This is a genomic window from Streptomyces sp. NEAU-W12 (assembly GCF_026242095.1).
Classification (GTDB): Bacteria; Actinomycetota; Actinomycetes; order Streptomycetales; family Streptomycetaceae; genus Streptomyces.
Window position 1 is genome coordinate 19,612 of the sequence record NZ_JAPJDM010000029.1, and the last position, 57,671, is coordinate 77,282.

Annotated in this window: 45 protein-coding genes, 1 tRNA gene and 1 pseudogene (1 of these 47 running past the window's edge); 19 read left to right on the forward strand and 28 right to left on the reverse strand. The window is 73.2% G+C overall.

All coding sequences use genetic code 11. The features are described from left to right. Window positions 1-104: 104 nt before the first annotated feature. Both ORI94_RS29605 and ORI94_RS29610 read right to left on the reverse strand, forming a co-directional pair. On the reverse strand, window positions 105-1,373 hold the full coding sequence (locus tag ORI94_RS29605) for an FAD-dependent oxidoreductase (protein ID WP_266081504.1): 1,269 nt from the start codon (window positions 1,371-1,373) through the stop codon (window positions 105-107). Between the two features lie 2 nt (window positions 1,374-1,375). Next, window positions 1,376-2,641, reverse strand: a complete 1,266-nt coding sequence (locus tag ORI94_RS29610) for an ATP-grasp domain-containing protein (protein WP_266081391.1) — start codon at window positions 2,639-2,641, stop codon at window positions 1,376-1,378. A 218-nt stretch (window positions 2,642-2,859) separates the two neighbouring features. Between ORI94_RS29610 and ORI94_RS29615 the strand changes: the two genes are divergently transcribed. Next, window positions 2,860-4,194, forward strand: a complete 1,335-nt coding sequence (locus ORI94_RS29615; RefSeq protein ID WP_266081393.1) for a glycoside hydrolase family 26 protein — start codon at window positions 2,860-2,862, stop codon at window positions 4,192-4,194. A gap of 71 nt (window positions 4,195-4,265) precedes the next feature. Here the strand turns inward: ORI94_RS29615 and ORI94_RS29620 are convergent, their stop codons facing one another. Genes ORI94_RS29620 through ORI94_RS29655 form a run of 8 tightly spaced genes read right to left on the reverse strand, consistent with a single transcriptional unit; the run spans window position 4,266 to window position 13,757 of the window. Further along, complete coding sequence (locus tag ORI94_RS29620) at window positions 4,266-4,922, reverse strand: lipopolysaccharide biosynthesis protein (protein WP_266081395.1); 657 nt, start codon at window positions 4,920-4,922, stop codon at window positions 4,266-4,268. Then, window positions 4,919-6,082 (reverse strand): glycosyltransferase, encoded by a 1,164-nt coding sequence (locus ORI94_RS29625; protein ID WP_266081397.1) that lies wholly within the window; start codon window positions 6,080-6,082, stop codon window positions 4,919-4,921. The genes ORI94_RS29620 and ORI94_RS29625 overlap by 4 nt, the downstream gene beginning before the upstream one ends. A gap of 1 nt (window position 6,083) precedes the next feature. After that, window positions 6,084-6,884, reverse strand: coding sequence for a polysaccharide deacetylase family protein (locus ORI94_RS29630; RefSeq protein WP_416237924.1), 801 nt, complete (start codon window positions 6,882-6,884; stop codon window positions 6,084-6,086). Next, entirely contained in the window at window positions 6,868-8,583 is a 1,716-nt protein-coding gene (gene murJ, locus ORI94_RS29635; protein WP_266081399.1) for a murein biosynthesis integral membrane protein MurJ, read from the reverse strand. Before murJ ends, ORI94_RS29630 begins: the two co-directional genes overlap by 17 nt. After that, complete coding sequence (locus ORI94_RS29640) at window positions 8,580-9,941, reverse strand: O-antigen ligase family protein (RefSeq protein WP_266081401.1); 1,362 nt, start codon at window positions 9,939-9,941, stop codon at window positions 8,580-8,582. Before ORI94_RS29640 ends, murJ begins: the two co-directional genes overlap by 4 nt. Before the next feature lie 5 nt (window positions 9,942-9,946). After that, a complete protein-coding gene (locus ORI94_RS29645) occupies window positions 9,947-11,362 on the reverse strand; it encodes an exopolysaccharide biosynthesis polyprenyl glycosylphosphotransferase (RefSeq protein WP_266081403.1) in 1,416 nt (471 codons plus the stop codon). Further along, the gene (locus ORI94_RS29650; protein ID WP_266081405.1) at window positions 11,359-12,651 is read right to left on the reverse strand and encodes a glycosyltransferase; all 1,293 of its coding nucleotides are present in this window, start codon (window positions 12,649-12,651) and stop codon (window positions 11,359-11,361) included. Before ORI94_RS29650 ends, ORI94_RS29645 begins: the two co-directional genes overlap by 4 nt. After that, on the reverse strand, window positions 12,648-13,757 hold the full coding sequence (locus ORI94_RS29655; RefSeq protein WP_266081407.1) for a DUF3344 domain-containing protein: 1,110 nt from the start codon (window positions 13,755-13,757) through the stop codon (window positions 12,648-12,650). The genes ORI94_RS29650 and ORI94_RS29655 overlap by 4 nt, the downstream gene beginning before the upstream one ends. A gap of 540 nt (window positions 13,758-14,297) precedes the next feature. Between ORI94_RS29655 and ORI94_RS29660 the strand changes: the two genes are divergently transcribed. From ORI94_RS29660 to ORI94_RS29670, 3 genes are all read left to right on the forward strand, one after another. Next, window positions 14,298-14,573, forward strand: a complete 276-nt coding sequence (locus ORI94_RS29660; RefSeq protein WP_266081409.1) for a hypothetical protein — start codon at window positions 14,298-14,300, stop codon at window positions 14,571-14,573. Window positions 14,574-14,710: 137 nt separating this feature from the next. After that, window positions 14,711-15,214 carry a tyrosinase family oxidase copper chaperone gene (locus ORI94_RS29665; protein ID WP_416237925.1) on the forward strand — a complete coding sequence of 168 codons (504 nt, stop codon included), beginning with the start codon at window positions 14,711-14,713 and terminating at the stop codon, window positions 15,212-15,214. Then, window positions 15,198-16,064 carry a tyrosinase family protein gene (locus ORI94_RS29670; RefSeq protein WP_266081411.1) on the forward strand — a complete coding sequence of 289 codons (867 nt, stop codon included), beginning with the start codon at window positions 15,198-15,200 and terminating at the stop codon, window positions 16,062-16,064. Before ORI94_RS29665 ends, ORI94_RS29670 begins: the two co-directional genes overlap by 17 nt. A gap of 73 nt (window positions 16,065-16,137) precedes the next feature. Here ORI94_RS29670 and ORI94_RS29675 read toward each other — a convergent pair whose 3' ends face one another. After that, window positions 16,138-16,383 (reverse strand): chaplin family protein, encoded by a 246-nt coding sequence (locus ORI94_RS29675; protein ID WP_266081510.1) that lies wholly within the window; start codon window positions 16,381-16,383, stop codon window positions 16,138-16,140. 321 nt (window positions 16,384-16,704) lie between these two features. Here ORI94_RS29675 and ORI94_RS29680 point away from each other — a divergent pair, with 321 nt between their 5' ends. From ORI94_RS29680 to ORI94_RS29695, 4 genes are all read left to right on the forward strand, one after another. After that, entirely contained in the window at window positions 16,705-16,974 is a 270-nt protein-coding gene (locus tag ORI94_RS29680) for a hypothetical protein (protein WP_266081413.1), read from the forward strand. Between the two features lie 142 nt (window positions 16,975-17,116). Continuing rightward, a complete protein-coding gene (locus ORI94_RS29685; protein ID WP_266081415.1) occupies window positions 17,117-17,395 on the forward strand; it encodes a hypothetical protein in 279 nt (92 codons plus the stop codon). A 148-nt stretch (window positions 17,396-17,543) separates the two neighbouring features. After that, a complete protein-coding gene (locus ORI94_RS29690) occupies window positions 17,544-17,810 on the forward strand; it encodes a hypothetical protein (RefSeq protein ID WP_266081417.1) in 267 nt (88 codons plus the stop codon). A gap of 143 nt (window positions 17,811-17,953) precedes the next feature. Next, window positions 17,954-18,232, forward strand: coding sequence for a hypothetical protein (locus ORI94_RS29695; protein ID WP_266081419.1), 279 nt, complete (start codon window positions 17,954-17,956; stop codon window positions 18,230-18,232). A gap of 173 nt (window positions 18,233-18,405) precedes the next feature. Here the strand turns inward: ORI94_RS29695 and ORI94_RS29700 are convergent, their stop codons facing one another. The 6 genes and pseudogenes from ORI94_RS29700 to ORI94_RS29725 form a co-directional block, all read right to left on the reverse strand. Continuing rightward, the gene (locus ORI94_RS29700) at window positions 18,406-19,380 is read right to left on the reverse strand and encodes an alpha/beta fold hydrolase (protein ID WP_266081421.1); all 975 of its coding nucleotides are present in this window, start codon (window positions 19,378-19,380) and stop codon (window positions 18,406-18,408) included. A 254-nt stretch (window positions 19,381-19,634) separates the two neighbouring features. Continuing rightward, window positions 19,635-19,925 carry a chaplin gene (locus tag ORI94_RS29705; protein ID WP_266081423.1) on the reverse strand — a complete coding sequence of 97 codons (291 nt, stop codon included), beginning with the start codon at window positions 19,923-19,925 and terminating at the stop codon, window positions 19,635-19,637. A gap of 152 nt (window positions 19,926-20,077) precedes the next feature. After that, window positions 20,078-20,275, reverse strand: a pseudogene (locus tag ORI94_RS29710) (D-2-hydroxyacid dehydrogenase family protein); the annotation flags it as partial. A gap of 381 nt (window positions 20,276-20,656) precedes the next feature. Continuing rightward, window positions 20,657-21,076: a CBS domain-containing protein gene (locus ORI94_RS29715; RefSeq protein WP_266081425.1), complete on the reverse strand. Its 420-nt coding sequence runs from the start codon at window positions 21,074-21,076 to the stop codon at window positions 20,657-20,659. A 295-nt stretch (window positions 21,077-21,371) separates the two neighbouring features. After that, window positions 21,372-22,250, reverse strand: a complete 879-nt coding sequence (locus ORI94_RS29720; RefSeq protein ID WP_266081426.1) for a potassium channel family protein — start codon at window positions 22,248-22,250, stop codon at window positions 21,372-21,374. Between the two features lie 441 nt (window positions 22,251-22,691). Then, window positions 22,692-22,764, reverse strand: a tRNA-Arg gene (locus ORI94_RS29725). 320 nt (window positions 22,765-23,084) lie between these two features. On the opposite strand from ORI94_RS29725, the gene ORI94_RS29730 reads away from it, so the two are divergent. From ORI94_RS29730 to ORI94_RS29760, 7 genes are all read left to right on the forward strand, one after another. Continuing rightward, a complete protein-coding gene (locus ORI94_RS29730) occupies window positions 23,085-24,689 on the forward strand; it encodes a dynamin family protein (RefSeq protein ID WP_266081429.1) in 1,605 nt (534 codons plus the stop codon). 3 nt (window positions 24,690-24,692) lie between these two features. Further along, window positions 24,693-26,786, forward strand: a complete 2,094-nt coding sequence (locus ORI94_RS29735; RefSeq protein WP_266081431.1) for a YfjP family GTPase — start codon at window positions 24,693-24,695, stop codon at window positions 26,784-26,786. Between the two features lie 215 nt (window positions 26,787-27,001). After that, window positions 27,002-27,544 (forward strand): single-stranded DNA-binding protein, encoded by a 543-nt coding sequence (locus ORI94_RS29740; RefSeq protein WP_266081512.1) that lies wholly within the window; start codon window positions 27,002-27,004, stop codon window positions 27,542-27,544. Between the two features lie 333 nt (window positions 27,545-27,877). Next, window positions 27,878-29,248, forward strand: a complete 1,371-nt coding sequence (locus ORI94_RS29745) for a Cys-Gln thioester bond-forming surface protein (RefSeq protein WP_266081433.1) — start codon at window positions 27,878-27,880, stop codon at window positions 29,246-29,248. A 388-nt stretch (window positions 29,249-29,636) separates the two neighbouring features. Next, window positions 29,637-31,301 (forward strand): energy-dependent translational throttle protein EttA, encoded by a 1,665-nt coding sequence (gene ettA / locus ORI94_RS29750; RefSeq protein WP_042175483.1) that lies wholly within the window; start codon window positions 29,637-29,639, stop codon window positions 31,299-31,301. A gap of 4 nt (window positions 31,302-31,305) precedes the next feature. Continuing rightward, a complete protein-coding gene (locus ORI94_RS29755) occupies window positions 31,306-31,758 on the forward strand; it encodes an acyl-CoA thioesterase (protein WP_266081436.1) in 453 nt (150 codons plus the stop codon). After that, window positions 31,755-32,471 (forward strand): hypothetical protein, encoded by a 717-nt coding sequence (locus ORI94_RS29760; protein ID WP_266081438.1) that lies wholly within the window; start codon window positions 31,755-31,757, stop codon window positions 32,469-32,471. The genes ORI94_RS29755 and ORI94_RS29760 overlap by 4 nt, the downstream gene beginning before the upstream one ends. 91 nt (window positions 32,472-32,562) lie before the next feature. On the opposite strand, the gene ORI94_RS29765 is transcribed toward ORI94_RS29760, so the two are convergent. Next, entirely contained in the window at window positions 32,563-32,967 is a 405-nt protein-coding gene (locus ORI94_RS29765) for a globin (protein ID WP_266081441.1), read from the reverse strand. Between the two features lie 119 nt (window positions 32,968-33,086). Between ORI94_RS29765 and ORI94_RS29770 the strand changes: the two genes are divergently transcribed. After that, window positions 33,087-34,082: a methyltransferase domain-containing protein gene (locus ORI94_RS29770; protein ID WP_266081443.1), complete on the forward strand. Its 996-nt coding sequence runs from the start codon at window positions 33,087-33,089 to the stop codon at window positions 34,080-34,082. 22 nt (window positions 34,083-34,104) lie between these two features. On the opposite strand, the gene ORI94_RS29775 is transcribed toward ORI94_RS29770, so the two are convergent. The 10 genes from ORI94_RS29775 to ORI94_RS29820 form a co-directional block, all read right to left on the reverse strand. Continuing rightward, complete coding sequence (locus ORI94_RS29775) at window positions 34,105-35,730, reverse strand: FHA domain-containing protein (RefSeq protein ID WP_266081445.1); 1,626 nt, start codon at window positions 35,728-35,730, stop codon at window positions 34,105-34,107. 81 nt (window positions 35,731-35,811) lie between these two features. After that, window positions 35,812-37,182: a vWA domain-containing protein gene (locus ORI94_RS29780; protein ID WP_266081447.1), complete on the reverse strand. Its 1,371-nt coding sequence runs from the start codon at window positions 37,180-37,182 to the stop codon at window positions 35,812-35,814. 150 nt (window positions 37,183-37,332) lie between these two features. Next, window positions 37,333-38,910 carry a PP2C family serine/threonine-protein phosphatase gene (locus ORI94_RS29785; RefSeq protein WP_266081449.1) on the reverse strand — a complete coding sequence of 526 codons (1,578 nt, stop codon included), beginning with the start codon at window positions 38,908-38,910 and terminating at the stop codon, window positions 37,333-37,335. 3 nt (window positions 38,911-38,913) lie between these two features. Continuing rightward, a complete protein-coding gene (locus ORI94_RS29790) occupies window positions 38,914-41,811 on the reverse strand; it encodes a tetratricopeptide repeat protein (protein ID WP_416237926.1) in 2,898 nt (965 codons plus the stop codon). Window positions 41,812-42,076: 265 nt separating this feature from the next. Next, the gene (locus tag ORI94_RS29795) at window positions 42,077-43,423 is read right to left on the reverse strand and encodes a hypothetical protein (RefSeq protein WP_266081451.1); all 1,347 of its coding nucleotides are present in this window, start codon (window positions 43,421-43,423) and stop codon (window positions 42,077-42,079) included. A 142-nt stretch (window positions 43,424-43,565) separates the two neighbouring features. Beyond that, window positions 43,566-44,630, reverse strand: a complete 1,065-nt coding sequence (locus ORI94_RS29800; RefSeq protein WP_266081453.1) for a glutamate ABC transporter substrate-binding protein — start codon at window positions 44,628-44,630, stop codon at window positions 43,566-43,568. Window positions 44,631-44,647: 17 nt separating this feature from the next. Then, window positions 44,648-46,126 carry a hypothetical protein gene (locus ORI94_RS29805; protein WP_266081455.1) on the reverse strand — a complete coding sequence of 493 codons (1,479 nt, stop codon included), beginning with the start codon at window positions 46,124-46,126 and terminating at the stop codon, window positions 44,648-44,650. Window positions 46,127-46,736: 610 nt separating this feature from the next. After that, window positions 46,737-47,753 carry an N-acetylglucosamine kinase gene (locus tag ORI94_RS29810; RefSeq protein ID WP_266081457.1) on the reverse strand — a complete coding sequence of 339 codons (1,017 nt, stop codon included), beginning with the start codon at window positions 47,751-47,753 and terminating at the stop codon, window positions 46,737-46,739. After that, window positions 47,744-49,009, reverse strand: coding sequence for a 6-phospho-beta-glucosidase (locus ORI94_RS29815; protein WP_266081459.1), 1,266 nt, complete (start codon window positions 49,007-49,009; stop codon window positions 47,744-47,746). The genes ORI94_RS29810 and ORI94_RS29815 overlap by 10 nt, the downstream gene beginning before the upstream one ends. 175 nt (window positions 49,010-49,184) lie before the next feature. Beyond that, entirely contained in the window at window positions 49,185-50,270 is a 1,086-nt protein-coding gene (locus tag ORI94_RS29820; RefSeq protein WP_266081461.1) for a mechanosensitive ion channel family protein, read from the reverse strand. A gap of 359 nt (window positions 50,271-50,629) precedes the next feature. Between ORI94_RS29820 and ORI94_RS29825 the strand changes: the two genes are divergently transcribed. From ORI94_RS29825 to ORI94_RS29835, 3 genes are all read left to right on the forward strand, one after another. Continuing rightward, complete coding sequence (locus ORI94_RS29825) at window positions 50,630-51,184, forward strand: HNH endonuclease (protein WP_266081463.1); 555 nt, start codon at window positions 50,630-50,632, stop codon at window positions 51,182-51,184. A gap of 799 nt (window positions 51,185-51,983) precedes the next feature. Next, window positions 51,984-56,129 (forward strand): LamG-like jellyroll fold domain-containing protein, encoded by a 4,146-nt coding sequence (locus tag ORI94_RS29830; protein ID WP_266081465.1) that lies wholly within the window; start codon window positions 51,984-51,986, stop codon window positions 56,127-56,129. Between the two features lie 128 nt (window positions 56,130-56,257). After that, window positions 56,258-57,671, forward strand: the 5' portion of a protein-coding gene (locus ORI94_RS29835; protein ID WP_266081468.1) for a polymorphic toxin-type HINT domain-containing protein. Its footprint extends 5,486 nt past the window's final position; only the first 1,414 of its 6,900 coding nucleotides appear in the window; its start codon is at window positions 56,258-56,260; the stop codon falls past the right edge of the window.

Here is a 57,671-nt window from a genome sequence, read left to right on the forward strand (position 1 = left end):
CCCACCCCGCCCCGCCCCGCCCCCGCCCCCCCCCCCCCCCCGCCCCCGCCCCGGCCCCCCCCCCCCCCCCCCGGGCCCCCCCCCCGGTCCCGGGGGCTGCTCCGTCAGCCGCTCACCGGCGCCGGGGACTCCGTCCTGCTGCTGCCTCCGGGGACGGGGAGCGTCGCCCCGCGCAGCGGAGTCGCCCTGAGCCGACGGCGTACGCCCTGGACGAGGGTGGGCGCCGTGAACGTCGCGCCGTGCACGAAGCGCATGGCCGGACCGAACCCGGAGGCGGTCACCAGGCCCGCGAGGAACAGGCCGGGGTGGGACGACTCGAAGCCGCGCCCGGTGGCCGGGGAGCCGTCGGGCAGGACCGCCAGCGCCCCGCGCAGTTCGGCGGAGAGCATGCCGAGCCGGTCGCGCTGCGCCCGGAACCCCGTGGCCGCGATGACGTGCTCGGTCTCCAGGGCACCCGCGGTGCCCTCGCGGTTCATCGTGTCCAGCCGTACACCGCCCGGCACCGCGCAGGCCGCGGTGACCCGGTGGCCCGGCAGCAGCTCCACCGCGCGCTCCACCCGCTCCCGCACCCACCACGCGCCCGCCGGCCCCAGCGCCGTCGCCGCGATGCGGGCCCGGGTCGGCTGCGGCAGCCGCCGGAAGAGGCCGGGGCGCTCCGAGTAGAACCAGTTCCGCCAGCCGGGGCCGAGACCGCTGTGCGGGGAGCGGGCCGACTGCCACCACGGGCGCTCCCAGGGCGGCGGAACATCGTTCCACACCAGCCGCTCCGCCCGTGCCAGCACCCGTACGCGGGTGCCCTGTTCGGCGAGCAGAGCCGCCGTCTCCAGCGCCGCCTGGCCGCCGCCGATCACCGTGACGTCCCTGCCGCGGAACTGGTCGAGGCCGCTGTGGTGGCTGCTGTGCGTCACCAGCGACGGGTGCAGTCCGCGCAGGGCGGACGGGACCTCGATGAACGGCATCACCCCGACCGCCAGCGCCACCGTCCGTGCCTGCAGCGCCTCCCCGTCCGCGGTCACCACCGTGAAGCCGTGGGGACCCGGCGACACCCGGGTCACCATGCGCTCGTCCACGTCCGGCACGGCGTGACGCGCGAACCACAGGCCGTACGAAGCGAACTCCGCCACCGGAATCGGCTCGGCGTGACGTGCCGTCAGCCCCTGCTCCCCGCAGTACGCGGCCAGGCCCCAGCGCCCGCCCGGATCGGAGAGGTTGGACGCCCAGGGTTCCGACTTCAGGAACATGCCCCCGGGCATGTGGTCCCGCCAGGACGCCATGGGCCGGCCGAACACGCGCAGGCGCAGCCCGGCGGCTGCCGCGTGGGACGCGATCGACAGACCGTACGGACCGGCGCCGACCACCACAAGGTCGTACATCATCAACTGCTCGCTTTCTCGTTGTCGGTCGGGGAGGGGGAGGCCGCCCGGGGAACCCCGGGGGACGCCGGTGCCTGCGCCGGTGCCGCCGCGCCGGATCCCAGCCGCTCCCGCAGCCGGCCGGACACATGGCGGGCCCACAGGGACCACATCGCCCGTCCGGGGCCGCGGTCGTCCGCGGCGTACCAGGCCAGTTCGCGTCCGCCCGGCGCCGCACGCAGCACCGCGAGCGGCGCGTAGTTCTCCACCACGAACGCCCTCCCGGGCACCGGGCCCCCGTCCGGCAGCGGGCGGCCCGTCAGGTCCAGGTGCAGGGCGCGTACGACGTCCAGTCCCGCCCCGTCCTCGAAGAGCCGGAACTGGGCACCGGGGCGCGGGTTGAAGTCGAGCAGGTGGTAACGGCCCGTCGCGTGGCAGCGGCGGAAGTCGAGGTCGAAGACGCCGCGGTAGCCCAGTTCGCCGGTGAGCCGCTCGGCCAGGGCACGCAGCTGCGGATTGGGGGCCCAGCTGCCCACCGCGGTCAGTCCCGCGCCACGCGGCCAGGCCAGCCGTTTGACACCCGGTCCGCCGGCGCGCACGGCGCCCGACCGGTCGGCGTAGCCGTGGAAGAACCAGTCCCGCTCCGGGCCCGGCGGCAGATACGCCTGCAGCAGGAGCGGGCTGCCCGCCTCCCGGGTACGCAGGTACAGCTCCCGGGCCTGCTGCGCGGAACGCACCAGCAGCGTGCTGCGCAGCCCGCCGCCGGCCGGCAGCAGCCAGGGCCGGCTCCACTTCGCCACCACCGGCAGCCCGAGCCGCATCGCGTCGTCGGCGGCCCGCTGAGGGCTGTCGGGGACGAGCGTCGTGGGATGCGGAAGGTCCGCCGACGCGCACACGGCCGCCAGTTCCGCCTTGTCGGCGACGCGTTCGGGCAGCGTGCCCGGCATGTCCGGCAGGAGGTAGGAGGGGGTGAGCGCGTCCCGCAGGCGTCCCGCGGCGATCGCGCTCGCGTCGTCCATCGGGACCAGGACCGCGGGACGCGCGATGTGGTCGGCGACGCGGCGCAGCACGGCGAGGACGTCGCCCGGGGACGCTCCGGGCGGCGGCGGGGGATGCAGCCGGCGGACGTAGCGCGAGCTGCGCACGGGGCTTCGGGACTCGTCGGCGACGACGTGCACCTCCACTCCCGCCCTGCCCAGCGAGCGCACGGCCCCGAGCGTTCCGTGGTGGAAGGGGTTCCGGTCGACCCGCAGAAGCACGGCGGGGACACGTGTGTCGAGCAGCGGCACGAACTCTCTCTTTCTTTTTGAATTCGCTCACCCGCACGGGCGAGCGTGGCACTCGAAAGCCGCAGCGGCAGTGGCGCCAGGGGTATTCCTGTGACTGAATTTCGGATGACTGTTCGTCAATAAGGAGCCCGGAGAAAGGAAGTCGGAAGGACGGACAGGCAGAAGGCCGAGGCCGGATGGCCGGAAGGCCGGAGACGAGAGCGAAGACAGGAGCAGGCATGGCCCCACAGCACGAACGTGTCCGGGTCCGCGGGTTGGCCGTGGGCGTGGTGGCGGCAGCGGTGTCGGCCGCCCTGGCGTCCGGTCCCGCGGCAGGGGCGGTGAGCGCCGGCGATGCCCGCGTTCCGGCGCCGGGGCCGACGGCGGCCGCGGCCGCTTTCCCGGACCCCGTACAACGGCCCGTCCCCACGCCGGTGGTGCCCACGCCGGTGGTCCCCGCCCCGGTGGTCCCCGCGCCGTCGCTCCCCGCGCCGTCGGGCCCGGTCGTCATGCCCCCGGCCGTCCAGGTACCGGGCGCACAGGGCCCGCCCTTCGGCGCCTTCCTCGGCTCCGACGAGCGGGGCGTGGCCCGGATCCAGGAGTTCAGCCGCTGGCTGGGCGGCGCCGAAATCCGTGTCGGCCACACCTACCTGCCCGGCAACGACTGGAGCGACATCGAGGGCGACATCCGCTTCCTCGAGTCGTGGGCGCGCTGGCGCAACGAGAAGGCCGACCGGATGCTCGTCCTCAACGTGCCCCTGCAGGAGCGCAACGAGGCGGGCGTCCCGGACCACGAGGTGCGGGAGCTGTTGCGGCGGGGCGCGGCCGGGGAGTTCGATCACCACTTCCGCGCGCTGGCCGAACGGCTGGTCCGGCTGAAGGTGCCGGACACGGTCCTCGTGCTCGGCTGGGAGATGAACGGCATCACGTACACCCACCGCTGCGGGCCGGACCCGGAGTCCTGGAAGGCGTACTGGAACAGGATCGTCACCACCATGCGTGCGGTGCCGGGCCAGAAGTTCAGGTTCGACTTCACGCCGAGCCGCGGCCGGGACGACGTTCCCTGGACGCAGTGCTACCCGGGGGACGACACGGTCGACATCATCGGCATGGACTCCTACGACCAGCCGGCCGGAATGCCTTTCGACGAACAGGTCGGGGAGCCCTACGGACTGCAGGCGCACGTGGATTTCGCGAAAGCCCACGGCAAACCCATCTCCTATGCCGAATGGGGGCTTTTCCGCAACGGCGACAATCCCGAGTACATGCGGCGCATGCTCGCCTGGATGGACAAGCACAGGCCGCTGTACAACACGCTGTCCGACTACTGTCCGCACGGTGTGTGGCGGTGCGACAAGAACCCGGCCTCGTCCCACGTCTACCGGTCGGTCCTCTTCGGCCGCAGCACCGCTGTGCCCCCGGTGCTCGCCCCCGTGCCGTCCGTGCCGTCCGTGCCACCCGTCCCGCCCGTCCCCGCCGCACCGCCGCCCGAGGAGGACTGCTCGCCGCTGGATCTGGGCAGCAGGGTGGAGTTCTGGCTCGGCGGGAAGTTCTGCCTCCGCTTCGACTGGTGACCGCGCACCCGCCGAGACGCCGCTGAACGCACCCGCCCCGGCCGTCGCCGGCCCGGCCGGGCCCACCGCCGTCACCGCTGTCCGCGCGCGTCGGCGGCCGGGGCGGGGCCGGGCACCGAGGCGGCGGGGGCGGGGACGTCGTCCCCGCCGGTCCGCCGCGGCCGGGCCAGCAGGGCGAGCCCGCCCAGCAGGCCGCCCGCGCTCGCCCCCACCAGAGCGGTCAACGCCGGCGAGGCGGACGTCGGCCTGCTCGGCTTCACCGCACGCGAGAACTGCACGAGCCGGATCTGAGTACTGCTCCTGGCGGCGTCCGCGTGCCGGGTCAGCGCGCGGGAGACCGCGTTGGCCATGTCGACGGCGAGGTCGGGACGTGAGGAGGTGGCCGAGACGGCGACCATCGGCGCGTCCGGCGAGGTCGCCGTGCGCACGCTGTCCTGCAGGGTCCGCACCGGCACGCCCGCCCACACCTGCGCGTCCCCGAGCACCGCCAGCTGCGTGGCCACCCGTCCGTACGCCTGCGCGAACCCGCGGGCGGATTCCGGGGTGGACTGCTCGGTCGGCACGGCGACGACGTAGCTGGTGGCCGTGTACGTCGTGGAGGTGAACAGGCCGTACGCGCCGCCGGACAGGCAGCCGGCGAGGGCGCCGGCCACGATCACGGACCAGGCCGGCAGCCTCCTGACACGGGCCAGGAACAGACGGAGCCGGAGGGTCGGAGTATCGGTCATGAGGAGCTTGCTCCCAGAGAGGAGGAGGAAGAGGAGGGGGACGACGAACGGGCGACAGCCGCCGCGTACACGTCCATGAGCCGGTCCGCGCTGCCGGTGATGCTGTAGCGGTGCGCGACCTGTGGGGCGGTGCGCGGCAGGGGGCCCGCCGCCCGGACCCCGGCGATCGCCCGCGCGTACGCCTCGGGGCCGCCCCGTACCCGCCGGGCACCGGCCGCGGGCGGCGGCGGCAGGTCCTCGATCGCCGGACAGGAGGCGTAGACCACGGGCAGGCCCGACGCCAGCGCCTCCACGACCGCCAGGCCGAAGGCCTCCTCCAGCGACGGGGACGCCAGCACGTCCATCGCCGAGGTGAGCGACGGCAGGTCGGGGCCCGGGGAGCCGTCCGCGACGTAGGGGCGTTCGCCGGTGAACAGGACCCGGTCGGCCACGCCGGCCGCACGGGCCGTGCGGCGCAGGGCGTGCTCCTCGGGGCCGCCGCCCACCAGCAGCAGCCAGTGGTCCTCCGGGAGCCGGGCGAGCGCGCGGACGAGGACGTCGAACCGCTTCCCGGCAGTGAGCCGGCCGACGCCGCCGACGACGAAGGCACCCTCTGGCAGGCCGAGACGGCGGCGGGTGCGCGCACGCCGTTCCGCCTCGAAGCGGAAGCGGTCCAGGTCGATGCCGTTCGGGACGACCTCGATACGGGGAGCGGGCACGCCCCAGCGCTTGAGACGGTCGGCCACCGCCGGGGACACGGCGACCGTCGCCGAGCCGAGCCGCTCGCTGGAGACGTAGAGTGCGCGCACCCCCGCCGTCAGCCTGCGGCCCTCCATCTGGGAGTCGCCCAGGGAGTGTTCGGTGGCGACGACCGCGCGGACCCCGGCGACGCGCGCGGCGAGCCGGCCGTAGACGCAGGCCCGGTACAGATGCGTGTGCACCAGGTCGTAGCCGCCCGAGCGGATCAGCCGGACCAGCCGCGGGAGCGCGGTCACGTCACGGTTGCCGCCCATGCCGAGATGCGTGACGCGGACACCGTCGGCGGCGAGGCCCTCGGCGACCGCGCCGGGGTTGGTGAGCGTCACGACGTCGCAGTCGACGGGCAGGTGACGCAGCAGCAGACGCAACTGCTGCTCGGCCCCGCCGACGCCGAGGCCGGTGATGATGTGCAGAGCCCTCATGTCACAGGCCCTCCACCGGGCGCCGGCGCAGCCGGTGCAGCCGGTACTTCAGACGCAGGCGCCAGGCCGTGTCGTTCTGGCCGATGTGCACGCGCGGCAGGGCGTGCGGGCCGGTCAGCGGGCCGGGGTCGATGGCGCAGGCGTAGGCGTAGCCCGCCTCCCGCACGGCCCGTACGGCGCGGACGTCGACCGCGCCGTACGGGTAGCAGAAGCCGTCGGCCCGGGCGCCGGTCAGCTCCGCCAGCCGCTCGCGGCTTTCCGCCACCTCGGCCGTGAGGGCGAGGTCGTCCGCCCGGGTGAGATCGATGTGGGTCAGCCCGTGCGAGCCGATCTCCACTCCCTCGGCCGCCGCGCACCGGATGCCGTCCGCGGTCAGCAGCGGCTTGCGGGGGCCGAGCGGGTCCCAGGAGTTGTCGCCGCCGAGCCGTCCGGGCAGGACGAAGAGCGTGGCACCGCAGTCCCAGCGGCGCAGCAGCGGCAGGGCGTCGGTGACGAAGTCGGCGTACCCGTCGTCGAAGGTCAGCCCGACCAGGCGCCGCCCCGCGCCCCGGGCGCGGGCGGCGAGCAGGTCGGCCACGCACACGCCCCGCAGACCCCGCCGGCGCAGCCAGGCCAGCTGCCCCTCGAGCCGCTCGGGCGTGACCGTGATGCGGTACGGATCGTCCGAGCAGTCGCCCACCGAGTGGTACATCGCCACCCACGGGACAGGGCCCGGCGGCGCGGCGGGGCGCCCGCCGGAGTCGAAGGAATCGCCGGAGTCGACCGAGTTCACGGGACCGACGGAATCAACGGGAGCGGCCATGGGTGAGCCTTCGTGTGACGGTGCGTACGGAGCGCACGGCGGATGCGGAGCCCTGGACGCCCAGGGCCGGACAGAGCACGGCGAAGACGCCGGTCACGCTCAGAACGCCGGCCGCGAGCCCCGCCGCCGGGGACGCGAACCGGCTCGCGGCGAACGCCCCGGCACCGGTGGCGACGACCGCGACGAGCACGGGCCTGCTCAGCTCGGCCAGGACCGGCCGGACCCGCAGGCGGACACCGCGGGAGCTGTCGCGGCGGGACGTTCGCAGACCGCACAGCAGCAGGGCTGCCGTGACGGTGATGCCGAACGCGTTGGCGGCGGCGATCCCCGCGACCCCCCAGGGACGCACGGCGACGGCGCCGATCGCCGACGTGGCGGCGATGCCCGCGCCCATCACCGCGAGGGGATACCAGCTGGGCCGGCCCGCCGAGAAGTACGAGCGGACCAGCGTCCCCACCAGGGTCTGCCCCAGCAGCCCGAGGGCGTACACGCGCATGACGTCCGAGGTCGCCACGGTGTCGTCCGCGGTGAACGCGCCGCGCTGGAAGAGCAGTTCGATCATCTGCGGGGCGCAGGCGATCACCGCGGCCATGCCCGTCAGCACCACGCAGGAGGACAGCACCAGGTCCCGCTCCACACGGTCGCGGGCGCGTTCGGTGTCCCCGTCCGCCAGCGCCCGCGCCACCACGGGGAAGGTGACGGTGCACACCATCAGCGACAGTGTCATCGGGATCTGGGCGACCTTCTGCGCGTAGTTCAGGTGCGAGATGGCCCCGGAGGGCAGGGAGGAGGCGAGGAAGCGTTCGACGAGGACCTGCGACTGGCGGCACAGCGCGAAGAGGAGGACGGCGGCGATCAGGACGAGCCGTACCGGCCGCTCCCGCGCGTCGCCCGCCGCCCCCTCGACGGCGGCCGGTGTGCGGGACGCCAGCTGCCTGCACAGCGAAGGCAGTTGCACCAGCACCATCAGACAGCCGCCCACCGCGACCCCGGCCGCCGCGGCGCGCACGCCCCACGTGCGGCCGAGCAGGAACATCGCGGCGATGATGCCGGTGTTGTAGGCGACGTAGATGGCCCCGGGCGCGACGAAGCGGCGGTGCGCGCGCAGGGCGGCGCTGCAGTAGCCGGCGATCCCGAAGGCCAGCAGGCTGATCGCGGTGAGCCGGGTGCAGTCGACGGCCAGCCGGGGGTCGGGCAGGCCCGGCGCGAGGACCTGGACCAGGAACGGGGCCGCGGCGGCGACCAGGGCGGCCGTCGCGGCGAAGGCCAGGCACAGCCGGGGCAGCGTGGCGGCGACCAGGGCGCGCACCGGATCGCCCGCTTCGCCCCGGGCACGCCGGGCCAGCGCCATGCTGAACGCCGGGATCAGCGCGATCGCCAGCCCGTCCTCGATCAGCAGCGTGGCGGCGATCTCCGGCACGGTCCACGCGACCAGGAAGGCGTCCGTGTCGCTGCCGGCACCGAACAGCCGCGCCAGCGACTGGTCGCGCACCAGGCCGAGCAGGGAGCCGGCGATCGACAGCGCCGCCGTGACGAGCGCGGCCCGGGCCAGGAACTTCCGGGAAGCCGGGGCCGAGCCCGGCCCGGTGCCGTGCCCGGCGGGCGCGGCGCCCCGCGCCGCGGGCACGGTCACCGCCCCGTCGGTGCCGGCGTCCGTGTCCGAGCCGGGTACGGGGCTCTGCGAGGGCACCACCGTCATCGCGCCGGGGCCCCCTCGACACGCTCCGCCACCGCGCCCGGCGGTACGACGTCCTCCCGCTCGCCCACGGCCAGTGCCCACCACGCCGCGAGTCCGAGACCCAGGGCGATCAGCATCGTCGAGGGGCCGCCGATGTCGCCGTACACGAAGTCGGTCAGCAGCCAGAGCAGCAGTCCGCAGGCGACGAGCCCGCAGTCGAGTCCCGGACCACGGCCGGGGCCCGGCAGGCGGCTGCGGACGCGCAGCAGCCTCCGCAGCCCGCACACCAGCAGGGCCAGCCAGCCGCCGGCGAGTGCGACCAGCCCGATCAGGCCCTGCTCGCTCAGCACCAGCAGGTACATGCTGTGCGGCGAGAGCAGCGCCTGCTTCCGGTACTCCGTCCCCGCGCCCCCGATGTCACTGCCCGAGGACAGCGCCAGGCCGGCGTGCCCGTCGCGGTACTCGGGGAAGCCCTTGAGGCCCACGCCCGTCAGCGGCTGCTCGCGCCACATGCCGCCGGCGGCCGCCCACAGGGCGTACCGGTCCGCGACGGACTGGTCGGGGGCGTCGCCGACCTGCGCGATGCTGTCGATCCGCTCCTGCAACCGGTCGGTGCCGATGCCGAACCCACCGGTCAGGACCACGCCCGCGGCGGCCACGGCCAGGGCCACCTTCGGTGCGCGCCGCGGTCCGGCCAGGACCAGCTGTACGGCGCAGGTCAGGGCGGTCGCGACCCAGGCGCCCCGGCTGAAGGAGAGGGCGAGCGGCAGCAGCAGGGCCACCGCGCATCCGGTGGCCGTCACCCGCTGCCACACGGCCGTCCGGCCGAGCGCGATCCCGACCGCGCACACCAGGCCCAGGGAGACCGCCGTCGCCATGCCCATCACGTCGTGGGCGCCGAAGGTGCCGACCGCACGCACGCTCTCGCCCTGGTAGGAGGCGCCGGTCCCGGTGACGTACTGGTGCACGCCGACGGCTCCCTGCCACAGCGCGAGAGCCACGAACGACCAGGTCAGCACCCGGAAGCCGGTGCGGTCACGGACCAGGACCAGCACGGCCGCCGGGACGAGCACGAAGACCTGCAGATAGCGGCCCAGGCCGGTGAACCCGGCCTCCGGCGAGGACGCCCCCATCGCGGCGAGCGCGAGCCCCACGACCGGCAGGCCCAGCACCACGGCCGCGGCGGGCGGCAGCGGGCGCCGCCGCTCACGCAGCAGGAGGATCACGCAGTACACCACCACCAGGGCGGAGACCACGTCCGCGGGCCCCGCTCCGTCGTGGGTCAGGGGCAGGGCCAGCAGGGCGGGCAGGGCCACCAGGGGCAGCACCGGCGCCGGCCCGGCGGCCCGGCGCGGGAGCGCTGCGGGGGCGGAACTCACGTCGGTCAGCTCCCCGTCGGACGGACCAGCGTGACCGCGGTGCGCAGCAGGATGCAGATGTCCTGCCACAGGGACCAGTCGTCGATGTAGGCGTTGTCGAACCGGCAGCGGTCCTCGATCGAGGTGTCGCCGCGCAGCCCGTGGACCTGGGCCAGGCCGGTGATACCGGCCCGCATCCGGTGGCGGGCCGCGTAACCCGGATAGGTCTGGCTGAACTGAGAGACGAAGTAAGGGCGTTCGGGGCGCGGCCCGACCAGGCTCATGTCGCCGCGGAGCACGTTCCACAGCTGGAGCAGCTCGTCGAGCGAGGTGCGCCGCAGCATGCGGCAGAACCGGCGCATCTCGTTCTCGTCGGCCACGCTCCACCGGGTCGCCGACTCGTGCTCGTCGACCGGCCGGTGCGTACGGAACTTCAGCAGCGTGAACGGCTCGCCGTTCCTGCCGATGCGTTCCTGCCGGAACACCACGCCCGGCCCGTCGCTGAGCCGCAGCGTCAGCGCGCACACCACCAGCAGCGGACCGGTCAGCAGCAGCAGCGTCCCCGACACGAGGATGTCGAGCACGCGCTTGCCCGCACTGCCGCGGCGCGCCGGTGACAGGTCCAGGCGACGGCACGGGAACCCGGCCAGCCGTTCCTGTGCCGGGTACGCGGGGGAGTCGGCGTCGATCTCCCAGACCACGCAGCCCGAGTCGGCCAGCGCACGCAGCAGCGGGCCCTGCCCGGCGCGCACCGAGGGGTGGACGGCCAGCACGGCCCGCACCCCGTTCTGGATGACCGCCCGCTCGACCTCCTCACCGGTGCGCAGCACCGGCAGGCCCTCGGTGCCGTCCGGCTGCTCGGCGACCACCCCCACCGGCCGCACGCCGCACCGCGGGTGCCGCAGCAAAGCGGCGGCCACGTGCTGCGCGGTCGCCGCCGGGCCGACGACGAGGGCCGCGTGCGGGTGGCGCCGCAGCGCTGCGCGCCGCCGCCCGTGCACGGCCGCGCGCAGCGCGCAGCAGACCGCCGACTGCAGGACGAGACCCGTCAGCACGGTACCGGCGGACAACGCCTGTTCCGGCCGGTACGCCGCCCAGAGCGCCGCGGGTGCCAGCCAGGCCACCGCGACCCGGCCGCACACGGCGGGCAGTTCGTCCAGCAGCCCCGGTCCCGGCCACCGGCCGCCACGAGGCCGCAGCAGCAGCGACGCGGTGATCAGCAGGGCGAGGAGCGGGGAGCGCCACTGGGCGCCGGACAGCGCCAGCGTGCCCGACAGGGCGGCCGCGGCGTCCGCGAGGAGCAGCGGGACGGGCGAGGCAGGCCGCGGGACGGGCAGCCGCAGTCCGCCGGCGGTGCCGCGCGGCGGCGTGACGGAAACGGGCGAGGAGCCGTGCTCCCGCGGCGGTACGCCGGGGGAGGTCACGGTGTGTTCGGCGGTCACGAGCGGATGGACTCCCTGTACTCGGTGGGCTCGGTGGGCTCGGTGCCGCGGGCCCGGCCGCGCTCGACGCCCCGGGACGGACCTGTTGTCCTCCTGCTGGAGGGCCAGGTGCCGAGCAGGTCGCGGTAGACGTCGGCGACCTGCGCGGCGGTGTGCCGTACGTCGTGGACGGACAGCACGTGCCGACGGCCCAGGACACCGAGCGACTCACGCAGCGGCGGGTCGAGCAGCAGCCCGGACAGGGCCCCGGCCAGTGCCTCCGGGTTCTCCGGCGGTACCAGACAACGGGGGGCGAAGGACGGCGGCAGGCTCTCGCGGGCGCCGTCGACGTCCGTGACCACCACGGGACGCCCGCAGGCCATCGCCTCCAGCGGGGCGAGGGCCATGCCCTCCCAGCGGGAGGGCAGGACGACGAGATCGGCGGCCTGGTACCAGGGCGAGGCGTCGGGGACGGCCCCCGCGAACAGCACGGACTCCGGGGCCCGTGCGCGCAGCCGGTCGTGGTCCGGCCCGTCGCCGACCAGGACGAGCCGTGCGGCGGGCACCTGCCGCACGACGGAGTCCCACGCCCCCAGCAGGACGTCCTGCCCCTTCTGCCGGCAGAGCCGCCCCACACAGACCACGAGCGGCGTCGCGGGGTGGAGGGCGGCGAGCTGGGCGAGCCCGGCCCGCACGGTGCCGGTGCCGGCCGGGCAGAAGCGCTCGGGGTCGATGCCGTTGGGGACGACGGCCCACCGTCCGGTGATCCCGGCGTGCACGCCGGTCGTCCGTTCCGCCTCGCTCACGCACACCACCCGTGCGGCCCAGCGTGCCCCCCACCGCTCCCACGTGAGCGCGAGCGCCGCGGTGGCCCCGCCCACCGCGGCGAACGACCAGGCGTGCGGCTGGAAGACCGTCGGAATCCGTCCCCGCACCGCGAGCCGCCCGGCGAGGCCGGCCTTCGCGCTGTGCGCGTGCACCAGATCGGGGCGCACCTCGTCGATCAGCCGCGCGAGGTGCGTCACCTCCCGCACGAGCGACGGACCGGGCGACCGCGTCGCGCGCCAGTTCCGCACCTGCGCGCCGAGGGCCCGCAGGTGGAGGGCGAGTGGGCTGTCGGGGCAGACCGCGGTGACGTCCAGGCCGTTCGCCACCTGCGTACGGACCAGGTCGGTCAGCACGCGGGCGACCCCGCCGTCCACCGGCTGGGTGAGGTGCAGCACCCGTGGCCGGCGGCCGGCGGGGGACAGGGCGGTGCGCGCGGACTCCCCGCGCGCGACGGCGTCCGGGACGGGGGGCGGCGTGTTCATCGCCGGGCGTCGACGGCGGTGAACAGGACGCCGGCCCAGGCCGCGTCCGCCCGGGACGAGAGCCGGAAGCTCACCCGGTCGCCGGCGCGCAGCAGGTCACTTCCGAGGGTGAACACGTCGGAGTCGTAGCCGAGGGTGTTGGAATACGCCGGCACCCGCGCCGGGGCAGCCCCGGCGGGCCCGCTGATGGTGGAGTTCAGGACGTCCTCGGCCGGGTTGGCGGAGTCGGCGAGCGCCACGGTGGAGGCGGGCGAGCCGCTGGTCACGGTGAGCGAGTCGCCGGTGGTGCCGCGGTCGCCGTTGTACGCCACCAGCCCCACCAGGCCCCTCGTGCCCCCGGGGAGGTCCAGACCGCCGAGCCGGACCTCGGGGCCCGTGCGGGACTTCAGCGGCGCGAAGCCGTCCCAGAGCGAGAGGTGCCGCAGCGGCTCCGCCGGGTTCTCGTACGCCACCACCAGGGTCCAGCCGCCCCAGGCGCCGGCCGCCGACCGGCCGGCGGCCACGTTGACCTGTGCCACGGTGTACGGGCCCGGCCCGCTGTCGCGCACCAGCCCGGTCACGTCCGCCGAGGCCTGGAAGGCGTCCGCGCCGTCCGCCACGTCGTGTCCGACGACGGTGTCCGCGAGGAGCTCCTTGTACTCCCCACCGGGTTCGGCGATCAGCACCCGCTCGTTGTCCTGTGCCGGTTTCTGTTCGCCCACGCGCAGGTTGCCGCCCCAGTACAGGCGTGCGTAGGTCACCCGGGAGCCGGAGGGCAGGCGGACCTCCGCGCGGGAGGAGTTGTAGGTGTTCGGGTCGCGGTCGACGTCGACGTAGAACATGTCGAAGTCGCCGTTCACCGCCTGCGCGCCCGCCTGGGCGCCCGCGCACGCGGGAGGTTGGTTCGTGCGGCAGGTGGCGGAGGAGTTGGCCGCGCGCACGATGCCGCCGTGCTGGAGCGCGTGGTACCGCTGGCCGAAGGGGAGACTGCTCGCCTCCGGCGCGGGCGCCGCGGCAGGGGAGGTGGCCGGCGAGGCGGCGGGGGAGCCGCAGGGTGCCCACATCGCGACGAGTGCGAGGACACCCACCGCGGCAGGGCGAAGCAACTGGCCCAGGGAATGGCGCATGACCGTCGGAGCCTTTCGGAACGGATGGCGGTGACCGGATGGAGGAAGACGACGTCCGCGGTCGGCGGCACCGCCGGTGCCGGAGCCGTGCCTGAGGACGGCGACGACGAGCAGGGCCGCCGGGACGAGCAGGCAGCACGGCGAGTGCGATGCGTCCGCCTCTGGGGGTGCGTCGGCGCAACTCTAGCCATCAGGTGGACAAATTCGCTGAAACTCAACCAACGCCGACAAGTGTGTTGGAATCGTGAAGCCGGTTTCTCACGGGGCGGTGCCCGGGCACTCCCCGCCCGTCTTCTCATCGGGCAGGACAGGGCCGCACGGGTGAGAACGCGACACCGGAGACCCGTCGTGCCACTCGTGCGGGCCGGGGGTCCCGGCGCCCGCGCCCACCGTTCTGCCGGTGCCGGTGGTGCCGCCTGCCGTTTGATCTCATATGACGACTCGTCAATCCGTGGTCTCCCGGTTTCCGTACCGGCCGGGAATCGTTAGGCCCGACGACACAAAGCCCCTCCGGCGACCCGCGTTGCCGAAGAAAGGAACATGATGAAGTCCCTGAAGGCTGCTGCCGTCATTGCCGGGTCCCTGATCGCCGCCGGCATGGCCGCGCCCGCGTACGCCCAGGAGATCGACCTGGCGTCCACCGGCCTCGACACCGGCTTGAACACGCGCACCGCGGTCCCCTTCGAGCTCATGTCGCCGCAGGGCGAGTCGAGCGGCGCCGAGACCCGGACCTCGGTGTTCGACACCGCGGAGGAGACGGCGGACGTGGTGAACCAGGCCAAGCCGGTGCACGGCGATCTGGGGCTGCACGCCTGAGACAGGCCGTACGAGGTCGGCCCCCGGTACGGACCGGGGGCCGACCCTCGTATGTGCACCCGCTCGCCGCACGGCGGTGACCACATGGCAGGTCCGGCGGTTAGAGCGACGACAACCGTTCGGACAAGGAGTGGATCATGGTCGTCGCCATTGGTTCGGCACCCATGGGTGCCGAGGACGCAGCGCCGGGCCCGGCGCTGCCCGGGCCGGGAGGCAGAACACGGCGGGACGTGGCGCGCGGTCTGCGGGCCGGCGTCCTCGCCGGCGCCCTGGCTCCGGTGCTTGCCGCCTTCCGGTCTCCGCGCCCCGGATCCGCGGCAACGGACGCGCCGGACGGCACCGCCTTCGAGCGGACCCATCGCGGCCGTCGCATCCGGGGGGTGTGGGCGCCGGGACGCACCGCGGCCGAGGACGGCCGGTGGCGCGTCACGGTGGACGGCCGCCCCCTGCACCTGATGCGCCGCGCCGACGGCGGCTGGCTCAGCACGGTCGACCACTACTGCTCCTACCGGACCCCGCTCGAGGCCGCCCGCGCCGCCGTCGACGCGCTCGGCCCCGGCGAGCGGCTGCGTGATGCGGCGTCGGCACCGACGGGCGGGGGACACGCGCACGGGGAGGACCGGCATGGCCTACGTGCGTAAGGACGCAGGCACGCTCACGGCGGCCGAGAGGCGGCGGTTCGTCAAGGCGCTGCTGGAGGTCAAACGGCGGGGCGAGTACGACGAGTTCGTGCGGATGCACCTCGCGTACTACTCCTCGGACGGCGAACGCGGGCTGCGCACCGCCCATATGGCGCCCTCGTTCCTGCCCTGGCACCGCCGGTTCCTGCTCGACCTGGAGGACGCCCTGCGCCGGGTGGACCCGGCGGTGACCCTTCCGTACTGGGACTGGACCCGTGACCGCACGACCACGTCCGCACCGTGGACGGCGGACCTCCTCGGCGGCAACGGGCGCCGCTCGGACCAGCGGGTGATGACGGGGCCGTTCGCGTACGGGGAGGGCAACTGGACCATCGAGGTGGGCGTGACCGAAGGGGCGTTCCTGACCCGGGACCTCGGCCGCCGGCACGACCCGATCGCCCTGCCCACCACGAACGACCTGGAGCAGGCGCTGAAGGACCCCGTCTACGACGTGCGGCCCTGGGACTCGACGGTCACGCGGGGATTCCGCAACAGGCTGGAGGGCTGGAGCACCGGCCGGGGCAGTGCCTCCTGGCACAACCACAACCGGGTGCACCGCTGGGTCGGCGGGGCCATGCTCGGTGCCGCCTCCGTCAACGACCCCGCCTTCTGGCTGCACCACGCCTTCGTCGATCTGCAGTGGTACCGCTGGCAGCGCCGGCACGGCGGAGCCCGCTACCTCCCCGCCGCGCCGCCGGGCCAGGGCGACGAGCAGCACGGCCGGGTCGTGGCACGGCACGAGAAGCTGCCGCCGTGGGACGTGACACCGGACGAGCTGGAGGATGTCGGCCGGATCTACCGGTACGCCTGAGGGGCGGTCACCGGTACACGGGGAGAGCCCCGGCGCCCGGGGTGCCAGGGCTCGCGGGTCGCCGCGACGGACGTCAGCCGGCGCGGCCGCCGTTCCCGCACGTGGTGCCGGACGCCGGGTTCAGCGCGCCGATGACGTTGACGGTGCGGCCGCACGCGTGGACCGGCACGTGCACCGGAACCTGGACCACGTCGCCGGACACGCCACCTGGCGAGGAGGCCGCGTCGGCGCCGGCGTCCGCCGCGGCCGTACCGGTCCCGCCGAGCGCCGCGGTCCCCGTACCGAGAGCGGCAGCGCCGACCTTCGTGAGGCGGGAGATCACGTTCTCCCCTGCTGATCCGGTGAGCGCGGCAGCGTGACGCGCGGCCGCACGCCCCGCTCGACGCGAGGACCCCGCCTCGGTCACGGTGCTCGTCGTCACGGTGCTCGTCCCGGGGCCACCTGAGGGTGACCGAGCCGGGCGGACACCCACTGAATGGGCCGTCCGGTATGCCTGTGGCGAGCCCGTGACCTGCATTTTCGCAAGAAAATTACGCAGATGGGTGTTTTGGCTGTCCAAAGCCGCAAACATCACTTACGTTATCCACTGTCAGTGACCGACCCAACACGGGTTGTGTCGATTCGTGAAATCGGAGAAGTGATGCGCAAGTACCAGAAGACCGCAGTCGTCATGGCGATGCTCGGCAGTGTTGCCTTCCTCGGCGCCGGCGTCAGCCACGCCGGGGACGACCCCTCGTTCAAGCTCAGCAACGAGCAGGTCACGAACTGCGCCCAGGACAACTCCGTCCAGGGTCTCGTCAACATCGACGACGTCAACGCCGGCGTCGGCGCCATCCTGGGCCTCGGCAACGCGGAGAACACCGAGACCAACGCGGTGGCCTGCGCCTCCAGCTTCACCTTCGGCGGCTGATCACCGTCAGGTGATCCAGGTGGGTCCCGGGGCTCGAGCCGCGCGTTCGAGCCCCGGGCCCGCCCGGCACGTCGGTCGGCCCGGGGATTCGGGCCGGCTCCGCCGCCGGGTCGCGGCGGGGTGAACGTCAAGGAAAAGGCAGATGTCCAAGTCGAAGAAGATCGCAGCGGTGGCGGGGGTCCTGGGCGGCGTGGCCCTGATCGGCGCCGGTGCCGTCCAGGCCGTCGGCGTCGAGGGCTCCGGCCGTTGCGTCAAGGACGGCAAGGGCACCATTCGCTGCGAGCAGGCGAGGGAGTACCGACTCCCGGCCGGTACGCAGGGGAAGGTCCGCTTCGCCAACGAACAGAAGCAGACCTGCTCCGGTTCGGGTGCCGACATCTCCTGCGTGAACGGCTCCGTCCTCGGTGGCAGGGGGGCCTGAGGCCTCCGTCGCCCGGGTGTGATGGTGCTTTGTCTCAGAAAAAGGCGCGACACGGCGTTTCGTCTACCAATTGCCGTAATCATCGCCTACATTAGCGACTGCGAGTGACCGGACCATCACGGACCGTGTCAGATCAGAAGGAGAAGTAATGCGCAAGTACCAGAAGGCTGCGGTCGTCATGGCGATGCTCGGCAGTGCCGGCTTCCTCGGCGCCGGTGTCGGTCACGCCAACGACGGCCCGGAGGTCGAGATCAGCAACTCGCAGGCCACGACCTGCATCCAGGACAACTCGAAGCAGGGCCTCATCAACATCGACGACATCAACCTCGCCGTCGGCATCCTGGGCCTCGGCAACGCGGAGAACACCGAGACCAACGCGGTGTCCTGCACCTCCAGCTTCGCCATCGGCGGCTGATCACCACCAGGTGATCCAGGTGGGTCCCGGGGCTCGAACCGCGCGTTCGGGCCCCGGGCCCGCCCGGCACATCGACCGGTCCGGGTGTCCGGACCGGCTCCGCCGCTCAGTCGCGGCGGGTTGAGCGTCAAGGAAAAAGGTAGATGGTGAAGTCGAACAAGATCGCAGCGGCAGTGGGGGCCCTCGGAGGCCTCGCGCTGATCGGTGCCGGTGCCGTCCAGGCCTTCGCTGCCGAGGACCCGGACAACTGCGTCAAGGACGAAAAGGGCACCATTCGCTGCGTGCAGGTGAGCGAGCAGGAGATCACGACCGACCAGTACGGGAAGATCCACTTCGTCAACAAGTCGGAGCAGACCTGCTCCGGCGAGGGTGCCGAGGTCTCCTGTACCAACAGCGTCGTCCTCCCGGCCGAGAAGTCCTGACGTCTTCGAGGGCCGAGTGCGGTTTTCCGGCATTCCTCACGTCGGCATCCCCCTCCTCGGACCATCCGCACGGCGGAGAGTGGGCGGGCCCCCGGTCCCGGGTGCGGGCCCGCCGGAGGTGCCTCCCCCGGGTCCGGAACCCGGTACCGGGTTCCGGCCACTCGTCATGTCCGTCACCGGTGTGCCGTCGCGCAGGCGAGGCCGGCGCCCGGTGATTCCACGGGCGCGCAGTACGGCAGGTCGTCGATGGGGAGGTCGGTGCAGAAGCGGCCGATCAGGTCCGACGACTCCTGCCTGCGTTCGACGGTGACCAGATGATCCGCCTCCTTGACCGTCGTGAACCGCGCGGCCGGAATCGTCGCAGCGAGCTCGCGGCCCATCTGCGGGGTGCACAGGGTGTCGTACTCGCCCGTGAACACCAGGGTCGGCACATCGGGGACGGGCAGGGGCTCGTAACAGCCGTGCGTCACCAGTCTCGTGTTGTGCTCGACCGCCTTCTTCAGCTCGTCCGGAGTCTGGTTCATGAACTGGTGATGCAAGAGGCGTGCGACGGCCGCGTGCCTGCGGACCTGACCGGCGCCCGGGTTCGACATGAACAGCTCCACCAGGCCGCCGGCCGCCGCTTCGATCTCCCCCCTTTCCAGCGCCTGTGACAGGCGCGGTACCGCGTCGGTGTAGATGTCGGGGAGACGCATCGCGGCGCCGCAGAAGACGATGCGGCGGACGGAGCCGGGATGCAGCTGCGCGAAGCGGAGGCCGACGACCTCGCCGAAGCAGCCGCCGAAGAGATTCACCGGCGGCATCCCGGTCTCCACCAGCATGTGCTGGACCGCGGCGGCGAGGAAGTCGATCCCGTAGCGGGAGGGCAGGAAGTCCGCACTGCCGTATCCGGGAAGATCCACGGTGATCACTGTGCACAACGGTGCCAGCCATTTCTCGTGCGCCTGCCAGGAGTACCGGTCCTGGGACGAACCGCCGAGCAGCAGCAGCGGTGCCGTTCGCGGAGCGCCCTGATGGACGATCCGGCACCCGTATGCGAAGCCCTCGAAAACCAGACTCCGCTCCTCCACCCGCTCCGGCGGCGGAGAAGCGGACCTTTGGCGCTGTGTGTTCAGGGAACCCTGGGCGGTGGGGAGGGCAGTGCGCATGGACGGCTCCGGAGCAAGGGAGGTGACGGCGAACCAGTCCATGATTACCGGTAATCACGCGTTTTCCCCGTAATGACTCATTTGTGGGCGATCCTGGCGATAAGGTGTGCGTGGCCCGCAAGGCGACAACCGCCGTTCATCCCCCGCTGAGTCCGAGGGCCGGGGTTTCAGGGAGGGTGTCAGGAATGGCGGGAGCCCCGGCGCTCGATGCGCCGGGGCTCCGGGCGTCACTGCTGATGACGCGTGAGGGGGGATCAGTTCCCGTACGCGCTCCTGCGGTTCTCGTGGCGCTCGTGGCCCTGGCCGTCCTCGTTCACACACGTGTTGCCGAACGCCGGGTTCAGCGCGCCGACGACGTTGACGGTGTTCCCGCACACGTTGACCGGCACGTGGACCGGGACCTGGACCAGGTTGCCCGACAGGACTCCCGGGGAGTGGGTTGCGGCGCCCTGGGCGCCCGCGTCCGCCAGAGCCGTACCGGCCCCGCTCAGGGCCACGGCACCCGTGCCGAGTGCGACGCAGGCAGCCTTCGCGATGCGCGACATCACGTTCTCCTTCTGACTCGATGAGTACGGCCGCAGGGGGCGCGGCCGTGCTCCCCGTTCAACGCGGAGACGCACGACGGGTCACGGGGTCAGCCACGGATCACCCCGGGTGAGGGTGTTTTCCTCCGGCCCCGGTCCGCGGCCACCGGCTTTCAGGGCAGGCGCCGGACCGGCGCGCCGTCGAGGAGGGCACGGATGTTCTCGGCCGCCCGACCGCAGTACGTGGCGTAGTCGGCGCGGGAGAGGCAGCCGGGGTGCGGGGCGGTCGGCAGGCGCGGAGCGGTGCGCACCGGGTGGCCGGCGGGCAGCGGTTCGACGTCGAGGACGTCCACGCCGGGACCGGCCCACCGCTTCCCGCGCCGGCGCCGCCGGAAGGGCGGTGCGAGAACCCCGCCGTCCAGTCCGTCGCACGCCCCGGCCCTGCCACGAACCCGTTCGGCGGCATGGTCAAGCGCGGGAGCACCCTGCCCCGGGCCGTCCGCCGTTCCGTGTCCGGAAACGGGCGGGCACCCGTCGTGCCGGTGCTCCGTGGGGTCTTCGGTGTGGGCGCGAAGCAGTCCCTCCGGTCCCCGTCCCCGACCGCCCCTCCGCGGACCGCCACCGGCCGAAAGGCCCATGGACCGTGGCCGGCACGTCGAGCGGTCGGCCTTCGGACCTCTTGGCCCTTGTGGTGACGGCGCCCCGCCGGGACTCGGACCCCGCGGAGGTGCAGCAGGGAGGCGACAGGCCGGTCAGGAAGCCGCGCAGACCGCCTCGACGAAGTGGCCCACCTGCTCCACGGGCAGGTGGCGTGCGAGGTCCGCCTCACTGATCATGCCGACGAGGCGATGGTCGTCGATCACCGGCAGCCGGCGGATCCTGTGCTCCTCCATGGTGCGCAGGACCTGGTCGGCATCGGCTTCCGCATCGACCGTGACCGGCTTGCCCTGCTCCAGCTGGCCGGCGGTCATGGTCCGGGGGTCCTTGCCCCTGGCGAGACACTTCACCACGATGTCGCGGTCCGTGATGATCCCGTGCAGCCGGTCGTCCGGCCCGCAGATCGGCAGGGCTCCGACGTCCAGTTCCTTCATCCTGCGCGCCGCGTCCTGGAGTGTTTCGCTCTCCTGCACGCAGGTGGCACCGGTGTGCATGATCTCCTGGGCAGTCGTCATGGGTGTGTCCTTCCGGTGTCGCCGCCGGCGCGGGAGGAGCGTGCGGAGTCTGGCCCGCCCCGGCCGGTCTCGTCCCCGTCATGACCAGTGTCGGCCGCTCTCCGCCCCTGCGCATGCCGGGAGGCAGGCGGCCGCGTCACCGCACGGCGGGGCGGCCGACGACGTCCCGCCGTGCGGTGACGGGCCCTCGCGCGACGCCACGGGCGGGTCCACGATGCCGGCGGTGCCGAGGCGCGACGGGTCCGCCCGCCCGGTGGGACGGACCCTCGCTTCTCGGAAGGCTGTCCTTGCCCGCTCAGGGCCGGGCGTCGTCCCGGCCGTGGTCGGCGGCGTATGCGGCGAACACGGCCGTCGGCGGGCCGCCCGTGTGGAGGAAACGCTGGTCGAGGAGGGCGGCGAGGTCCTTCAGCGCACCGGCGAGCAGAGCACCCGCCAGTCGCACCTCCGGCCGTCGGGCCGCCTGCCCGCGCCGGGCGAGCACGGCGGCGTAGCCGATCGTGGCCGCCAGCGACGAGTGGTCCTCCCCGTCGTGGAAGTAGTACGCCTCGGCGTACTGGGTGAAGTCGACGCGGACGCGTGCGACGTCGGTGGCCAGGCTGTTCAGCAGCAGCGCTCCCGCGGTGCAGTCGATCTGCCGCGTCGGCGGATCCGCGTCGCGCAGCAGAGCCGGCCGGACGGCCAGGACCCTCCTGCGGGTCAGCGCCGGATAGATCTCCAGCACCCAGGAGACGGTGGCCGTCAGCAGGGCGAAACCGATGAGGGCTTCGAGCGGTGAGACCAGACGGAGCCAGCCTTCGCCGGGCGCGATGTCACCCAGCCCCAGGGTGGTCACCGTGACGAGCGACAGGTACACGGAGTCGAGCAGCGCCGGCTCCCGCGCCGCGTCGGAGCCGGGGGAGAAGGTGAACGCCCCGGGCATGTGGGGCCAGTAGACGATCGCCCAGCCGAGGACGACGGTGAGGGCCCACATGCCCACCACCGTGACCATGGAGAGCGGTCCGACAAGCCCGACCACACGCCCGGGTGCCCGGAAACGCCGGGCGAGTCGCCAGAGCACCGTCATCACGAGGCGGCTCAGACCACCGTGGCGGGTGGGGTGCCAGAGCGTGTGGAAGAGGTCCCGCAGGGTGATCATGACGAGGCCGGCGCCGACCAGCGGGACCAGCCACTTCATCCGCGTCTCCCGCGCGGGGCCCGCACGGTGGGACTCGGACCCGACGAGGGGTGACGGCGACCGGGCACACGGCGCGAACCGCCGCCACGGGGCAGGCCGCCCCCGACGGCGGCCCGGTGACCTCGCCGTCGCGCCTGGGACCGTCGGTCGTCGTGCTTCCGACGACGAGCCGATCGCCGGGCCGAGCTCTCATGACGTCGCCCTCTCCTCGCGCCTTGGTGCTGTGTCCAACGTGCCATGCGCGACGGGCGACCGCACGGGGCGAGGAGCTTGGGAGCCGGCCCGCCGATCCCCGCGCGGCCGTCGGCCGACTCGGCCGGCGATCTCGATGCGCTGCGTCCTGTCCTTCTCGGTGCGGTTCCCGCGCATCCGCTCCGCCGGACCCGCCGAACCGCCCCTGGCCGGCGAAGAGGCCCTCCCCGGGGGAGGGTGGAGGATGAGCGCCCCCGGCAGGACTCGAACCTGCGGCCAAGCGCTTAGAAGGCGCCTGCTCTATCCACTGAGCTACGGGGGCCGGGTGTTGGTGGCCTCTGTCGTGGGGTCCGGGTGGCCCCGGTCCCTGACGTGCCGGGACAAGGATAGGGCTCCCGCCTCCTTGCCCCTGTCGCCTCTCCTCCGTGGCTCGATGTGGAGGTTCGGTGAAGCGGTCCCGATAATCGCAGGCAGGTACGAATCGTGCACCGCTTTTGGCCTCTCGCGCACCGGGTGTTGTGCACTCGTTATGCCTCGGCCGTGCGCGCGCCCCGGTCGTCCCTTCCGTCCGCTTGTGCTCGATCGGCGCGCAGACAGGGTCATATGCTTCAGAATTCCCATGAAATTGGGCATTCTTCACATGTGGTGACCTTGGACGTACGGCCTCAGCTGCTCGACGCACTTTCCGCCCTGCGCGACCGTGTCGCCGCCGCGCGCTTCCCGCTTCCTGTGGCGGGGGCCTCACGCGCGCGTGCCAACCGCGACGAACTGCTCGCGCAGCTCGACGACTATCTGGTGCCCCGCCTGAGGGAGCCCCGGTCGCCGCTGCTCGCCGTGGTGGGGGGCTCCACCGGGGCCGGCAAGTCCACCCTGGTGAACTCGCTCGTGGGACGGCGTGTCAGCGAGGCGGGCGTGCTGCGGCCGACCACACGGACACCGGTGCTCGTCTGCCACCCCGAGGACCACCACTGGTTCAGCGGCATGCGCGTGCTGCCCGACCTCACGCGCGTGTGGGGGCCCCGGCGGGAGACCGACGAACTGCTGCTCCCGGGCGAGAACCCCGCACGCGTCCTGCGCATCGAGACCGCCGACACCGTCCCGCCCGGCCTCGCCCTGCTCGACGCCCCCGACATCGACTCCCTCGTCGCCGACAACCGTGTTCTCGCCGCCGAGCTCATCTGCGCCGCGGACATCTGGGTCATGGTCACCACCGCCGCCCGCTACGCCGACGCCGTGCCCTGGCACATGCTGCGCGCCGCCAAGGAGTACGACGTCAGCCTGGTCACCGTCCTGGACCGGGTGCCCCACCAGGTCGTCTCCGAGGTGTCCCGGCAGTACGGGGCCCTCCTCACCAAGGCCGGGCTCGGCCACGTACCGCGCTTCACCGTGCCCGAACTGCCCGAGTCGGCCTGGGGCGGCGGGCTTCTGCCGGCCTCCGCGGTGGCGTCGCTGCGGACCTGGCTCGTCCACCAGGCGCAGGACCCCGCCGCCCGCGCGCACGTCATGGCGCGCACCGCCCACGGCGTCCTCGACTCCCTCAACTCCCGCATGCCGGAACTCGCCGGTGCCGCCGCAGCGCAGCACGCCGCCGCGCTGCGCCTCACCTCCGCTGTCGAGAGGGCGTACGACAAGGAGCACGCACGCCTGCGCGGCCGGCTGCAGGCCGGAACCGTGCTCGCCGGTGACGCGCTCAAGCGGTGGCGTGCCTTCCCGCTCGACTGCACGCCCAGGGAGCTCCTCGACACCCTCGTGGAGGGTCTGGGCGCCCTGCTGCTCTGCGCCGTCGCCGCCGCCGACGAGCGGGTCGACACCGCCTGGCGTCGCGAACCGGCTGCGAAGGCTCCGGAGATCATCGACCGCGACGGTGCGATGGAGAGTGCCGAGCACCGGATCGGGCTGGCCGTACGGCGATGGCGGCGCGAGCTGGAGGAGTACGCCGAGGAAGAGGTCCGCGAGCTCGACCGCGGCGCCGCCGCCGATCCCGAGACGGTCGCCGCCCTGGTCGCCACGGCGCTGCTGAGCGGGCGCCGGGCGCGGACCGCGGGCGAGAAGCTCGCCCAGCGGATCGGCGCGCACGGAGCGGTGCGGCTGCGTGACCGGGGCGGGCGGCTGCTCATCGAGCACGTGGACCGGATCATGCACACCGAACGCGAACGCCGGCTCGCGCCGCTCGACGCGCTCGAGGTCCATCCGGAGCCCCAGGCCGAACTCATCGCCGCGTTGTCCGTACTGCAGAAGGAGAGGTGACCGGTGACCTCCGTCACTGACCAGGACCACACCGAGCACCCAGAGCGTTCCCGGTCCTCCGAGCGACCGGAGGGGCCGGAGAGGTGTGAGCGGCCCGAGAGTTCCGGTAGGCCCGAGGGCTCCGGGAAGTCCGAGGACTCCGAAGGGCCCGAGGGGCCCGGTCGTTCCGAGGAGGGGCGCGGGGAGGACGGGCGGGAGCAGAAGCGGAGCAGGTGCGAGCAACGCCCGTACGGGGACGACAGGTACGGGGACGACGTCTACGGGGACGACGCGTACGAGGAGGACGAGGGCGACGACGGGGAGCCCGGGGCGGGACCGGCCGCGCAGGCCTCGTGGGCCGACGGGCTGATCGCGCGCCGGGTGAGCGGGACGGCCGGGACCGGGGCGCGGACCCGGGCCCGAACCGGGGCGGGCACCGGGACGGAGGGCGGGGCCGGTTTCGGGTTCGGAGCCGAACCGCACGCCCCCCCGGAGGCCCGCGCGCCCGCGCCGCAGAAGGTGACCCCTCTGGTGTACGACGCGCCCCTGGCGTCCCGGCTGGAGGCGTTGCGTGAACTGGTGGGGCTCTCCCGGGCCCGGCTGGACAGCCGGACGCTGGCCGGGGCGGGCCGGGTCCTCGACGAGGCCGCCGCGCGGCGCAGGCTCTCCGGGCAGCACACCGTCGTCGCCATCGCGGGCGCGACCGGCAGCGGCAAGTCGCAGCTGTTCAACACGCTCGCCGGAGTCGCCATTTCGGAGACCGGCGTGCGACGGCCGACCACCGCCGCGCCCATCGCGTGCAGTTGGAGCGACGGTGCCGCGGGTCTCATCGAACGGCTCGGCATTCCGCCCAGGTTGCGCCGGCGCCCGCTGCAGGCGACGGCGGACGCGGACGAGCAGTTGCGCGGACTCATCCTCGTCGACCTGCCGGACCACGACTCGGCGGCCGTGCAGCACCGCGAACAGGTCGACCGGGTGCTGGCCCTGGTCGACGCCGTCATCTGGGTCGTCGATCCGGAGAAGTACGCCGACGCGATGCTGCACGAGCGCTATCTGCGGCCCATGGCGGCCCACGCGGAGGTCATGTTCGTCGTCCTCAACCAGATCGACCGGCTGCCCGGGGAGGCCGCCGAACAGGTCCTGGACGATCTGCGGCGCCTGCTCGACGAGGACGGCATCGCCCTGGGCGAGTACGGCGAACCCGGTACGACGGTCCTCGCGCTGTCCGCGCTCACCGGCGACGGGGTCGGTGAACTCCGCGAAGTACTCGGCCAGTTCGTGGCCGAGCGGGGGGCGGCCGGCCGCCGTATCGCGGCAGACGTGGACATCGCCGCGGCCCGGCTGTGGCCCGTCTACGCCAACCGCCGCTGGGCCGGGCTCAGCGAGGAGGCGAGGGAGGAGTTCACGGACCGGCTCGCGGACGCCGTGGGCGCCACCGCGGCCGGCGAGGCGGCCGAACGCGCATGGCTGCGCAACGCCAACCGCGCGTGCGGCACCCCGTGGCTGCGGCTGTGGCGCTGGTACGAGGGCCGGGGCGGGCCGCCCGCCGGAAAGCTCCCGCAGCGGACGCAGCCCGACGAGGAGACCGCCGCCAGGCAGCGGGTGGAGCAGGCGGTGCGCACGGTCTCCGACCGGGCCTCGGACGGGTTGCCCGAGCCGTGGGCCCTGGCGGTGCGCGAGGCGGCCGCCCGGGGCTCCCAGGGGCTGCCGGAGGCACTGGACGCCCTCGCCGTGCGGGCCGCGCTGCCGCCGGGACGGCCACCGCGGCCCGGGTGGTGGCCGGCGGCCGTGCTCGCCCAGGCGTCCATGACGGTCCTCCAGTTCCTCGGCGGACTCTGGCTGGTGGGCCAGATCATCGGGTTCATGTCGCCGAACCTGGGGGTTCCGGTGCTGCTGATGGTGATCGGCATCGTCGGGGGCCCGATCGTCGAGTGGAGCTGCCGGATGGCGGCCCGCGGGCCGGCCCGGCGGCACGGGCTGGAGGCGGAGAGACGGCTGCGGGAGGCTGCCGCGGGGTGCGGCCGAGCCCGGGTCCTGGACCCGGTGGCCTCGGAACTGCTGCGGTACCGGGAGGTACGGGAGGAGTACGGACGGGTGGCGGGGGCGGGCGTGGGGTGAACCGAGACGTACGAGGGGGGCACTCCTGAAGGGCCTGAAGGGCCTGCGGGGCCACTCGTACGGATGGCGGAGTTGTCCACAGTCCGGCGGTGGTCCACAGGCTTCAGCGGGTCCGGTCCGACGGCGGCAGTCTGATGCGCAGCCGTACGGGACGGTCCCGTACGCGTATCCGCACGGCGGCCGGCGGCGGTGTCCGGGCGGGAGAGGCAGGCGCGATGAACGAGACGATGATCTGCGCGGTGGGCAACGTGGCGACGCAGCCGGTCTTCCGGGAGACGGCGTCCGGACCGGTGGCGAGGTTCCGGATGGCGGTCACGTCGCGGTACTGGAACCGGGACAAGGCCGTGTGGGCGGACGGACACACCAACTTCTTCACGGTGTGGGCCAACCGCCAGCTCGCCACCAACACCACGGCCTCGCTGTCGGTGGGCGAACCCGTGATCGTGCAGGGACGGCTGAAGGTGCGTACGGAGACACGCGAGGGGCAGCAGGGCCGTACCTCGGCGGACATCGACGCGGTGGCGATCGGCCACGACCTGACCCGGGGCACGGCCGCCTTCCGCCGCACGGGCCGCCCGGACCGGCAACAGGCCTCCCCGGAGCGGCCGGAGCCCACGTGGGAGACCAGGCCGCCGGACGAGGCGGGTGAGGGGGCAGCAGCCGAGGCAGTCGAACGGGCGGAAGCGGCAGGTGTGTCCGAGGAGCCCGGGCCCGCCACCGCCGCCCAGCAGGCTCTGGAAACAGCCATGGTGACGTGATGTCACCGGTGCGGCCCTCGGCAGCGGAGCCGGCCGAAGTGCGGCCTATCGTCCCATCCGTGCCGAACGATCCCGAGTTGATTTGTCGACAAGCCCTGCTCGTCTGCGCCTCGGCGATAACGATTCCACGTCGGATCAGGCCTCCGGCCTGATCACCGGCAGGCGCGGTTCGCCGCGTACTTAGGATGCCGGGCATGGCTCCCGGGGTTCTCGGGGCCGGTGATTCTGCTGGTGGGACCCGTTCCCCACGTCAACGGGTGCCGCTCGGAAGGGAAATCGGTGTTTGCTGCGTCCTCTGGGTTCTCGGCGTTGTCCGCACGCGGGTCCGGTCCGGTGAGACGTCTCGCCGCCGGGACGCTGGTGTCCGGGTTCGTCGCCGCCGGCGTACTGGCCGGCGCCGGGGCGGCGGCCGCAGACGACGGGACGACGCGCGGTGAGGGCGGAGCGTCCGCGACCGTGGACGGCCTGAAGACGTACGGCGCGGCCGTGATCCGCAGCGCCGCCGGGAACCAGCAGGTGTCGGCGGGGCTGTTCGAGATGTCCGTCGAGGGCGGCGGCATGCTCCAGACGTACTGCGTCGACATCCACACCCCCACGCAGACGGACGCCGAGTACCACGAGACCGCCTGGAGCGGCACCTCGCTGGGCGCCAACGAGGACGCCGGCAGGATCCACTGGATCCTGCGGAACTCCTACCCCCAGGTGAACGACCTCGCGGCGCTCGCCGACCGGGCGGGCGTCCGGGGCGAGCTGACCGAGCAGGACGCGGCGGCCGGCACGCAGGTGGCGATCTGGCGCCACTCCGACGACGTGGACGTGGACGCCGTCGACCCGCAGGCGGAGCAGCTCGCGGACTACCTGGAGAAGAACGCGCGCAACCGGCCGGAGCCGAAGGCGTCGCTGGCCCTGGATCCGCCGGCCGTCTCCGGACGCCCCGGCGAGCTGCTGGGCCCGGTGACGGTACGTACGGACGCGGGCAGCGTGACGGTGTCGCCGCCGGCGGACGCCACCACGAGCGGGGTCCGGATCCTGGACGCGGACGGTCTGCCGGTCACCACCGCGGTGGACGGCACCGAGGTCTTCTTCGAGATACCCGAGGACGCGCCGGCGGACACGGTCCAGCTGACCGCGCAGGCCTCGACCACGGTGCCGGTCGGCCGGGCGTTCGCCTCCGAGAGCCGCAGCCAGACGCAGATCCTGGCCGGCTCCAGCATCTCGACGGTCTCCGCGACGGCGAGCGCGACCTGGGCGGAGCAGGGCGCGATACCGGCGATGTCCGCCCGGAAGAACTGCGCCGAGGGCGGCGTCGACATCATCACCACCAACCAGGACGACGAGCCCTTCACCTTCGAACTCGCCGAGCGCGAGTACACCGTGGAGCCGGGCGCCACCCGCACGGTGACGGTCCCGGTGGCCGAGGACCGGACGTACGACTTCACGGTCCGGGGGGCGGACGGCTTCGAGAAGCGGTTCACCGGCATGCTCGACTGCCGGACCAAGGCCGCCGAGACCGGCGTCGACGTCCACACCCTCAGCGGCCCCACCCCCACCCCCGTGGTGGTCGGTTCCGGCGACGTCAACCTCGCCGACACCGGCGCCACCGGCGCGGCCCCCTGGATCGTCGGCACCGCCATCACCCTGGTCGTCCTCGGCGGAACGGCCCTGGTCGTCACCCGCCAGCGCGAGGCGGGACGCGGCAACTGACCGGCACCGGCGAAAACCGCCGGCCGGACCGGGACGTACAGGAGGGTGAAACGGTGGGCATCACGCTCACCCGCGGTCAGGCGTTCGTGCTGTCGGGCCGGCTCCACCCGGTGATGTTCCAGTGCGGCGGCCCGGAGGGGACCGGGCGTGACCGAGCCGCCCGGTCACCGGTCCACGCGAGTTCGCGGACGCCGGACAGGACGCCGAGCGAGGACGGCTGACGCACGCGATCGACGCGTCCGCCGGTCGGAGACGGGTGTCTGCCGGTGGCATCCGTGAACCCCCAGGTCACAACCCCCGGACCGAACGCGTTTCGTTCCAGGGTGGCGGTGCGGCAAGATGGGGTGTATCTGCCCACTGCCAGTTTCAAGCTGCCGGACGGTTTCTCTTGGCTGAGTTCATTTACACCATGCGCAAGGCGCGCAAAGCGCACGGCGACAAGGTGATCCTCGACGATGTCACCCTGAGCTTCTACCCCGGGGCGAAGATCGGTGTCGTCGGTCCGAACGGTGCCGGTAAGTCGACCGTTCTGAAGATCATGGCGGGGCTGGAGCAGCCGTCCAACGGCGATGCCTTCCTCACCCCCGGTTACACCGTGGGCATCCTGCTCCAGGAGCCCCCGCTGACCGAGGACAAGACCGTCCTGGAGAACGTCCAGGAGGGTGTGGCCGAGGTCAAGGGCAAGCTCGACCGGTTCAACGAGATCGCCGAGCAGATGGCGACCGAGTACACCGACGCGCTCATGGACGAGATGGGCAAGCTGCAGGAGCAGCTCGACCACGCCAACGCCTGGGACCTCGACGCCCAGCTCGAGCAGGCCATGGACGCCCTGGGCTGCCCGCCCGGCGACTGGCCCGTCGCCAACCTCTCCGGTGGTGAGAAGCGCCGCGTCGCGCTCTGCAAGCTGCTGCTCGAGGCGCCCGACCTGCTGCTCCTCGACGAGCCCACCAACCACCTCGACGCCGAGTCGGTGAACTGGCTCGAGCAGCACCTCGCCAAGTACGAGGGAACCGTCGTCGCCGTCACCCACGACCGGTACTTCCTGGACAACGTCGCCGGGTGGATCTGCGAGGTCGACCGCGGCCGCCTGCACGGCTACGAGGGCAACTACTCCAAGTACCTCGAGACCAAGGCCGCCCGCCTCAAGGTCGAGGGCGCCAAGGACGTGAAGCGGCAGAAGCGCCTCAAGGACGAGCTCGAGTGGGTCCGCTCCAACGCCAAGGGACGCCAGGCCAAGTCCAAGGCCCGTCTCGCCCGGTACGAGGAGATGGCCGCCGAGGCCGACAAGATGCGGAAGCTGGACTTCGAGGAGATCCAGATCCCGCCGGGTCCGCGGCTGGGCAGCATCGTCGTCGAGGTGAACAACCTCAGCAAGGGCTTCGGCGAGAAGGTCCTCATCGACGACCTCTCCTTCACGCTGCCGCGCAACGGGATCGTCGGTGTCATCGGTCCGAACGGCGCGGGCAAGACCACGCTGTTCAAGATGATCCAGGGCCTCGAGGAGCCCGACTCCGGGTCGGTCAAGGTCGGCGACACCGTCAAGATCTCCTACGTGGACCAGACCCGCGCCAACATCGACCCCAAGAAGACGCTGTGGGCGGTCGTGTCGGACGAACTCGACTACATCAACGTCGGCCAGGTCGAGATGCCCTCGCGGGCGTACGTCTCCGCCTTCGGCTTCAAGGGACCGGACCAGCAGAAGCCCGCCGGTGTCCTCTCCGGCGGTGAGCGCAACCGGCTGAACCTCGCGCTCACCCTCAAGCAGGGCGGCAACCTGCTGCTCCTCGACGAGCCCACCAACGACCTCGACGTCGAGACCCTCAGCAGTCTGGAGAACGCGCTGCTGGAGTTCCCCGGGTGCGCCGTGGTCATCTCCCACGACCGGTGGTTCCTGGACCGCGTCGCCACCCACATCCTCGCCTACGAGGGCGAGTCCAAGTGGTTCTGGTTCGAGGGCAACTTCGAGTCGTACGAGAAGAACAAGATCGAGCGGCTCGGACCGGACGCCGCGCGCCCGCACCGCGCCACCTACAAGAAGCTGACCCGGGGCTGATCTCTTGCGGCACATCTACCGCTGCCCGCTGCGCTGGGCGGACATGGACGCGTACGGCCACGTCAACAACGTGGTCTTCCTCCGGTATCTGGAGGAGGCCCGTATCGACTTCCTGTTCCGCCCGGACAAGGACTTCCAGCAGGGGTCCGTGGTGGCGCGCCACGAGATCGACTACAAGCGGCAGCTCGTCCACCGGCACGCGCCCGTGGACATCGAGCTGTGGGTCACGGAGGTACGGGCCGCGTCCTTCACCCTCACCTACGAGGTGAAGGACGGCGACCAGGTCTACGTCCGCGCGTCCACGGTGATCGTGCCGTTCGACTTCGAGGCGCAGCGTCCGCGCCGCATCACCCGCGAGGAGCGGGAGTTCCTCCAGGAGTACACGGACGACGACGGCGGCGGCGGCAGGAGTGAGGCCGCCGACGACGCCGATCAGGAGGAGGCCGTCGCGGCATGACGGTGCTCCACCTCGCCGACGGGAGGGAGGCGGCGGACCTCGTGGCCTTCCTTTCCCGGCTGCTCCACTACGACCGTGGGGCCGCGGTGCGCCTCCAGGCGTCGGGCACCGCCCTCGCGGTGTTCGGCCGGCCGCCCTCCTTCGAGGTGCTGGCCGTCCGCGCGGTACGGCTGGCCAAGCCGTACGAGGACGGTCCGGAGGCCACCCTGGACGTGACCGTGTCCGCCGGTGAACTGCTGGAATCGGTGGACGAGGCCGCTGCCACCGCCGCCGTGCCGGGCGCGGTGACCGGGCCGCCGTGGGCCGGGGTGCTGCCCCCGCGCAAGGGCTGGCAGGCGGCCGAACCGGGGCTGCCCGCACCGGAGGCCCTGCGAGCGCTCGTCGCCGCCGCGGTCGCCGAGTTCAAGACGCGGACGGGAGAGCTGGCGCCCCAGTCGCGTACCCGGACCGAACTCGACCGGATCGGGCGGGAGATCTGGTCCCGTACGGTCGCCCGGACCGACCTCCCGGTGCGGGCCGTGCACGCGGCCCAGTCGCTGGGATTCCTGCGGGCGCCAGCGGCAGCGGGCCCGCCCGCCGGTACGGCCGGCGGTTCCGGTGAGCCGGTGCTGCTGCTCGTCTCGGGGCCCTGGCTCCGGCTGCGGACGCCGTACGGGTCCATCGCCCTGCGGCGGGCGGGTACGGGCGGGGGGCTGGGGCTCAGCGTGCGCTGAACCTCCGAGCGGTTGAATCCCGAGGCGTGGAACCCCGGAGCGTGGAGCCCCGGAGCGTTGAACCCCGGAGGAGTCCGGTCCGGAGGGTGGCTCAGCCCGGGGTGTTGATCATCGAGGCCGCCGCGTACGTCAGGTACTTCCACAGCGTCTCGTCATGTTCCTCGGACAGGCCGAGCTCGTCGAGGGCGACGCGCATGTGCTTCAGCCAGGCGTCGTGCGCGGCCCGGTCGACCTTGAACGGCACGTGCCGCATCCGCAGCCGCGGATGCCCCCGGTTCTGGCTGTACGTGGTCGGACCGCCCCAGTACTGGATCAGGAACAGCGTGAACCGCTCCTCGGCCGGGCCGAGGTCCTCCTCCGGGTACATGGGACGCAGCAACGGGTCCTCGGCCACGCCCTCGTAGAAACGGTGGACGAGCCGGCGGAAGGTCTCCTCCCCGCCGACCTGCTCGTAGAACGTCTGCTCCTGAAGCGTGCCGCGCCGAATCTCTGTCACCCCCCCATCGTCTCAGACGGGGCGGCATAGGCCTCAAGGCCTAGGTCCCGCCTTCCGGCCCTTTGGTCCCGGGCCGGCACCGGGCCCCGCCCCCGGCCCGGTGCTCGTACTGTGGAGGCATGGGTGGGCACACTGCTCAGCAGGACCCCGACGACCTCGCCGGTGCGGCGCGGGCGGCGCTGGTGCGTGAGATCGACGCGAGCGGGGCGTTCGACGCCGACCCGGTGTGGCGGGAGGCGTTCGCGGCCGTCCCGCGCCATCTGTTCGTGCCCTCCTACTACGTGGGCGCCGTCGGCGGCTACGAGCGGCGGTGGGGCGAGAGCAGCGACCCCCGGGCGCGCGAGACCTGGCTGCGCGGCGCGTACGAGGACGTCCCGCTGGCCACCCGGATGCGCGACGGTGAGCTGCTCTCCTCCAGCAGCCAGCCGTCCCTCATGGCGGTGATGCTCGTCGAACTGGGCGTCCGCGACGGCGACCGGGTCCTGGAGATCGGCACCGGCAGCGGCTACAACGCCGCCCTGCTCGCGCACCGGCTCGGGGACGACGACCTGGTCACCACCGTCGACCTCGACCCGGAGATCACCGAGTCGGCCCGCCGCCACCTGGACACCGCCGGCCACCACCCGGTGGTCGTCACCGGCGACGGCGCCCGCGGGGTGCCCGCCCGCGCCCCCTACGACCGGATCATCGTGACCTGCACGCTGCCGTCCGTGCCCGGGGCCTGGCTCGCCCAGTGCCGGCCCGGCGCCCGCGTCCTCGCCCCGTTCGCCACCGGCCTGGTCGCCCTCACCGTGCACGGCCCGACACACGCCGAGGGCCGGTTCCTGCACACGCCCGCCTACTTCGTACCGCTGCGCGGCGCGAACCGGTCGCAGGGGGTGCCGGCCGACGCGAGAGAGCTGGCCGGCGTGCCGCGCCGGGCCAGGGAGCACGACCGGTTCCGGTTCCTGCTGGCCCTGACCGCGGGCAGCGTCGGGGCCCGGGAGGCGTACGAGGTGTGGCGGCAGGAGGGGAGGCCGCCGCGTGAACGCTACGGCCTCACGGTCGGCGAGGAGCACTGCTGGGCGTGGCTGGACGACCCAGGAGGGCCGCACCGCTGGGTGCTGCCCTCCTGATACGCGCGTACGTGCCGTGCGCTCAGCCGCGGCGGATGGTGATGGTCGTCCAGGCGCCCACGTGGACGCGGTCGCCGTCCTGGAGCGGGACCGGGACGAACGGCTGGATCGGTTCCTCCCCGCCGTTGACCGTCGTGCCGTTCGTCGAGTTCTGGTCCACGACCGCCCAGTTGCCGTCCGGCTGCTGCACCAGCACCGCGTGCTGGTGCGAGACGCCCGGGTCCTCCGGCGGCGTCGACAGGTCGATGTCGGGGGTGTCACCGGTGGAGTGGCGCCGACGGCCGATCGTGAGCTGGTTCCCGGTGAGGGTGCGCTGCTGCTCGGGCGAGTACGCGGGCAGGTTCAGACCCGTGGCCTCGGGGCCGGAGCGATGCATCATCGCCATGAAGTAGTCACGGTCCGGACCGATCGTCGCGGTCCAGGTCACCGGGCCCCGGGGCTGCTGCGGGAAGCCGCCGGGGCCGCCGGGCGGTGCCTGGGTCGCACCGGGCTGCGGGTAGCCGTAGCCGCCGTGCCGGTCCTGCCCGTGCTGGTCGGGGCCGCCGGGCGGTGCCTGGGTCGCACCGGGTTGCGGGTAGCCGTAGCCGCCGTGCCGGTCCTGCCCGTGCCGGTCCTGCCCGTGCCGGTCCTGCCCGTGCTGGTCGGGGCCGCCGGGCGGTGCCTGGGTCGCGCCGGGTTGCGGGTAGCCGTAGCCGCCGTGCCGGTCCTGCCCGTGCCGGCCGGGGCCGTTCGGACCGCCCTGGCCGCCGCCGGGGCCGCCGGACGGCGGGGAGATGACCCAGTCGTCGTCCCCGCCGAAGGCGGGACCGCCCTGCTGCGGCGGCCGACCGGTCTCCTGCGGGAACCCGGGCGGGGCAGGCGGACCGGACCGGTACGCCTGCGGACCACCGGGACCGTTCGGGCCACCGGGGCCACCAGGACCGTTCGGGCCTCCATATCCGCCCTGGCCACCCGGACCGCTCGGTCCGTCGTGCGGACCGGGGCCACCGGGGCCGTTCGGTCCACCGGGTCCACCGGGTCCACCGGGTCCACCGGGGCCTCCGGGTCCACCGGGGCCTCCGTATCCGCCCGGGCCGGGCGGTGGCGGTACCGGACGTGAGGGATCACCACCGAAGCCGGACGGGCCCTGCGGGATCGGCTCGGCCGGCCGGTTCACCTGGGACGGACGGGAGCCCTGGTAGTCGTAGGAGTCACCGCCGTTGCCACCGCCGTACGACGGCCGGGGCGGGGGCGGCTGCTGGTACCCTCCGTGACCACCCTGGCCACCGGGGCCGGGTCCGCCCGGGCCGGGTCCACCGGGGCCGGGCCCGGCGGGGCGCGGGGCGGCAGGGGTGTACGAGGTCGCCGTGTTCGTCAGGAAGTTCCACCGGCACTCCTCGCAGAACGGCGCGGCGCCCTCACGGGGCGTGCGGCACTGCGGGCACAGCTCGGCTCCGCCACCGGGACCGTTCGGTCCTCCGGGGCCTCCAGGGCCCCCGTAGCGGCCCTGGCCGCCGGGACCACCCTGACCGCCGGGGGGAGGGAACCCGTAGCCACCGCCGGGCGGCGGCGGAGGAGGGGGCGGCGGCACGGACCCCGCCATGCGGTGGCCGCACACCTCGCACCAGTCCTCGGAACCCGACTGGTGTCCGTTCGGGCAGGTCGGCATGTCGGCGCTTCCCCCTCTCCTTGTCCGGTCGCTTCCGACCGAAGTTCTCCGGCCCATGGGCCAGGCTCGTTCAGTTCAGTTTCACTTCTTTACACGAACAGTCTTGGTGGACCGGGTTTCGAGTGTCATCTCGTCGGCCTCCTCGACCCTCGCTTTCAGTCGCACAGTACCGGTCGCGGCGTCGACGACGTCCACCACCTTCGCAAGCAGTTTCGCAGTATCGGCGTTGCCGGAGACACCCGCGAGCTGAACGGCCCGGCCCAGTTTGGACGTTGCTCCGTCGAAATCGCCCGCCTTGCGCAGGTCGAGCCCCTGTTGGATGACGTGCGCCAGTTCGGCCTGCCCGGTGTAGTGGGCGACCTGGGGGTTGATCGACGTCGAGGCGGCCACGTCGTCCGTCCACACGGCGCGTACGAGACCCTGCGCGCCGAGCTCGTGGACACCGTCCGCGCCGCTGCCGGCCGAGGCGCCGGAGGGCCGCGGGACGACGAGCGAGAGCCGGGCGGCGAGCATCTCCCGCCCCACGTCGGCGGCCGGGACCTCCACGCAGACGTGGTAGTCACGGGACTCGTCGCCCCAGGAACCCAGCGGGTAGTCGCCCGCGCGAGGGCCGGCCCCGGTACGTCGCCCGGTCACGTCCTCGACCGTCGGCGCGACCTGCCTGACGAACTTCACCGTCGCGCCCAGCGGGGTCCACAGGCGCAGGACGACGTCCGCGACCTCCTTGCCCATCGCCGTCTCCATCATCCGCGTGAAGTCGTCGGAGAGTCCGGCCGGGTCGGCGACGATGTCGGCGCTGCCGAGGAGGCCGGAAGCGATCGCTGTGACTTCTTTCACTTCCCAGTCGGTGCCCACGCCGCGGGCGTCGCAGGTGAAGCGTCCGGCGCACCCCTGGAGGGCCGCCTTCAGGTCCTCGGGCGACTCGTGCTCGTTGCGCCCGTCGGTGAGCAGGATGCCGTGCCGGATCGCCACGTCCGCCGACGCGAGCAGCCGGTCGGCCAGCTTCAGCCAGGTGCCGATGGCGGTGCCCCCGCCCGCGCTCAGCGTGCGCAGCGCCCGCTTGGCCTGCTCGCGGGTGGCGGCGTCGGCCACCGCGAGCCGCCCGGCGCCGGGATAGACCTCCTTCGCCCCGTGCGTCCCGCCGACCACCGCGAAGTGCACGCCGTCGCGCAGGGCGTCGATCGCGGCGGCCGTGGCGTCGCGGGCGTTGCGCATCTTGGCCGGCGGACAGTCCATCGAGCCGGAGCAGTCGACCATGAGCACCACGGCCGCCGACGGCCCCTCCCCGGGCGTGTGGAGGTGGGGGGCCGCCACCGCGCTGCCGACGGTGCCGCCGCCGGTCGCGGTCACCGTGACGATGGCGTTGACCTCGCGGCCGCCCTCCGGCAGGTACTCGTTCTGGTAGACGTCCACCGAGAACCGCGGCACGTTCGACTTCGCGAAATTGGCCATGCCTGTTTCTCTCCCCCTGGAGAGCCCCGACGAACGGGGCGACGACAGAAGACAGAAGGCGGACCGGTCCCCTCCGGTTCGCCTGTGCCGGTCCGCAGCTCTCCCGCGGTTTCCCTGTACTTCCCCGTCAAGGGCCTGCCGTACGCGGCCTCAGGCCGATCCTGCCCCCTGCGGCACGGCCGGGAACGGGACGAGTGCCACTGTTACGTTGTCGTGGCCCCCGCCGTCGAGGGCGTGACCGACCAGGACCCGCGCGCCGTGCAGCGGGCGGCCGGCCGCGTCGGCGGGGACGGCCCTGGCCATCTCCTCGGCCGACTCCGCGTAGTTCCACAGCCCGTCCGTGCAGACCACGACCACTCCGGGCCGGTCCGGTTTGAACGAGGCGGTGTGCGGATCGAGTTCGTACGCGTCGGCGCCGAGCCAGCCGGTGATCGCGTGGGCGCGCTGGTCCGCGTACGCCTCGGCCTCGCCCATCAGGCCCGCGGCGACCATCTGCGCGGCCCACGAGTCGTCCTCGGTGAGCCGGGCAGGGGGCGCGGCGCGGTCCACCGGGACCCAGTAGACGCGGCTGTCGCCGACCCAGCCGACGACCAGCAGACCGTCCGTCACCACGGCGCCGACGAAGGTACAGGCCGGGGCGTTCTGGTGAGGGGCGCGCTCCCGCTCCGTCTCGGGCTCGTCGGCCAGCGCGTTGACCGCCTCCGACGCGGCGATGATCGCCTCGTGCATCGCCTGCTGCGGGTGCGTGCCGCGCGGCAGGGCCGCGAGCAGCGCCTCGCTCGCCGCCCGGGACGCGGCCAGCGAGGCGTCGTCGGGCCGGGTCGCGGAGGAGACGCCGTCGCAGACGATCGCGACGGAGGCGGGGGAGCCGTCGGGCAGCGTGGTGGTGCCGATGCCGAAGGCGTCCTCGTTGCGGTGGTGGCGCAGACCGCGGTCGCTGACCGCGGCCAGCGGGCCGCATTCCTGTTCCATGTGGTCCCGTTCGCGTGGCTGGGCGTGGCCGCAGTTCTCGCAGTAGCCGTCGTCGTCCACCCTGCCCGCACGACAGGCCACGCACACGCCCCCGCGGGGCACTGTCGAACCCTGCTCGCCTTCCAGCTCGGCGGCCACGCGCGGGTCCGGGGCCTGGAGCGGGTACTCCTCGGGCCCGGCCGCAGGCTCGGCGACCGGCTGGGCCGGGCGGTCGAAGCGCACGCCGGAGGGGCGGGGAGACCCGGCGGGGGGCGCCGGGGGCGCCGGGGGCGCCGGGGGTGTCGGGGGCTCGGGTGGGGGCGGAGGCACGGGTGCGGAGCGCTGGGGGTGGGGATGGGGGTGAGGGTGAGGGTGAGGACGGGGGCCGCCGGTCAGCGGCAGGCCGCTCGAGTCGGTGCCCGCCAGGTCCGCGGGCCGGTGCGTCGGGGCGGACACGCCGGAACTGTCCGGGCAGACGGTGGGCCAGTCCGGCCCGGCCGGCGGCGGTACCGGCGCCGACCGGGCCGCCGGGGGCGCGGCCGGAGGCCGGGGCACCCCGCGCTCCGCCGGACCCGGCGACGGCACCGAGCCGTTCCCGGGGGCCCAGGGGGCCCCGGGGTTCCCTGGGCTCATGGCGATCGTCGGATGATCCGTCGGCGGTGCCGGGACGGCCGACAGGTCGTATCCGCACGCACCGCAGAAACGGTCACCCGACTCGAGGGGTTCCTCACAGCTCGGGCACTTCGACAGGGCGGCCTGCTGGGGCATCTGCGACATCAACTACACCCACGTCCGGGGGCGGTAACGGTTGGCACGTTCCACCAGGTCGATCCTCTCCTCACCGCTCCGCGCCAGCCGGGCCAGCGTGCGGTACGAACGCTCGAGTCCGAAGCGCAGGTCCCGCTCGTCCAGTCCGTTGCCGAGCAGTGTCCGTCCCCCGGCGGTGGCCCGCCGCCCCCGTCCCGGCGGAAGCGGAAGCGGAGACGGAACGGAACCCTGGCCCCCGGAGAGTACCCAGTCGAGCGCGCAGCCGAGGACCTCGACCGCCAACTGCTCCCGGCGCGCCGGGTCCAGACCGTACGAATCCAGTGCCTCGACCTGGCCCGCCGCGGCACTCAGGTCGTCGAGGAACGGTACGCCACCCGCGGTCGCGGCCGTCCCCTGCAGCCGGGCGCGTACGGCCGCCACCCGCGCGGCCGTGTAGTGGATCGAGGACTCCGGCACCGACTCCAGCGTCCGTACGGCACCCCGCCGGTCGCCGGTGGCGAGCCGCACCCGGGCCAGGCCGAACGCCGCGCTCACATGGCTCGGATCGGTGGACCACACCAGACGGTAGTACTCGGCCGCGTTGTCGAGCTGGCCCAGGACCTCGGCGCACAGGCCGAGCGCCAGCTTCGGCGCGATCTCGCCGGGGAAGGCGTCGTAGATCGCGTCGAAGGCGAGCGCGGCGCCCTCGTGGTCGCCGGTCACCAGGGCGGCGACCCCGCGGTGCCAGACCACCCGCCAGTCGTCGGGGTCCCGCTCCTCCAGGGTCCGCAGTGTGGCCAGCGCGAGGTCCGGCCGGCCGGTCTCCAGCCAGGCGCGGACCTGCCGCAGCCGGGTCTCGGCAGACGGCGCGGGCGCCGCGGCCAGGGCGTTGACCAGCTCGGCGGGTGCGGAGGCCGGCAGACCCGCGAGGAAACCGGCGTTGGGGTCGGCCGGGTCGACGTGGGGGAGGGGCAGCGCGAGCGCCGCCGCGGCGGTGTCGACGGGCCGGACGAGACCGCCCGGGGCGGTGCCCGAAGAGGCCCCCGGGGAGACGGAGACGCCCGGGGCGCCGGGCTGTCCGCCCGCCGCGCCCCCGCCCGGTCCTCCGGGGAACTGCTGGCGCCGTGCGCCCCGCGTCAGACGCTTCGGCCGGCCGCGTCCCGGCCCTCCTCGGAGCACCGCCCGTGCCCCCAGCCGGGACACGTCGCCGTACGCCCGGGGGAACAGCTCGGTGTCCGTCACCCGCAGCTCCGGGCCGAACAGGGTCGACAGGGCGGGGCGGGCGTGGCCCGACCGGACCGAGACGACCTCGCGCAGGACACCGGTGAGCTGCTCGGCCATCTCCTGCGCGGAGGCGAACCGGCGGGCCGGGTCGGGGTCGGTGGCGCGCACCAGCAGCCGGTAGAACGACTCGTACCGGCGGAAGACGTCGATGTGGTCCGGGTCGGGCAGCGAGTCCGCGTAGACGGTCGTGTAGCCCTGGAAGTCGAACGTGAGGACGGCGAGCGTCCGGGCGACCGTGTACAGGTCGGAGGCGACCGAGGGGCCGGCCTCGGCGACCTCCGGGGCCTGGTAGCCGACCGTGCCGTAGATGGCCGACCGGTCGTCGTCCGCCCGGCGCACCGCGCCCATGTCGATCAGCTTCAGTTCGTCCTCGGTCTGGATCGCGTTGTCGACCTTGAAGTCGCAGTACAGCAGGTTGCGGGAGTGCAGGTGCCCCAGCGCCTCGAGCGCCTCGATGCCGTACGCGCACGCCTGCTCCACCGGCAGCGGGTCCCGCCTGCCGTCCGGTGTGCGGCGGCCGTTGGCGATGTCCTTGAGGGCCTTGCCCCCGACGTACTCCATGACGATGTAGCCGTCCAGCGAACCGGTTCGCTGGTCGAGGTGCTCCACGAAGTTGTAGATCCGCACGATGTTGGCGTGCTCGATCTCCGCGAGGAAGCGCCGCTCGGAGATCGCCGCCTCCATCGCGTCGTGGTCGCCCGTGTCCAGCAGGCCCTTGAGGACCACCCAGCGGTCCGAGACCGCCCGGTCCACGGCGAGGTAGATCCAGCCCAGGCCACCGTGCGCCAGACAGCCGACCACCTCGTACTGGCCGTGCACCACGTCACCGGCCCGCAGTTTCGGGACGAACGAGTACGGGTGGCCGCACTTGGTGCAGAACCCCTCCGTGCGGCCCGGCCGGCCCGCCCGCGCACGGCCCACCTGGGCTCCGCAGTCGGAACGGGAGCAGAAACGCTTGCGCTCCGGCACCTCGGGGGTGTCCAGGACCATCGCGCGCGGGTCGGGCCGGGGGATCGGCGGGACCTGGACCAGCCCCGCGCCCAGCCGGCCCCGGCCGGAGGAACCGCCGGCGGACCCGGAGCCGCGCACCGACACCGAGCGCTCGGCTCTCCCGCCCGCAACCGAGCGGGAGAGCCGCCCGGACACCGAACGCCGTGACTTCGCCGACTGCGACGACCTGCCGGACGACGTACGCGAACCGCGGCTGCCGGCACGGGAACTGCCGACCGAGCCTCGCGAGCCCGCTGAGCTTTGTGGGCGCGCCGGGCCTCCCAAGCCCGCAGAACCTTGCAGGCCTGCCGGACCTGCCGGGCCTGCCGGGCCTGCCGGGCCTGCCGAATCCGCCGGGCCTGCCGAATCCGCCGGGTCCGCCGAATCCGCCGGGTCCGCCGAATCCGCCGGGTCCGCCAGGCCTGGTGAGCGCGCAGAGCCTGCCGAGCCCGCAGCGCCGTGCGTACCGCGGAAGCCGGGTGAGTCGCGTGAGTCGCGTGAACCGCGCGGCTCCCGGCCACCCGTGGCGACGCCGGTCGGGACCGAGCCGATCGCGCCTCCCCCGAGCTCTCGGCCGTGCTCGAGCAGGGGAGACCCCGACAGGGGGGACCCCGGTGACGACACGACCGGGGCGAGCCCGCAGGTGCCGCAGTACAGCTCGCCGCCGCCGACGTCCTCGTAGGCGCCCTGGCAGCCGGGACGCTGACAGGGACGGGGCGCGGCGGCGGCCAGCGGCGCCCGCGCCTGCTGCCCCCCGGCCCCGTTCCCGTTCCCGTCCTGCTCCCCGGTCCCGTTCCGCCCGCCGGTTCCGCTCCGTTCCCCGGAGCCACCGTCGGGCTGTCCCCGGGACTGCCCCCGGGGCCGGCCCTGGTGGTGCGTCCGGTCCTCCGCCTGACTCATGCGCCTGCCTCCCCCTGGTCGCTCATGCGCCGGACCCCCCGCGCTCCTCGGGCGCGTCCGGGCCCGGCGGGCCGGGCACCCGGGGCTGTGTCGTGCCGAGGAGTTCGGCGGCGGCGTGCTGGTAACGCAGCACCGCCTCCTCGGCGACCCGCAGGTCGCAGGGCGCGCTCCACAGCATGCGGCGCGCCTTCTCGTACCGCTCGGCCAGCACGGTGTCCTCCGCGAGGCCGTGCCGGGCCACCTTCGCCCTGTACGCGTCGAGCCGGCCGCGCAGCTCGGCGCGGATCGCCAGCGGTGCGGTGACCGCGCTCAACGACTCGCGGGCGCGCACCAGTTCGTCCTCCGCCTTCTGCTCCAGGGAATCCAGGAGCGGGGACAGCCGGTGCCACTGGGCGTGCCTGCGGTACTCGGCGGCCGTCGACAGCTGCTCCTGCAGCGCGGTCGGCGGGCCGCTGACGACCGGCACCTCCGTCGCCGCGATCTTCGCGAGCACCTCGCCGCGCGCCGTGCGGGCCTCGGCGAGCGTGCGGTCGGCGCGCGAGAGGACGTCCCGCAGCCGCACGATCCGCTTCTCGGAGTCCTGGCGGACCGCGAGTACCGCGTCGATCTCGCGGCGCACCTCCTCCAGGGCGCGCGCCTCGCGGTCGTACACCGTCGTGTCCGGCCGGCCGCCACCCGGCGCCGAACTGCCCTCCAGGGGCTTCCAGAAGGCCAGCGGGTCGGAGATCACCTGCTCGCGCAGCCGGGTCAGGGAGCGGGTGATCCGCTCCAGGTCGTCGCCCGCCGGATGCTCTCCGGGGCGGACGCCCACGGGGTGGGCGAGCCTGCGGGTGCGCTGGAGCTCGGCGGCCAGTAAGTCGATCCGGGCGGGCAGCGCCGACCACACCGCGTCCGCGGCGACGACCATGTCCAGCGAGGACGCGTACAGCTCGTTCATCAACTCGACCAGCGCGGCCAGCGAGTAGCGCTCGCTGAGGCGGCCCGCGCGGCCGTGGGGCGTCGGCGCGTTCGCGGTGGCGGCGGCCGGGCCCGGGAGCGTGACGCACTCGCCGCGCAGCAGCTCCGTCAGCTCCACGAGGTCGTCGTGGCTGGACCAGCGGCGCCGGGCGCGGATCTCGCGGGCGGTGCGCAACGCGCCGGAGTACGCGTCGAAGTACGTCCACAGCAGCGTGATCGACGCCTCGGTGGCCTGCCAGCGTTCCGCGGTACGGCCGGTGAGGCGGGCACCCTCCAGGAGTCTGCGGCCCGCGTGGTCCTGGAGGGCGAGGAGCGAGGTCTCGACCGCCTCGTGCTCCGCGCCGAGCCGCGCGAGCGCACGGTCCACCTCGTCCCGGTCCATCACCGGCCCGGTGGGATCCGTGTCGCCCATCGATCACCTCTCGCTGCGGGACGGTCGTTGACGTTCGTGAGTCGTTCTGCGTTCTGTGTCGCGTTCTGCGTTCTGCGTTCTGTGTTCTGCTTTGTGCGTTCTGCGGGGTTCCGCGGGACGGGGGGGAGTGACGGTCGATCGATCAGCTCACACGCAGGTACTCCGGTGCCGGCGGTTCGGAACTCCCCGGATCCTTGCCCAGAGTCTTCGACAGCCAACGTTCGTACGAGGCATGCCATCCGCCCGTGGTGTCCTCGCGGAAGTCCACCAGGATCCGGTTGACCCGGCGGACCAGGTCGTCCGCGTCCTTCCGCATCGCCACGCCGTAGTACTCGGTCGTGAAGGAGTCGCCCTTGAGCTCGACCGTCGGGTCCTGCGCGGCCTGGCTCGCGGCGAGCGCGGCGTCGGTGACGACCGCGTCGACCCTGCCGAGCTGCAGTCGTACCAGGCAGTCGAGCTGGTTGGGGACGGTGGTGCGGATGTCGACGGACCGCGGGAGGACCCCTCTCGCCCTGTCCTCCTCCAGCGTCGTGAACGCGGTGGAGCCGGCCGCCGTGCAGACCTTCCGGTCCGCGAGCGTGGGGCCGTACCCCTCGACCGGGGACTCCTTCTGGGCCAGCACCTGCTGTCCGGTCCTGAAGTACGGGGCGGAGAACGCCACGTCCCCGATGCGGTCGCAGGCGATCGTCATGGTGCGGACCACCATGTCGACCCGGCCGCTCTCGACCGCCGGGATGCGCTGGTCGGTGGGGATCGCCTTGAACTGGACCGCGTTCCGGTCGCCGAGTATGTCCTCGGCGATGCGGTGCGCCAGGTCGATGTCGAAGCCCTCGAGGCCGGTGCTCCCGCGGCTGTTGGGGTCGCGGTAGCCCCAGCGGTAGCTGTTCTGGTCCACGCCGACCACCAGCTTGCGCTTCTCGCCCTTGCGGGCCTTGATCCGGTCGATCGTCGGGCCGTCGCCGCCGGAGGGGGCCAGGGTCTGCTTCTCCGGGTCGTCGCACTCCTCGGCCGCCCCGTCCGCCTTCACGCCCGCGGCGTCCGCCACGGCCCGTCCTGCGGCCCCCGGCTGCTTGCCGCCGGCCCGGGAGGAAGGCCCGGTGCTGGTCAGCACCAGCGCGAAGACCAGCGCGAGCGCGCAGAGGGCGGCCATCGCACCCACCCCGCCCCAGCCCCGCAGCCCGGCCCGCAGACGTCGTACGTTCCTCATCACGCCCCCTTTCGCTCTCACCGGTACTCCGACAGCCTGCGCCCGATGCCCAGCACCGCGCCCGCCGCGCCCAGCACGGCGAGGCCCGCGGCGCCCTGCGGGAGGCCCGTCAGGGCGTCCCGGCCGCCGGTGGCCGCTTCCTCGAACTCGCGCCTCTCGTGCGCCAGCGCCGTGGCCAGGCTCTCGTCGACGCCGGCGAAGCACTCGCCGGTCGTGCCCCTGTCGCCGATCACCAGGTCCAGCGCCTGCTGGTAGTTGCCGCTCTCGTCCTGCTCCCGGGCGGCGTCGTGGCGCTTCCTCCACTCGGTCATGTTGCTCACGGCGGCGGCCACCGGCTTCTCGCCGGCGCTGTCGTCCGCGAGTTCACCGGCCCGGGCCAGCCCCTCGTCGAGGGCGGCCATGTCACGCCGGAAGTCGTAGTCGTAGGCGTCGTACGTCTCGTCGCCGACCTTCCTCGTCTCGGCGCCGCGGGCCACCAGCGTCAGGTTCTCGTTGCCGCGGGCCTTCAGGGACGCGATCCGGGCGTCGTGCAGCACGCCGAGCGAGCGGACGCCGTGGTCGTAGGAGCCGTTCAGCCCCGAACGCGCGACGCTGTGACCGGCGACCAGCCAGAGCAGCACCACCGTCGCCGCCGCCGTGGCCGCGACCAGACCGTGGTTGAACACCCGGTGGGTCCGCAGGTACATGCGGCGCTGCGCCCAGGCGAGCGCGGCGAGGGCGACGGCACCGAGCGCGATCGCGGCCCACGGGTAGGGGGTCGCGTCCGCGTAGTCGGCGTCGAGGCGCCGGGACTCCTTCTCGTGGAGATCCTCCGCCGCCGGGAGCATCTCCTCCTGCATCTTCTCGTTCGCGTACCGCAGATAGGCGCCGCCCACGGGGTAGCCCTGCCGGTTGTACGTACGGGCGCGCTCCACCAGGCCCTTGTACTCGGGCAGCAGCCGGTTGAGCTCGGTGATCGTCGCCGCGGACGAGGAACCCGGGGCGGAATGGGCCGCGGCGCCCACGAGTTTGCCGGCGGCGGTGCGGATGCCCTTCTCGTAGCTGTCCCGGGAGGCGGCGGTCTCCTGACCGCCGGCCAGGAACCCGCTGGAGGCGGCGGTGTTGGCATCCGCGAGGGAGCGGTAGATGTCGGCGGCGTCCGAGGCGAGCGGCTCGCTGCTGGTGAGGACGTCGTCGGCCGCCGCGGCCCGGTCGGACACCTGCCAGGCGGCGACCGCGCCGAAGGCGACGACGAGGGCGGCCAGGACCGCGCCGATGATCCTGAGGCGGCCGGGCTCGGTGGTGGCGGCCTCGCGCAGCCGGACGGCGCCCTCGGCGAACGCCGTGCGGCGCGGCGCCTCCGGCTGCCGCCGGGCCGCGGGGAGCCGGGAGCCGCCGGGTTCCTGCCGCGAGGCCGGGGCGCCGTCCGGCCCGGACTGCGGGGGTACGGCGGGCGGGGGTGCGGCGGGCACGGCCGCACCCGGCGGCGCCGCGCCACCTCTCGGCGTATGGGTCACTTGACCTCCCCCCATGGTCATTCGTCCCCCGAGTATCGCCGCAGGAACCGACATATGCACCGGTCTTGGTGCGATCTTGATCCGGCGGCCCGGATACCACCGGCAATTCGGACACACGCGAGCGATCCGGACCGACCCCCCGCGCCACCCCCTGCCCACGAACACGCCGGGGGAATCCGCTTGGTTCCGGGCGGAGTTCGCGGTCGTCCGGGGCCGGATCCGGGGCGGTCCCGCTGTCTGCCGCAGGGCCCGTCCGGCGATCCGGGGGCTCCGGCGGGTCCCGGCGGAGCCGCCAACCCGACCGGCCGTCCGGCCCGCTTTCCGCGCCCGCCCGGTGGGGGTGGGAAGCGCCCGGTCGCCCTGCTTCCCCGAACCCCCGGTGGTTCGCGGCCCGGGCAGCCGACGGCGGTGCTCCTCCCGAGGGGAGGCCCGGGGCGTGGCGGTCGGCGAGGGCGAGTGCTGCCGGACGCCGGGTGCGGGATCCGGGCGCTCGCTGCCCGGGGGCCCCGAGGACTCCGAGGACTCCGAGGACTCCGAGGACCCGGGGGAGCCCGGGACGCCCCGCCCGTGCCTTCGGCGGGTGCCCCCGCTTCCGTCGGCCCCGTCGGAGCTACCGGCCCCCGCTCGGCTCACCCCCTCCGGCGGGCTTTCCCCGCCCCCGCTCGTAATGGGCCCGCAGCCGGTCCTGGGCGCTCGGTGGGGCCGTCAGGTGGTCCAGGCCCAGGAGGGCCGCGCCCAGGACCGGGGCCGCGGTGACGACCCGGGGGACGGCCCTGGGGGCCTGCTCGGCGAGCAGGGCGCGGATCCGGTCGTCCAGCCGGGGGTGCCGGGCGGCCAGGACGCTGCCGCCCAGCAGGACGGGTGTCTCCTCGGCGAGCAGCTCCAGGCGGGTCAGCGCCACGACGGCCATCGCCACCACCTCGTCGGCCTGCCGGTCGACGATCGCACCCGCGACCGGGTCGCCGCCCGCCGCCGTGGCGAAGAGCACCGGCGACAGCTCGTGGCGGCGCTCCGGCGCGAGGCGCCCCAGGTGCAGGGCCTCGACGAGGGCCGGCATGCCGGGGAGGCCGAAGTGCGCCGGGAGGGTGCCGGCCAGGGCGGTGGCGGCGCCGCGGCCGTCCTGGGCGCGGGCCGCGTGCCACAGGGCCTCCTCCGCCAGCGCCCAGCCGCCGCCCCAGTCGCCGGAGACGCGGCCGAGCGCCGGGAAGCGCGCGGTGCGGCCGTCCGGGCGCATGCCGACGCAGTTGATGCCCGCCCCGCACACGACGGCCACCCCGCGCGGTTCGGTGACTCCGGCGCGCAGGACGGCGAAGGTGTCGTTGCGGACCTCCACGGTGCCGCCCCAGCCGCGGGCCGCCAGAGCCGCCGTCAGCCGTTCCTCCTCGACGGGGAGGTCCGCGTTGGCCAGGCAGGCCGAGACGTGGGCGACGCCACAGGAACCGGCGGCGGCGAACGCGGCGGCGACGGTCTCCGCCAGGGCGTCCACGGCCGCCTCCACGCCGACGGAGGGCGGCCGGAACCCCCCGCCCCGCGCGGTGGCCAGGACCTCGCCGTCGTGGGCGACCACGGCGACGTCCGTCTTGCTGTTGCCGGCGTCGATGGCGAGGACGCCCGCGGTCAGGCCCATGCGAGGTGCTCCCGGTTGTGTGCGACGAGCCGGTCGGTGAGCTGCTCGGCGTACGCGTACTGGCCGATCAGGGGGTGGGCGAGCAGGGCGCGGAACACCCGCTCGCGGCCGCCGCGCAGGGCCGCGTCGAGCGCCAGCTCCTCGTAGGCGGTGACGTTCGCCATCAGTCCCGAGAAGAGGGGGTCCACGTGCGGGACGGGCAGCGGGCTCGCGCCCTTCGGTCCCACGGCCGCCTGCACCTCGATCACGGCGTCCTCGGGGAGGAACGGCAGCGTGGAGCCGTTGCGGGCGTTCACCACCTGGTACGGGCTGCCGGCGCCGCCCAGCAGGGCCGCCGCCAGGTCCACGGCCGCCTCGGAGTAGTAGGCGCCGCCGCGCTCGGCCAGCAGCGCCGGTTTCTCGTCGAGGGCGGGGTCGGCGTAGAGGGCGAGCAGCCGGCGCTCCATGCCGGCCACCTCGGCGGCCCGGGACGGCTTGGTGCGCAGCTCCCGTACGGCCTCGTCGTGCGCGTAGTAGTAGCGCAGGTAGTACGAGGGGACCACGCCCAGCCGGTCCAGGACGGCCCGGGGCAGCCGGAGGTCGGCGGCGATCGCGTCGCCGTGCTCGTGCAGCAGCGCGGGCAGGACGTCCTCGCCCCCGGGGCCGCCCCGGCGCACCGCGGTCTCCCAGGTGAGGTGGTTCAGGCCCACGTGGTCGAGGTGCAGGTCGGCGGGGCCGACGCCCAGACGCGCGGCGAACTTCCGCTGGAGCCCGATGGCGACGTTGCACAGCCCCACCGCCCGGTGCCCGGCCTCCAGCAGCGCCCGGGTGACGATGCCGACGGGGTTGGTGAAGTCGATGATCCAGGCGTCCGGGTTGGTGCGCCGGACCCGCTCGGCGATGTCCAGCACCACCGGGACGGTGCGCAGCGCCTTGGCGAGGCCGCCGGCACCGGTGGTCTCCTGGCCGACGCAGCCGCACTCCAGCGGCCAGGTCTCGTCCTGCTGCCTGGCCGCCTGCCCGCCCACCCGCAGCTGGAGCAGCACCGCGTCGGCGCCGTCCACGGCCGCGTCCAGGTCCGACGTGGTGACGATCCGCCCGCCGTGCCCCTGGCGCGCGAAGATCCGGCGGGCCAGACCGCCCACCAGCTCCAGCCGGTCCGCGGCCGGATCGACCAGCACCAGCTCCTGAACCGGCAGGGTGTCCCGCAACCGGGCGAACCCGTCGACGAGTTCGGGCGTGTAGGTCGAACCGCCGCCGACCACGGTGAGTTTCATGCCGTCAGACCTCTCAGCCCTCTGCTCCGGTGAGCGCGGCACCCCGGGCGGGCGCCTTCGGGGCCAAGAGGACCACGGGACGGGCGGTGTGCGGGAGGGCGGCGCCCGGAAGTTCCGGACGCCGCCCTCCAGCCAGGTTTCTCCCCGGCCCGGCCTCTCCCCGGGCCGCCGCCGGCTACTTCGTGATGTTCGGCGGGGTGATCGGCGACGCCGCGATGGACTGCGGCGAGATGCTGCTCGCGTAGGCGGACGGGGGCGCGACGGCCGCCGCCGGGTCGGGGCCCTCCATCTCCACCGGGGCCGTGGCGCCGCCGACGATGCGGATGCCGGCCGCGTCGAAGGCGCGCTTGATGCGCCAGCGCAGCTCCCGCTCCACGGTCAGGGACTTGCCGGGCATCGTCTTCGCCGAGACACGGACCACCATCGAGTCCAGCAGGACGGAGTCGAGGCCGAGGATCTCGATGGAGCTCCAGAGCAGCTCGTTCCAGGGGTCCTCCTTGGTCATCTTCTCGGCCACGGCGACGAGCGTGGACCTCACGTGGTCCAGGTCCTCGTCCGAGCGGACCGTGACGTCGACGTTGGCGGTCGCCCAGCCCTGGGAGAGGTTCCCGATGCGCTTGACCTCGCCGTTGCGGACGTACCAGATCTCGCCGTCGGCGCCGCGCAGCTTGGTCACCCGCAGGCCGACCTCGATGACCTCGCCGGTGGCGACGCCCGCGTCGACGGTGTCACCGACGCCGTACTGGTCCTCGAGGATCATGAACACGCCGGAGAGGAAGTCCGTCACCAGGTTGCGGGCGCCGAAACCGATCGCGACACCGGCGACACCGGCCGAGGCCAGCAGCGGGGCCAGGTTGATCTGGAAGGTGCCCAGGACCATCAGCGCGGCCGTGCCCATGATCATGAAGGACGCGACCGAGCGCAGCACCGAACCGATCGCCTGCGAGCGCTGGCGCCGCCGCTCGGCGTTGACCAGCAGCCCGCCGAGCCCGGGACCGTCCACGGCGTCGCCGGTCCGCGACATCCGGTCGATGAGCTTGGTGATCGCCCGCCGCACGACCACTCTCAGGACGGTCGCGATCACCACGATGAGCAGGACCCTGAGCCCGATCGCGAGCCAGGTGGACCAGTTCTCCTCCACCCAGCCGGCGGCGTTGGTGGCGCTCTCGTGGGCGTCCTCGAGCGTGGGCACCATCGGGGTCCCGGAATCCGAGGGGGTCGGGGACGGCTCCTCGGCCAGGGGGACGGCGGACAGGGACACGGCGGGTACCTCCAGGTGGCACGGTCTCCCCCCGGTGCGGCGGTCAGGGGTTCACGGACGTCGAGGTCTGCGCTGTCTTCGAGATCACGGAAAGGTCACCGGCGGGGCAGAATCACCACACTAACGGGGCATTGTGGGGGGACCTGCCCGATGCGTGAAGAAGAGACGGCCCTCACGCGCGAGGGGCGGTGCCCGCCCGGGCCGGAGGGCTTTCCGCCCACGCACCGGAGGGCGGTGTGGCCGAAAACACTTCCAGCCCGTTACCGGGACATGGTGGCGCGTCCACCAGGCATGAGGAGAGACTGACTACGGATCGTCCCGGCGCGAGCCACGCGCCGCCGGCGTACAAGGAGGCATCCGTGCCGCACGTCCTGGTTCTCAACGCGTCGTACGAGCCGCTCGGCGTCGTACCGCTCCGCCGCGCGCTCGTCCTCGTCCTCGAGAACAAGGCCGTGTGCCTCGAGGAGTCCGGCGCCTACCTGCACAGCGCGACCGTCACAGTCCCCGCACCCAGCGTGGTCCGGCTCAAGCGATTCGTACGGGTCCCCTACCGGGGGCCCGTTCCCCTCACCCGCCGGGCGCTCTTCGCCCGGGACGGGGGCCGGTGCATGTACTGCGGTGGCGTCGCGACCAGCGTCGACCACGTCATCCCGCGCAGCCGCGGGGGCAAGCACGTCTGGGACAACGTGGTGGCCTCCTGCCGCCGCTGCAACCACGTGAAGGCCGACCGGCACCTGTTCGAGCTGGGCTGGCGGCTGCGCCACAAACCGGCCCCGCCCACCGGCCTGGCCTGGCGCATCATCGGCACCGGCCACCGCGACCCGCGCTGGCTTCCCTACCTCCAGCCCTACGGCGCGGCCGACGCGATGGACCGCATCGACGGCCTGTCCCGCGTGGACGGGATATCCGCCTGAGGGGGCCGGGCCGGGCTTCCGCGTGCGCGGTACGGGGGCCGGTCCCGGCCCTGGTCCCGGTCCCGGTACTGCGGGCGGTGCGGGCCTGGCCGGGCTGCGACGTCTTGGGTGGCCGGTATCCGGCGGGTGGGCCCGGGCGGGCGGAGCTGCTGGAAGACGGAGGCACGACGGGTGCTGTCGGCCTGGACCGGCGGGGTGACCGCCGCATTCGACTACGCGGACATGCGCCACGTGTGGTGGACCGGCTCACGCAGCCGTGCGGGGCGGATGACGCGCCGGCCCGTGTTGACGGCCTGTTCCGCTTGACGGCCTGTTCCGCGTGGAGGACGCCTTTCCCCGGTCGGCCGCAGAGGGCCTTTGCCTGCGTGGTGCCGGGGTGGTTCCGGCACCAGGGGTGAGGGCGGCCGTGGTCAGGCTGTCGGCTGTTCGTCTGGAACGTTCCACCGGAGCGCCATGGAACCGCTTTCCCACCGAAACGCGATCAAGCTTCACAGCGCACCCGTCAAACGTAATGATCATCACGCGTGCTAAGCGGAACTTGCCCTGTCATTGCCCGTTTACTGCCTCTTGACCTGACGCTTCGTAAGGCGATTGGTTACGTCAGGCAACTGTGTAAGCGCTGTGGGCGGGGTGTGTGACGAATATGTGGAGCCGAAGTCGGTTGGCTGCCAGGGCCGTTGGGGTCCTGCTGGGAGTGACGCTGGCCGTCGGGTCGGTTCCTGCGACGGCCATCGCAGCAGTGGCGGGCGTGCCGGCATCGCCGACGAGCGCGGACGGGTCGGCCGACCGTACCGAGGGGATGACGGAAGCGGAAGCGCTTGCCAAGGCCGAGCGGACCGGTGAGCCGGTGGAGATCGCCTCGCTGCGCGGGGAGAGCAGCGAGGTCTTCGCGACTCCGGAGGGGGACCTGCAGGCACGCGAGTATCTGCGCCCGGTCTGGTCGCGGGTCGGGGGAGGGTGGAAGCGTGTCGACACCGACCTGGCGGCCACCGGTGAGGGAACCGTCGCTCCGAAGGTGTCGACGCTGGGCGTGGAGTTCTCCGGCGGCGGCGAGAGCCCGCTGGTGAGCATGCGGCGTGCCGGACGGGAACTGAGCCTGTCGTGGCCCACGCCGCTGCCCGTGCCCGAACTGGCGGGCCCGGTCGCCACCTACCCGTCCGTCCTGCCGGACGTCGACCTGCGGATGACGGCTTCGGCGGACGGGTTCACGCAGTTGCTGGTGGTGAAGACGGCCGAGGCGGCGGCCGGTCCGGAACTGGCCGAGCTGCGGCTGGAGCTGGACACGCGGGGTCTGTCGGTCCAGGAGACGGACGAGGGCGGTCTGGAGGCGCTCGACGAGGGTGCCGAGGGGACCGTGTTCGAGGCGCCGAAGCCGATGATGTGGGACTCCAGCACCGGCGGGCCCCCGGAGGGTGCCGCGGAGGCCCGGACGGCAGCGGCCGCCCCGAAGGCGGCATCCGCCGATGCCGTTGTCGACGAGGAACCGGGTGCGGGGGAGTCGGGCAAGCTGGCCCCGGTCGGGGTGGAGATCTCTGCCGGGCAGGACGAACTGGTCCTGACCCCGGACGCCGACGTCCTCAAGGGCGAGGACACCACCTACCCGGTCTTCATCGACCCGCAGTGGTACACGCCGCGGGCGGCCGCGTGGACGATGGTCTCCAAGTACTGGGCGAACTCGCCGCAGTGGAAGTTCAACGGCGAGTCCGACGCCGGCATGGGCTACTGCAACTGGTCCTACTGCAACCCGCACGACACCAAGCGTCTCCTCTACCGCATCCCCACCTCCAGGTTCGCGGGCAAGACGATCCTGGAAGCCACGTTCGTGGCGCGCAACACCTGGTCGGCTTCCTGTTCGGCCCGCACGGTGGACCTGTACCAGACCAAGAACATCTCCTCGTCGACGACGTGGAACGACCAGTACGACAACGGGTTCTGGACCAAGAAACTGGCGTCGGATTCGTTCGCGCACGGCTACTCGGGCTGCGCCGCCAAGGACGCGGAGTTCAACGTGAAGTCGGCGGTGCAGGCGGCCGCCGACGACAAGGACCCGACGATGACGTTCGGCCTGAAGGCGGCGAGCGAATCGGACGCGTACGGGTGGAAGCGGTTCTCGGACAAGGCATACCTGCGGGTGAGGTACAACCGCCCGCCGGCGCAGATCAAGATGTCGCAGCTCACCATGGAGTACGGCGGCACCTGCAAGAAGCCGTCCGCCGCGGCCCGGGTGCGCACGCTGGGCAAGGTCTACGCCAACAACGTCACCGACCCCGACGGCGACAGCGTCGCGGTGCAGTTCCAGGCCAAGTGGGACGCCGGCGACGGCAAGGGTGTGATCGCCCGCTGGACTCCTGCACGGACCTCCCTCAAGAAGTCCGGCTCCGACTTCTCGGTCAGCCTTCCCTCCTCGGTGACGGAGAACAAGCAGGTCTACTGGTACGCCCGCAGTTACGACGGCGCGCAGTACTCACCGTGGTCGTCCGCCGGAGACCCGACGGCCTGCTACTTCCTCTATGACACCAAGGTCCCCAAGGCGCCCGTCCTCGCATCCGACGAGTACCCGGCCTCGAACCCGGAGGACCCGGACGACCCCTGGTTCGACGGAGTGGGCAGGTACGGCTCGTTCGACCTCAAGGCCGCCGAGTCCGACGTGACCACGTACTGGTTCGGCATCAACGGCGACCCCACCTCCAGGAACACGGTCACCACCTCGGCCGGAGCGGCGAGGACGGTGAGGATGCTTCCCGCGAAGGCTGGGCTGAACTTCCTCACCGCCCAGGCGTTCGACCAGGCGGGCAACGGCAGTGAGATCCGCACCTACCAGTTCCGCGTCAAGGCCGGACAGCCCGAGCGGGCCATGTGGCAGCTCGACGACGCCGCCACCGCTACCTCCGCGAAGGGCACCGCGCCACAGCGCACCGCCGACCTGACAGGCGGTCCGACCCCCGGAGCGGCCGGCGCCAAGGGCACCGCGGTCCGGTTCGACGGCGTCGACGACTACGCGGTCACCGACATCCCCACCGTCGACACCTCCACCGGCTTCTCCGTCTCGGCCTGGGCCAACCTGGCCGAGATGCCCGACCATGCCGCCATCGTCGCCTCCCAACCCGGCAACCACGCGCCCGGCTTCGAGCTGTACTACTCCCACGCCTACGACCGCTGGGCCTTCAACCAGTACACCGCCGACGCCAAGAACGCCGGCATCGCCCGCGCCATGCAGGCGTCCCCGGGTGGCGCGCAGGCGGGGCAGTGGACCCACCTGGTGGGCACCTACAGCGCCACCTACGACGAATTGAAGCTGTACGTGAACGGGCAACTGGCCGGTACGACCACCTACGACTCCCCCTGGGACGCACGCAGGGGCCTGCAGATCGGCGCCGGCCGTTACGACGGCAAGCCGGGCTCGTTCTTCCCCGGCGCCATCGACGAACTGCAGATCTTCGACAAGCCGCTCTCGGCCGGCGAGGTCACCCGACTCAACAACAAGCAGTCCGTCGTCTCCGGACGCGCCGCACGCGCCGTCTTCCCCCTGGACGAGCCCGCCACCGGAGAGGACGGCACGCCCACCACGCAGATCACCGGCACCGCCCAGGTGCCGGCCGCGACCCTCCACGGAGGCGCCACCCCGGGGACGAGCGGAATCGCCGGCACCGCCCTCACTCTGGACGGCACCGACGACTACGCCACCACCGGCCGGCCCCTGCTGAACAACCAGCGCAGCTTCGCCGTCTCCGCCTGGGCGAAACTGCCGAAGACCAAACCCGACCACGCGGCGATCGTCCTCACCCAGACCGGCGAGCACAAACCGGGGCTGGAGCTGTACTACTCCGCCGCCTACGACCGCTGGGCGGTCAACCAGTACTCCGCCGACGCCTCCGACGCCACTCCGGTCCGCGCCATGCAGGCTGAAGGGAAGACCGCCCACGGCGACACCTGGACCCACCTGGCCGGTGTGCACGACACCGTCGCCAACAAGCTCACCCTCTACGTCAACGGCGTCGAAGCCGGGTCCACCACCCTGCAGGCCGACTGGTACGCCGGCGGTGCCGTCCAGATCGGCGCCGGCTCCTACGACGGAAACCTCGGCTCGTTCTTCGACGGCCGGATCGACGACGTCCGCATGTTCGACCGGCCGGTCTCCGCCGAAGAGGTGCAGCAGCTCTTCAAGCAGCGGCCCCTGGTCAAGGGCCGCTGGACCTTCGAGACGGCATCCGGCTCCCCGCTGGTGACACCGGACGCGTCCGCGGCAGGCAACGCCATGACACTCAACGGCGGCGCGACACTCGGCTCCGGCTGGGTCGACGGTGGCGTACAACTGGACGGCGTCAACGACTACGGCGTCACGTCATCCGTACCGGTGGACACCAGTGCCAGCTTCACCGTCACGGCATGGGCACAGGCAGCGGGTACCCCCGAACGGCGTGCGGCTCTGCTCAGCGTGCCCGGCACCACCGCCCAGAGCGCATTCACAGTGCGCTACGAGCCCAGCGCCACGCCGGGTGCAGGCCCTGGCCGCTGGCGGATCGCTATGGCCTCGGCCGACACTGCTGACGCAGCCGTCACTCAGGTCGACAACGGATGGTTCTTCAGCCCCACGGACTGGACCCACCTGGCCCTCGTCTACGACGGCTTCGCCAAACACCTCTCCCTGTACGTGAACGGCGAACTGGAAGAGGTCGCCTGCACGGACGCGGACGGTGACGGTGAGGCGGACGACACCGCCTGCACGGACAAGCTCTCCTGGGCGGACGACGTGCTCGTCTTCAAGTCGGCACAGCCCCTGCACCTCGGCCGGGCCAAGACCGGAGCCGGAATGTGGGGCGACTACTGGCCCGGTGCCGTGTCCGACGTGTGGGCCTTCCAGGGCGCGCTGACGGGCGACCAGGTCAGGGCACTGTCAGTCGGTATGCCTGGCCTTCCGACCGACGTCCCTGGCAGCGGCTCCTGACAGAGGCGGGGCCGACCCCGCCTCACGGTAGGTCCGGCCCCGCCCTCCCCGCTCGACAGGCAACTTCCACCCCACCCCCGTGTCCGCCGGGCAGGCCGGCCCCCAGCGAAGTGAAGGACGAAGACAGGATGAACGGCAGATCCAGCAAGCGGATCCGTGCCCTGCGACGGCGTATCGCACTCACCTCGGCCGCGATCATGGTCGGCTCGCTCTTGCAGGCAGTGACACAGCCCGCCCTCGCCGCGGACCACGACGTGCAGGTCGCTCCGCCCGTATTCGAGAAGCCAGTCCCCACCACGACGGGCAAAGTCAAGCCGCGCACCGTGATGAAGGGTCCGCGTACACCCGCCACTCCACCCGAGGACACGTGGCCGAAGGCGGCGACCACGGTGGTGGACCTGCCTGGTGCCAAGGCCGGTGCCGAAAAGTCCGCCCGCGTCCCAGGCCTGTCCCTGACCCTGGGGGCCGGCGTGAAGTCCGGAACGAAGACTGCCCGCGGCGGTGTCGAGACGCGCGTCCTGAGCCGCAAGGCAGCCCAGCAGGCCGGTGTCGAGGGGGTGCTGTTCACCCTGCGCGGCAGGGACAGCAAGGACGGCAGGACCAAGGCCCAGCCGGGACAGGTCCGCAGCACACTGGACTACTCCTCCTTCGCCGGGGCCTACGGCGGCGGTTACGCCTCCCGGCTGACCCTGGTCGAACTACCGGCCTGCGCGCTCACCACGCCCAGCAAGGAGGCGTGTCGCACGGCCGAGCCGGTCAAGGCGGTCAACGACCCCGAAGAGCAGACACTTACGGCGCAGAGCGTGGCGCTGAGCGCCGACGCTCCCACGGTGCTCGCCGCGGTGGCGGACACCGAAAGCGCGAACGGTGACTACAAGGCGACCTCCCTCTCTCCTTCCGCCACGTGGACCACCAATCTCAACACCGGTGACTTCGGCTGGTCGTACGCCATGCCCGTGCCCGATGTGCCCGGCGGGCTGACCCCCAATGTGGGGCTCTCGTACACATCCGGTGCCGTCGACGGCCGTACCGGCAACACCAACAACCAGGCGTCCTGGGCGGGTGACGGCTTCGACCTGTGGCCCGGCTACATCGAACGCCGGTACAAGGCGTGTGCCGACGACGGTGTGGAGAACTCGGACGGCAACAAGCCGGGTGACCTGTGCTGGGCCTACGACAACGCGTTCATCTCCTTCAACGGCAAGGCCGGGGAACTGGTGCCCGACGGCACCAACTCCTGGAAGCTGAAGAACGACGACGGCACGAAGATCGACCACCTGACCTCCAGCAACCGGGGCAACGGCGACAACAACGGTGAGTACTGGAGAGTGACCGCCCCGGACGGCACCCGCTACTACTTCGGCTACAACCGGCTGCCCGGCTGGGCGGACGGCAAGGAGACCACCGACTCCACCTGGACCGTCCCCGTCTACGGCGACGACTCGGGCGAACCGTGCCACGCCGACACGTTCGCGGGGTCATGGTGCCAGCAGGGCTGGCGCTGGAACCTCGACTACGTCGTCGACACCCACAGCAACGCGG

Coding starts and splice junctions, on each gene's coding strand:
- ORI94_RS29700 (WP_266081421.1), bottom strand. CDS start 19,380: ATGCGCACTGCCCTCCCCACCGCCCAGGGTTCCCTGAACACACAGCGC.
- ORI94_RS29785 (WP_266081449.1), bottom strand. CDS start 38,910: ATGTCGCAGATGCCCCAGCAGGCCGCCCTGTCGAAGTGCCCGAGCTGT.
- ORI94_RS29760 (WP_266081438.1), top strand. CDS start 31,755: ATGACGGTGCTCCACCTCGCCGACGGGAGGGAGGCGGCGGACCTCGTG.
- ORI94_RS29650 (WP_266081405.1), bottom strand. CDS start 12,651: ATGAACACGCCGCCCCCCGTCCCGGACGCCGTCGCGCGCGGGGAGTCC.
- ORI94_RS29680 (WP_266081413.1), top strand. CDS start 16,705: ATGCGCAAGTACCAGAAGACCGCAGTCGTCATGGCGATGCTCGGCAGT.
- ORI94_RS29720 (WP_266081426.1), bottom strand. CDS start 22,250: ATGAAGTGGCTGGTCCCGCTGGTCGGCGCCGGCCTCGTCATGATCACC.
- ORI94_RS29810 (WP_266081457.1), bottom strand. CDS start 47,753: ATGGGCCTGACCGCGGGCGTCCTCGCCATCGACGCCGGCAACAGCAAG.
- ORI94_RS29715 (WP_266081425.1), bottom strand. CDS start 21,076: ATGACGACTGCCCAGGAGATCATGCACACCGGTGCCACCTGCGTGCAG.
- ORI94_RS29695 (WP_266081419.1), top strand. CDS start 17,954: ATGGTGAAGTCGAACAAGATCGCAGCGGCAGTGGGGGCCCTCGGAGGC.
- ORI94_RS29685 (WP_266081415.1), top strand. CDS start 17,117: ATGTCCAAGTCGAAGAAGATCGCAGCGGTGGCGGGGGTCCTGGGCGGC.
- ORI94_RS29770 (WP_266081443.1), top strand. CDS start 33,087: ATGGGTGGGCACACTGCTCAGCAGGACCCCGACGACCTCGCCGGTGCG.
- ORI94_RS29780 (WP_266081447.1), bottom strand. CDS start 37,182: ATGGCCAATTTCGCGAAGTCGAACGTGCCGCGGTTCTCGGTGGACGTC.
- ORI94_RS29795 (WP_266081451.1), bottom strand. CDS start 43,423: ATGGGCGACACGGATCCCACCGGGCCGGTGATGGACCGGGACGAGGTG.
- ORI94_RS29740 (WP_266081512.1), top strand. CDS start 27,002: ATGAACGAGACGATGATCTGCGCGGTGGGCAACGTGGCGACGCAGCCG.
- ORI94_RS29660 (WP_266081409.1), top strand. CDS start 14,298: ATGATGAAGTCCCTGAAGGCTGCTGCCGTCATTGCCGGGTCCCTGATC.
- ORI94_RS29665 (WP_416237925.1), top strand. CDS start 14,711: ATGGTCGTCGCCATTGGTTCGGCACCCATGGGTGCCGAGGACGCAGCG.
- ORI94_RS29705 (WP_266081423.1), bottom strand. CDS start 19,925: ATGTCGCGCATCGCGAAGGCTGCCTGCGTCGCACTCGGCACGGGTGCC.
- ORI94_RS29690 (WP_266081417.1), top strand. CDS start 17,544: ATGCGCAAGTACCAGAAGGCTGCGGTCGTCATGGCGATGCTCGGCAGT.
- ORI94_RS29815 (WP_266081459.1), bottom strand. CDS start 49,009: ATGAAACTCACCGTGGTCGGCGGCGGTTCGACCTACACGCCCGAACTC.
- ORI94_RS29775 (WP_266081445.1), bottom strand. CDS start 35,730: ATGCCGACCTGCCCGAACGGACACCAGTCGGGTTCCGAGGACTGGTGC.
- ORI94_RS29830 (WP_266081465.1), top strand. CDS start 51,984: ATGACGGAAGCGGAAGCGCTTGCCAAGGCCGAGCGGACCGGTGAGCCG.
- ORI94_RS29670 (WP_266081411.1), top strand. CDS start 15,198: ATGGCCTACGTGCGTAAGGACGCAGGCACGCTCACGGCGGCCGAGAGG.
- ORI94_RS29625 (WP_266081397.1), bottom strand. CDS start 6,082: ATGAGGGCTCTGCACATCATCACCGGCCTCGGCGTCGGCGGGGCCGAG.
- ORI94_RS29655 (WP_266081407.1), bottom strand. CDS start 13,757: ATGCGCCATTCCCTGGGCCAGTTGCTTCGCCCTGCCGCGGTGGGTGTC.
- ORI94_RS29620 (WP_266081395.1), bottom strand. CDS start 4,922: ATGACCGATACTCCGACCCTCCGGCTCCGTCTGTTCCTGGCCCGTGTC.
- ORI94_RS29800 (WP_266081453.1), bottom strand. CDS start 44,630: ATGAGGAACGTACGACGTCTGCGGGCCGGGCTGCGGGGCTGGGGCGGG.
- ORI94_RS29605 (WP_266081504.1), bottom strand. CDS start 1,373: ATGTACGACCTTGTGGTGGTCGGCGCCGGTCCGTACGGTCTGTCGATC.
- ORI94_RS29630 (WP_416237924.1), bottom strand. CDS start 6,884: ATGGCCGCTCCCGTTGATTCCGTCGGTCCCGTGAACTCGGTCGACTCC.
- ORI94_RS29615 (WP_266081393.1), top strand. CDS start 2,860: ATGGCCCCACAGCACGAACGTGTCCGGGTCCGCGGGTTGGCCGTGGGC.
- murJ (WP_266081399.1), bottom strand. CDS start 8,583: ATGACGGTGGTGCCCTCGCAGAGCCCCGTACCCGGCTCGGACACGGAC.